The following is a 55,867-nucleotide window of genomic DNA, read 5'->3' as shown; positions in this document are numbered from 1 at the left end:
CTGAAGGCGCTGATCGCCTACGATCCGCACGATCCGTGGATGGTGCCGATGCCGTTCGAGGGGCCGGTCGAGACCGGCCCGCTGCGCGTGGCGGTCACACGCGACACGTTCGAGTTCGATCTGCATCCCGCCGTCGAACAGGCCATCACCAAGGCGGCCGACTGCCTGGCCGATGCCGGCTACGAGATCGTGGAGATCGACCCGCCGCTGGTGCGCGAATGCGGCGAAATCGGCTACCGCGCGCTGATGGGCGAGGTGCGCGCGTTGTTGGGGCCGGATATCGACAAATATGGCAGCGACACGATCAAACGCATCTTCGAGGACTATTTTTCGTTGTTTGCGCCGTTCGAAGGCACGGAACTGCTGGCGGCGATGGCCAAGCGGGCCCATTTCACGCGCGAATGGCTGGTGTTCATGCAAGATTATCCGCTGGTGCTGACCCCGTTCCTGACCGGGCCGGTGTTCGGCTGGAACCGCGACGCCGAAGGCGTCGACGGCGCGATGGAGGTGCTCGGCAAGGCGCATTATTCCTTCGCGATGAATTTCATGGGCCTGCCGGCCGGTAATATCGCCGCCGGCTTCCATGACGGCCTGCCCATCGGCGTGCAGATCGTCGGGCGGCGCTTCCGCGAGGATATGGTGCTGGACGCCTGCGAGGCGGTCGAGGCGGGCGTCGGCGTGATGGCGCACAAATTGTTCGCGCGCGGGTCGTGAGGTCGCGTCACGCCTTGCCGGCATCCTCATCGCGGGCGAGTTGGACGAGCGCGCCGACCGATCCCAGCTCCGCGAGTTCGGGACGGCAGCTCAGATAGACCTCGGCTCCGAGATCGGCGTCGACCTTCAGGCGCAGGGTCGACAGCCGGGTGTCCCGGCCGACCTCTCCATCGAAGACCACGCCGAGGCCAAGGCCGGCCGCGGCCGCCTCCTTGACCATTTCGCGGCTGCCGAGGCTGGCGGCAATGCGCGGCTTGATACCGGCCTTGCGCATGGCGTTCATGAAGACGGCGCGGGTGACGGACCGTTCCTCGCGGACCAAAACCGGCCATCGCTCGAGCATTCGCGGCTCGATTTCGCCCTCTCCGGCCAGAGGGTGATCGGAGCGGGCGACGAGGACGAGGTCCTGGCGTCCGAGCGGCAGATTGAAAAGCTGTTTGCGGCAGGCGAGCTGCGAGGTGACGATGACGTCGACCCGGTTGCCGTCGAGATCGTCCATCAATTCACTGGTGTTGCCGTCCTGCAGCGTCAGGTCGATGCCCGGATAGCGGCTTGAATAGAGCGCAAGCAGGCCGAGGATCGTCGCCGGCGTCGAAACGCCGACCCGCAACTGGCCGCGCATCAAGGTGCGGGTGGCGGCGACGCTGTGCTGCATCTCTTCGAGCAGATGCAGGACGCGCGGCACCAGGCCGAGCAGGTGCTGGCCTTCCGCCGTCAATTCCACGCGCGTGCCGCCGCGCAGGAACAACAGCGCCCCCAGCGCCTCCTCAAGCCCCTTGATCTGCACCGTGACGGCCGGCTGGCTGACGCCCAGGTGCTGGGCGGCCTGGGAAAAGCTGCCGGTCTGGGCGACGGCATGGAAGGCGCGCAACTGGGTGAAATTCATCGGGGCCGTTACCTGTTTGTCATAAACGAATTTCATAAAACGGTCATCGCAATTTACTAACCATTATCACGCCTTCCCCGCAAGGTGCCTTTTTCGACAGGAGCGCGCGACCCGCGCCTTTGTCCTCTCAACTGGAGCAAGCCAATCATGAAAAACGGATTTATCGGCCTTTTCGCCGCCGGTGCGATGGTCGCGCTGTCGTCCACCACGGCGCTCGCCACCACCCAGGTGCATTTCTGGCACGCGTTCTCGCCCGACATCAAACTCGGCAAGGTGCTTGCGCGCTATGCCGAGGAATTCAACGCCAGCCAGGACGATTACGAGATCGTGCTGACCTACAAGGGCACCTATGACGATACCATCAACGCCACCATCGCGGCCGTGCGTGCGGGCAAGCAGCCCGCCATCGCCCAGGTCCATGGCCCGGCCGTGCCGACGCTTATCTTCTCCGACGCGGTGGTGCCGGTCGACACCGTGATGGCCGATGCCGGCTACACGATCGATTGGGAACGCTTCATCGAACCGGTGATGGCGATGTACCAGTTCGAGGGCAACCAGATGGCGATGCCCTTCAACACGTCCACGCCGCTGATGTGGTACAATGCCGACGCGTTCGAGAAGGCCGGCATCGCCGAGGTGCCGGCGAGCTGGGACGATCTGGATGCTGCCGCGCGCAAGCTCAAGGATGCCGGCTACGAGTGCCCGGTGACCTCGTCGTGGCAGGAATGGATCGTCCTGAAAAACTATACGTTCATCGAAGACCAGCCGTTCGCCAGCAAGGCCAACGGCATGCAGGGCCCAGACGCCGAACTCACCTTCAACAAGACCCGTTTCGTCGATCACCTGGACCGTATCCAGGGCTGGATCAAGGACGGGCTCTACGAATATCAGGGCCGTCAGTGGACCGGCGCGCACCAGGCTTTCTACAATCAGCGCTGCGCGGTGCTTCTGGAAAGCTCGGCCGGGTATGGCGGCATCTCGCAGAACGCCAAGTTCGATTTTTCCGCCACGCTGCTGCCGGTCGAAGCCGACAACGACACGCCGCGCAACTCCTTCATCGGCGGTGCCGGCCTGTTCTTGATGAAAGGGCTCGACAAGCCCGTCTACGACGGCGCGGCCGCCTTCTTCAACTTCCTCGCCAGCCCCGAGATGCAATTCGACTGGCACCGGAATTCCGGTTATGTGCCGATCACCGTCGACGCCTACGAACTGGCCAAGGAGAAGGGCTATTATGACGAGTTTCCGCATCAGGAACTCGCCATCAAGCAGCTGATGCGCGAGCCGAGCGACAATACGCGCGGCATTCGTCTCGGCTACATGGTCCAGGTCGACGAGATCATCAACGAAGAACTCGAAAACGTCTGGTCGATGAAGAAGAGCGCCCAGGAGGCCGCCGACGACATGGTGCGCCGCGGCAATCCGCTGCTCAACCGGTTCGCCAAGACCATCGAATAACCACAGCGGCCTCGCCGTCCTCACGCCGCCGCCGCGCCGCTTCCGGCCGGCGGCGGTTCCTCCTTTGTATTTGGAAACATCCATGTCGGGTCGTGACAAAAAGGTCGTCTTCAAGGGACGCGTGCTGCCCTGGCTGCTGCTGGCGCCGCAGCTTGTGGTGCTTGCGGTGTTTTTCTTCTGGCCGGCGGGCGAGGGGATCGTGCAGGCGTTTTTCCTGTCCGATCCGTTCTTCAACACGATGATTTTCGTCGGGTTCGACAATTTCCGCGATCTTCTGACATCGCCGGAATACTGGGATTCCATCCGCGTCACGCTGGTCTTTTCGCTCGCCACAACCGCAACCGCGATGATCATGGCGTTCGCGCTGGCGGTCGCGGCCGACCGTGTTTTGCACGGCTCGATGGTGCTGCGCTCGCTGGTCATCTGGCCGTATGCGGTGGCGCCGGCGATCGCCGGCATGCTGTGGCTGTTTCTGTTTCACCCGGCGTTCGGCGTGCTCGCCCTGGCGCTCAGGGGGCTCGGCATCGACTGGGATCCGTTGCTCGACGGCACCGACGCGATGGTCCTGATCGTCGCCGCGGCAGCCTGGAAACAGGTTTCCTACAATTTCGTCTTCTTCTTCGCGGGCCTGCAGATGATCCCGCGCAGCCTGATCGAGGCGGCGGCGATCGACGGCGCCGGGCCGATGCGGCGGCTGCGCGATATCGTGCTGCCGCTGTTGAGCGCGACCACCTTCTTCCTGCTGGTCATGAACGTGATCTACGCCTTTTTCGACACGTTCGGCATCGTCGACGCGGTCACCGAGGGCGGTCCCGGCGGCGCCACCCGCATCCTGGTCTACAAGGTCTACAAGGACGGTTTTCAGGCCCAGGACTACGGCTCGTCGGCCGCGCAGTCGATCGTGCTGATGGCGATCGTAATCGTGCTGACATTCCTGCAATTCCGCTACGTCGAACGTCGCGTCAACTACGCCTGATGGGATCATGATCGAACATACACCCCGTTTCGACGCCGTCTGCTGGCTGATCCTCGCGATCGGGTTGGTGGCGATCTTCTTGCCGGTCTACTACGCCTTCGTCATCGCGTCGCAGCCCGACAGCGCGCAAAGCCTCGACCTCATGACCCCGCCGGGCGGCTATTTGTGGGAGAATCTGCGCGCGGCCTGGACCAAGGACGATCTGCAGCGCCAATTGCTGAACTCGACGGTGATGGCGCTCGGCATCACCGCCGGCAAGCTGGCGATCTCGCTGCTTTCGGCCTTCGCCATCACCTATTTCCGCTTTCGCTTCCGCATGGTCGCGTTCTGGGCGATCTTCATCACGCTGATGCTGCCGGTGGAGGTGCGGATCGTGCCGACCTTCGAGGTGGTGGCCAATGTCGCCCGGCCGTTGACGTCGATCATCTCGCTGGCGGGCATCGATATCGGGCTCAACTTTTCCATGCTCGACACCTATTCCGGCCTGATCCTGCCGCTGATCGCCTCGGCGACGGCCACTTTCCTGTTTCGCCAGTTCTTTCTGGTCGTGCCCGACGGGCTGTGCGAGGCGGCGAAGGTCGACGGGGCGAGCCCGATGCGGTTCTTCTTCGACATCCTGCTGCCGATGTCGATCACCTCGATCGCGGCGCTGTTCGTGATCCTGTTCATCTATGGCTGGAACCAGTATTTGTGGCCGCTGCTGGTGACGACGCAGGCCGACATGACCACGGTGGTGATCGGGGTCGCGCGTACCCTGCCGACCGACAATGCCGACACGCGCTGGAATTTGACCATGGCGACGACGCTGCTGGCTATGGCGCCTCCCGTTTTGGTGGTGGTGCTTTTGCAGCGCTGGTTCGTGCGCGGTCTGGTCGACCAGGAAAAATAGCGCTCCGGTCTTACCAGACCGGCAGTGCGCCGGGCCGTTGGCGGCGCGTGCGACCGGGCGCCGGCGCGGCGAAATCGAAGCCCGCGTCGTCCCCGGCGGCCGGCAGCGAGATGTTGTCGAGGCTTTCGGAGACGTGGCGAGCCAGCGCCTCAACGATCGCCGGTTGCGCGGTCTGGCCGCGAATCAGGCCGATGCGGCAGTCGGGCAGGGCGCCGAACCCGTCATTTTCGCTCAGAATCCGCATACCCGGCCGCAGCGCGCATTCGGGCAGCACCGACACCGCCAGTCCGCTCAGCACGGAGGCGATGATGACGGTCGCGGACCAGCTCGTGAACAGGATGCGGTAGTCGCGCTCCATGCGGTCGAGCACGTCGATGGCGGCGCGGCGCCACAGGCAGGACGGCCGTCCGACCGCCAGCGGCAAAATATCCTGTTCGTGCACGCAATGGTTCGATGAAGCGACCCACAAAAGCGGCTCGCGCCGCACGACCTGGCCGACGCCCTTTTCATCGTCGTGGGTTACCAGGGCGATGTCGAGCGTGCCGCGCCTGACCTGTTCGATCAGATTGACCGTCGGTTCGCAGACGACCGACAGCTCCACGCGCGGATTGGAGCGGGCGAAGCGGGCCATGATCTCGGGCAGGAAGCGATCGGCGTAGTCGTCCGGCGTGCCGATGCGCACCTGGCCTTCAAGGCTGCGCTCGTCGAAGGCGGCGATCGTCTCGCGGCTGAGGCGCAGCATGCGCCGGGCATAGGCCAGCAGCCTTTCGCCGTCTTCCGAAAGTCGGTTGACGCGACCGTTCTTTTCGAACAGCGGCCTGCCGATCCGCTCCTCGAGGCGCCGCATCTGCATCGACACCGCCGACTGGGTGCGGTGGACCTCCTCGGCGGCGCGGGTGAAGCTGCCGGTGTCGGCAATGGCGATGAAGGTCTGAAGCTGGTCGAGGTCGAGCGGGGCGGCCATGATGTTACCCATCAGATGTTTTGATCCTAAAGATTAAAAACATTCGTTCGACTAATCAATTGCCGCGTGCGAGACATGCCGCGTCCCGTTGAACGGTGCGACGCTTTTGCAAGTGGCGGTGAACGATCACCGCGCGAGCGGATGCGCACGTTCGGCGCGCAGGAGAACCGCCATGACCACGACCGACCACGAGACGATGTCCTTTGCCTCAGCCACCACCCGACCGCGGGTCGTGGCGGCAGCGCTCAATCGTTTTGCCGGTTGGGTAGGACGGCAGTTCCGCGCCTGGAAGAACCGTCGCGAAATCTACCGCCTCGGCGAGATGACGGATGCCCAGCTTGCCGATATCGGCCTGGTGCGCGGCGATCTTCACGTCGCCTATCAGGTGTCGGGCGGCGTCGATCCGACCTCGGTTCTCGGCACCATGGCGCAGGCACGCCGCCGCGAGATCGAACGCGGTGCGCGGCTGGTTTCCTGACCGACCCGAACCGTTTCCCGCAGGCTAGACACTCCCGCCGGCTTTCCCCCCGGCCCTTGCCTGCCCACTGCCCGGCCTCTCACCCCGCGGAGGCCGGGCTTTTTCTTGCCCTCCCGCAGGCCGGTTGCGGGCAGGCGGGGCGGCGCGCCGGCCTCAGCGATGCCGGTCCATGCCGCGCAGGAACTGGTCGAATACCGATTCCATGCCTTTTTGATAGTCGTCGCGCGTCTGGCGGCCGGTTTCGAACATGTCGCCGAAAAGATCGTCATAGGGCGTGCGCGGCCGGCCGCTCGGATTGGCGCGCGGGCGGCGCCTGGCCGGCTCCGGCGCCTCGGTCCTGCGCGGCTGCGCACCGCGCATCATCTCCTCGAAGATGCGCCCGAGCGGATTGTCGGCCTGTGCCTCCCGCCCGTCTTCGCGCGTCTGCGGTCGAGACGGGGGCTGTTGCTGCATGGCGCCGCCGAACATGTCTTGCAGCACCTTGCCGAACGGGTTGTCGAAGGGAGAGGGCGCGGCCTGCGGGTGCGGCGGCTGGCGGGGGGCGGTGCCGCTGTTGCCGGCGCCCTGGCGCATCATTTCGGCGATGATCTCGCCGAGCGGATTGCCGGAACCGCCGAACCCGGCGGCGCCGAAATTGGGCTGCACCGACTGGGCGCGGACGTCGCCGTCCAACTGGCCGGTCGACTGCTTGAACAGGCCCCCCATCACCATGGCGGCGATGACGGGCAACATCTGCCTGAGAACGTCCTGGCCGAGGCCGGTCGCCTGGGCGGCCTGGGCGGCGACGGCGCGCGACAGCTCCTTGGAGCCGAACAGATGGCCGAGAATGCCGTTTCCTTCCGCGACGCCCTGCGCGGAGAAGGCGTTGGCGGCGTCGTCGAAATAAGGCGCGTGGCGACCGGAGGAGAGCGCGGACAAAAACGCGCCGACGCCGTAGGGATCGGCGGCGTTGCGCTTCAGGCCCTGGCTGAAGGCCGGCAGCAGCGCCTCGAGCGCAAGTTGGGTCTGCTGCTGGCTCAAGTTGAACTGACGGGCCAGCAGATCCATGGCCCGCCCGTTCTGGGCGTTGGCGATCATGTCGTAGAGCGGCAGCATGGCGGTCTCCGGAGCGTTCTTGGCCCTCGGAGCCTATCCCAATATGGGTGTCGCGCAAACGGCCTCGGCGGCGGGCCGATCAAGGGCCGGCGCGGGCGACCGGCGCTCAGTAAGCGTATTCGAGGAAGACCGGCTCGATCGAGCCGCCCCAGCGGGTGTGGAAGGCGTCGATCATTTCGTCGGCGGACGTGGTGCCGCGCGCCACCACCTCGTCGAGCGGCGACAGGAAGCTGGTCTCGTCATAGCCGTCATGGTTGCGCAGATCGCGGTTTTTCAGCCCCATATGCGCGATCGCCAGCACTTCGCGCGCCATCTCGCGCAGGCTGTGGCCGCGGAAACTGGCGTCGATCCCCTCGCGCGGGACGGCGTCCCGCATCGCGCCGACCTCCTCGAACGACCAGTTCGCGGTGAGCGCTTCGGCGGCGTCCAGCGCCGCCTCGTCGTAGAGCAGGCCCACCCAGAAGGCGGGCAGTGCGCAGATGCGTCGCCACGGTCCGCCATCGGCGCCGCGCATTTCCAGAAAACGCTTCAGGCGCACATCGGGAAAAAGCGTCGACAAATGGTTGGCCCAGTCGCCCATGGTGGGCACGCCGTCGGGAACGGAATTCCTGAGCGCGCCGTCCATGAACTGGCGGAAGGTGACGTGGGTGCAGTCGTGGTAGCGGCCGTCGCGGATGATGAAATACATCGGCACGTCGAGCGCCCATTCGACATAGTCGGCAAAACCGAACTCGGGCGAAAAACAGAACGGCAGCAGGCCGGAGCGCTGATTGTCGGTGTCGCGCCAGATCTCGCCGCGCCAGGATTTAAGCCCGTTGGGCTTGCCTTCGGTGAAGGGCGAGTTGGCAAACAGCGCCGTCGACAGCGGCTGCAGCTTCAGCGACACCTGCATCTTGCGGCGCATGTCGGCTTCGCTGGAAAAATCGAGATTCACCTGGATGGTGCAGGTCCGGTACATCATGTCGAGGCCGTGGCGGCCGACCTTGGGCATGTAGGCCGTCATGATGTCGTAGCGCGATTTCGGCATTTTCGGCGTTTCGGCCAGCGTCCATTTCGGGCTGCCGCCGAGACCGAGGAAGCGGATGCCGAGCGGCTCGGCGATCTGGCGCAGCTGGGCCAGGTGGGCGTTTCCTTCCCGGCAGGTCTGGTGCAGCGTCTCCAGCGGTGCGCCGGAGAGTTCGAACTGGCCTCCGGGCTCGAGCGAGATCGCGCCGCTGCCGGTCGGCTCCACCAGGCCGATAATATTGCCGGCGTCGACGATCGGCTCCCAGCCGAGCACCCGCTGCATGCCTTCCAGAAGCGCCTTGATGCCGTTCTCGCCGCCATAGGGCACCGGGCTGTTGCCGTCGGCGTAGAAGGGAAATTTCTCGTGTTCGGTGCCGATGCGCCAGTCGGCGCGCGGCTTGTTGCCCGCGGCAAGGTAGTCGACGAGCTCGTCGACGGTTTCGATCGAGCGAATATCGGTCGTGTCACGCGCCATGAAAGCTTCCCAGGCAAGGATGTGGCCGAATTCGCGCCGGCGGGCGAGTGATGGCCGAGCCGGCAGGCGCAATCAAGCAAAAAAACCTGACCGGTGGTTCAAAGGCGCTTGATCGTCGGGACGCTTAGCGCGTCCATTGCCCGATATCGTCGCTTTCGCCGATCAGCGCCAGACCGTGGGCGATCGAGAGCAACTCGCCCCCGCTTTCGACGCGCACGGCGTCGAAGCGGCGCGAAAAAATGGCGCGCACGGCCGGGACGAAGGAGCTGCCGCCGGTGAGGAAGACCTTGTCGACCGCGTCGGCCGGGGTGCTGGTGGCAGTCAGCACGTCGTCGAGCGCACCTTCCATGCGCGCCAGGTCGTCGGCGATCCAGGTCTCGAAGTCGGCGCGACGGACGGTCTTGCGGCCGGCCGGGCCGAGCGGGGGGAAATGGAATTCGGCCTCCGTCGCCTCCGACAGCGCCATCTTGGTTGCCGCGATCGCCTGGTAGAGCGGATAGCCTTCGTCATAATCGATCAGGTCGACGAAAAGCTGGAGTTTTTCCGGTTCGGTCGCGTGGCGCAGCAACGATTTCAACTCGGCGAATTCGCGCGTGGTCTTGAAGATCGAGAGCTGATTCCAGCGCCCGAAATTGGCGAAATAGCTGGCCGGCAGGTCGAGCAATTTGCCGAAACTGCGAAACTGGCTGCCTTTGCCGATTTCCGGGGCGACCAGCCTGTCGATCAGGCGGTAGTCGAAATGATCGCCCGCAACGCCGACCCCGGCATGACCGAGCGGCACGGCGCGCACGGCGCCGGCATGATGTTCGAAGCGGATCAGCGAATAGTCGGTCGTGCCGCCGCCGAAATCGGCGACCAGCACGGTGGCATCGCGCGTTAGCTGCTGGGCGAACCAGTAGGCGGCGGCGACCGGCTCGTAGATAAAGTGGATCTCGGGAAAGCCGAACCGGGCGAGGGCGGCCTGATAGCGCTCGAGAGCCAGGCGCTCGTCAGGATTCGAACCGGCAAAACGCACCGGCCGGCCGACCACCAGCCGGGCAATCTCGGCGGGCCAGGCGTCGCCCGCATAGGCTTGCAGCCGGCGCAGGAAAACCTCCATCAGGTCCTCGAAGGAATGGCGCTTGGCGAAGATGGTGGTGGCCTGAAAGACCGTACTGGCCGCGAATGTCTTGATCGATTGCAGGAAGCGGCAATCGCCCGGATGTTCGATGAACAGCCCGATCGCGGCCTCGCCCGCCTCGATGCGCAGCGACTGCGTGCTGCGCCCCTCCTTCATGAAGGCAAGCGCGGTGCGCATGGCGTCGGTCGTGCCGGCGCTGGAGCGAAACGGCAGCGAGTGCGTGGCGGTGCCGGACGGGTCTGCGACCGCAAGGACGGAGTTGGTCGTGCCGAAATCGAGCCCGAGCGCGCGTGCCATGGCCGGCGTCAGTCCTGTCTGGGGTGAGGTTGAAGCGACGCGGCGGACACGATGCGCGCCCGCCGCCAGGAGAAGGTTCTGGTCGCACGGCCGGCGGGCGGTTGGCAAGCGTGCCGGAGGAAAATTCCGGCTTGCTGAACCTGCCGTCCGGCTGTCGCGTCCGCTCAGATTGCGTCGGGGCGCGTCAGCTTTGCGGCGGTGGGCATGTGCCGATCGCCAAGCCGAGCGCCCCTTCGGCAGGCCATGGCTTAGCGCCAGTCGCCGATCGTTGCCTGAATGACGGCCAGCGCCGCCACGGCGGCGGTGTCGGCGCGCAGGATGCGCGGACCGAGCGGGATGGCGGTAACGAAAGGCAGGGCGTGCAGGGTGCGGCGTTCGGCGTCGGAAAAACCGCCCTCGGGACCCACGATCAGCCCAATCCGCTCGGTCTCAAGCGCCTGCAGGGCGGTCAGCGGGTTGTTGGTTTCAGCGCTCTCGTCGCAGAAGATCAGCCGCCGTCCGGGGTCCCAGTCGGCAATAAGCCGGTCGAACTTGACGGGGGCGTGAACGGGGGGCACGGCAAGGATGCCGCATTGCTCGGCCGCTTCGAGCGCGTTGGCCCTGAGCCGCTCGATACCCGGCTTGTGCATCTGGCAGTGCTGGGTGATGACCGGGGCGAGCGCGCCGGCGCCCATTTCCACCGCCTTTTGCACCAGGTAGTCGAGCCGGCCCTTTTTCAGCGGCGCGAAACAATAAAGGAGATCTGTAGGCGCGGGCTGCGGCCGCGTCTGCTCGATCAGGGACAGGCTGGCGGATTTCTTGCCGCTTGCGGCAAGCCGGCCCCGCCATTCGCCGTCGCGTCCGTTGAAGACCAGCAGTTCGGCGCCCTCGCGCATGCGCAGAACATTGAGCAGATAATGGGCCTGGTTCGGGCTCACCGCGACGGTCGCCTCAGGCGTCAGATCGGCGTCGAGGAACAGCCGCTGCATCGTATAATTGGCACGCATGGGCGAGCAATGCGCGTGCCGGCCGCGGCGGTCAAGAGCGGTTCTGCCCGGTAAAGACGCGCGCGCTGCGGCTGCGACCGGCTACGCGGCGAGGCGCTCGACGCGGTTGCGGCCGGTCTGCTTGGCGCGATAGAGCGCGACGTCGGCCCGGCGCAGCATCGTCTCCAGGCCGAGCCCGGCATCGTAGTGCCAGAACCAGCCGACGCTCACGGTGATGGTGAGCGTGTGCTCGCCGGTGGTGACGGGTTCCGCCTGGACGGCGATGCGAACGCGCTCGGCCGCCTGCTCGGCCTCGTGCGCGGTGGCGCCGTGCAGATGAACCGCGAATTCCTCGCCGCCGATGCGCGCCACCAGCGCGTCCCGACCCGCCACCTCCTCCACCACGCGGGCGCAGGCGCGCAGGACGGCGTCGCCGGCGGCATGGCCGTAGCGGTCGTTGACGCGCTTGAAGCGGTCGATGTCGAGCAGGAGCACGGCCTGGCCGGCATTGCCGTCGCGGCGCATCCGCGCGGCGACTTCGCGCTCGAAGGCGCCGCGATTGAGCAGTTCGGTCAGCGAATCATGCGCGGCGGCGTGACGCAGTTTCGCCGTGGTCCGTTCATAGGCGATCGACAGGGCGAAGGCGCCGCTTGCCGGCGTGTGCAGCAGCGCGATCATCAGGTGCAGCGTGAGCATGGCGTCGTAGGGAAGATAGGCGTCGAAACCGTCGCCCACGAACAGGCCCTGCACCACCCGTGCGGCGAAGGACAAGGACAAGAGCGCGTAGGCGGCGACCAGCCCGTAGCGCGACGGCAGCTGGTCGGCGCGGTCGCGCCAGAACTCCCAGGCGGCCGCGCCGGCGAGCGTGGCCAGAAGGATGTTCACGATGCTGTAGATGGTGGCATAGGAACCGGCGACCGGCGGAATGGCGCACAGGACCAGGAACAGGACGGTCGGCGCCCAGGTGCTGCGCGCGGGGCTGGCGCGCCCGCTGAACTCGCGCGCGGCGCGCCAGCGCAGGCCGAAGCCGGCAAGCAGCAGCCCGTTGGGTACGATCATCGACAGTGTCTCGGGCAGGCGCGCGGGGATCATGAAGAACACCAGCGCCGCGGCCAGCAGCAGATTGCCGGCACACCAGGAGTGCCAATAGGCCTGGTCGGGATTGCTGCGCCTGGCGAAATGGAAGGCGACAGCCATCAAGGCGAGCACGACGGCATTGGCGGCGAAAAGCGTAAAACTGTCCAGCCCCACCATGCCCTCCGTAAAATGCGTATCTGTTCGTCCGGATGCAGCAGATTTACGCGGTCCGCCCTACCGTCACGTTACGCGGCATGGTTTCGCGGCCGTTAAGCGGTGGGTGCTGCCGAAGACCCCGTGCGGGCGGTTTCGTGCAGGACCGGTTTGTAGCCGGCCTTGAGCGCGGCGAGCGTGGCCGGCGGCGTTACCAGGCGCAGCCGTGTATCCGGACGGCTCGAAAAAGCCGGCGCGGGGCCATATCCGGTGAAGCTCCAGCGCCGCAACGCGCCGCCGACAACCAGCAGGGCCTGCTTGTCGTGCGCCACCATGGCGCCGTCGGGCAGGGTGCGGACGGCGTCGCCCCAGACGGATAGACGTTCGTGCGGCGGGGTCAGGCGCTCGCGGTGGAGACGGGCGTCGATTGCCGGCGCACGCGCCGCGTCGAGGCCGTTTCCGGCGGCGAAGCAGGAAGCGAACGTTGTGGCCTCCTCGCGGCGGCAAAAGAAGCACGGTCGGTGGCCGGCGGCCAGCGCGGTCGCCTCGTCGAGAAAAAACAGTTCGGTCCAGCCGGCATTGCCGGACGGCGCGTTGCGCCCCATCACCACGCGCCGGCGGCCGCCAAACGCGCATGAACACACGATCCAGGCCTTGGTGGTCCAGCGTTTGGCCGTCAGCGTCCTGGTCTCGGGGTCGTGCAGGATGCCGCGATTGCCGGTGAAAAGCCCGCGCGCGGCCGTGGCCCGGATTTGGCCGAAAGGATCGACGCGGTTCTGCAGCGGCATGTCTTCGTTTCCCCGATCGCAATCCGGCGTTTGCGTCTGAGCCGGGGCATGGTATCGCTGGGCGACGTCGCTGCCACCCGAATTCGGTTCTATCCCGTCCGATGCGCGTTCTCGTCGTCCAGAATTTCGATGAAACCAGCCTGGGACTGGTCGCGCGCGCCCTCGCGGAAGCCGGGGCGGAAATCGAGGTTTGCCGAACCTTCGCCGGCGACCGCCTGCCCGGAACGGAACGCGGGCATGACGGGCTCGTCGTTCTCGGCGGTGCCCAGAACGCGCTCGACGATGAAAACCATCCCTATCTGCCGCAGCTTGCCCGTCTGATGCACGATTTCGTGGTTGCCGACCGGGCCGTGCTCGGCATCTGCCTCGGGGCGCAGGTGCTTGCCCGGGCGATGGGCGGGCGCAACCTGATCGGTGCGGCGACGGAATTTGGCTGGCGGGTTGTGGAACGGACGCGGGATGGCGACAGCGACCCCGTGTTGCGTGTCGCGCCGGCCCGGTTCCCGGTCTTCGAATGGCACGACGACACGTTCACCCTGCCGCCGGGTGCGCTCAGGCTGGCCAGGAACAGCGCGGCCGAAAACCAGGCCTTCCGCGTCGGTCGCGCCGGCTACGGCATCCAGTTTCATTTCGAGGCCGACAGGGCGCTGGTGCGGCGCTGGAACGCGGTGTTTCGCGAGGATCTCGCCGAAAGGCAACCGGACTGGCCGGCCCGGTTCGAGCGCGAAGCCGAACGCCATGGGCCGGCGGCCGACGCGGCGGGGCTTGCCCTGGCACGGGCCTGGGCGAGCGTGATCTGACACGTCATCGAAGCTGCCGCTGGGCGGACGCGTTGCGTGGCATTTTTGATACGCCTTCTTCACCCGCATGTGGAACGCTTCACAGAAGACTAGCCCCGGACGGGTTAGCGCATTAAGGGCATGGCTCTCCTGCCGGGACCCCGCCGGAGGGCGGCGTCGCGAGGGTGGAGACAAAGGCCTGTTACATATTTCTGATTTTCTGCAACCGAATCGTAACCACGATCATTTTTAATACGAAGAAAGACAACAGAGACGATGACGCCCGTGAAAGCTGCGCTCCTTTCCTTCCTCATGCTCTCCGGAATCGCGATCTGGGGGATTGGCATCTATTCGGCCGACGCCCATTCGGGCCATCTCGTCACCGACGGCTACGGCGTCGGCGCTGGCCGGAACTGATCTTTTAATCCGTGCGGGCTTCCAGAAGGCGCTTTTCGTGCCCGTCCACGACAAAGGCCGTCAGGCGCCCGCTGGCATAGGCGAGCGTGTCGACATTGACGCGGTTGGGCATGATTTCGGCCTCGTCCTGCGGCGTGTGGCCGTGCACCACCACTTTTTCGTGCAGGCCCGCATGGCTCAGGAACGGCTCGCGGATCCAGATCAGGTCATGCGGGTCCTGGTCGGCAAGCGACACCCCGGGCCTGATGCCGGCATGGCAGAAAAAGAAGTCGCCGAACGCGACCGAGCGCGGCAGGCCGTCGACAAAGTTCCTGTGGGCTGACGGGACCGCGACTGCGAGCGCAGCGCGGCTTTTCTCGGCCGCGGCCGGGTTCGAGAAATCGGCTGCGATCCCGTAGGAGCGCGCCGTGTCGATGCCGCCATAGCGGCTAAACAGACCGCTCGTGTCGCCATCGTCGAGAAACGCGCGGAAATTCGTGTCGTGATTGCCGGCGAGGGCGACGATATGCGGGTCCTCCGCGATGCGCTCGGCGAGAAAGGCGAGAACGCCCTTGGAGTCGGGGCCCCTGTCGACATAGTCGCCGAGATGGACGATGCGCCAGTCGGCCGGCTTGTCGCGCATCAGTTCGGCGCGGATCTGGCCGTGCATGGCGCGCAGCAGGTCGAGCCGGCCGTGCACGTCGCCGATCGCGTAGAGCCGGATGCCGTCCGGCGCGGCGGCGTCGAGGAAATGCACGCCGGTCACGACGGCGGCCTCAGCCGACGACGATCAGGTGCAGCGCGCGCGGGCCGTGCGCGCCGAGAATGATCTTCTGCTCGATGTCGCCGGAGCGTGACGGGCCGGTGACGAAATTGAGGGTGCGCGGCATGCCGCCCTTGCCGAATTTGCGCCGCAGGCCGGAAAGTACGGTTTCCAGGTCGCCGGCAATGTCCTTGGCGTCCACCACCACGATATGATGCTCGGGCAGGAAATTCACCGTGGACGGATTGTCCTTGCCCGACAGCAGCGCCACCGTTCCGGTTTCCGCGATGCCGGCGAAGGCATGGCTGACGCCGACCTCGTCGAAACCGTCCGACGGTCCATATTTCAGTTCCAATGATTTCAGCTTGTCCCAAGGCATCGCCTTCAGCCGGCGGTCGGCGCCCATGCGCACGGAGGCGGGCAGGTTTTTGGCGCGCAGATAGTCCGAGACCGTTTTCGGCACGCGCTCGGGCGAACGTACGCGCGTCACGCTGGCCGCCACCGCCTCGGCCATCTGGCAGAACAGCTTGACCTTCTGGGCGTCGCTGCCCTGGCCGCGCTCGGGCACGATGCCTTTCGGCGGTTTCGCCAGCCGCTTCGCGACCGTCTCGCGCCGGGTGGCATCGTCGGCCCCGGCGCCGAGCGTCTTGCGCAGCTTGCCCATGATCGCATCGCGCGCACTCATGCCGCCGCCCTCTGCTTGCCGCTTTCGCGTTCGCGCCATTGCTGCATGAAGGTTCGCGACTCCGGAGCCGGCAGGTCGCGGTGCCTGGTCCAGCCGCCGGCCAGAGGCAGAAACGAGAACCGCTTCTTGCGCCCGCCGAACAAGGCAAGCAGCGGGATCGCCATCGAGGTGGCAAAATTATAGAGCCGCGGACGCTTGGCGAAGGCGGCCCAGATTTTCAGGCCGTAGCGCTGGGTGGCCGGGTTGAGGCCGCGCTCGAATTCGCGCTCGCGCCAATGCCGCATCATCTTGGGCAGGGGGATGCGCATCGGGCACACGCTTTCGCAGCGGCCGCAGAAGGTCGAGGCGTTGGGCAGATGTCCGCCCTTGTCGACGCCGATCAGCGAGGGGGTGAGAACCGCGCCCATCGGACCGGGATAGACCCAGCCATAGGCGTGGCCGCCGACGGCGTGGTAGACCGGGCAATGGTTCATGCAGGCGCCGCAGCGTATGCAGCGCAGCATGTCCTGGAACTCGGTGCCGAGCATCGAGGTGCGGCCGTTGTCGAGCAGGATCACGTGATATTGCTCCGGTCCGTCCGGATCGCCCTTGCGGCGCGGTCCGGTCGACAAGGTGGTGTAGACGCTCATGTCCTGGCCGGTCGCCGAACGCGCCAGCACGCGCAGGATCTGGCTGACATCGTTGAGCGTCGGCACGATTTTCTCGATCGAGGCGATCACGATGTGCACGCGCGGCAGCAATTGGGTCAGGTCGCCATTGCCCTCATTGGTGACGATCACCGAGCTGCCGGTTTCGGCGACGAGGAAATTGGCGCCGGTAATGCCGACCTCGGCCTCGAAATATTGGGCGCGCAGTACGCGGCGCGCCTCGTCGAGCAGGGTTTCGGGTTCGGTCAGGTCGCGATCGTCGGGCAGGTAGTCGTGGACGCGGCGGAAATCGGCTTCCACCTGATCCTTGTTCACATGCACGGCCGGGGCGATGATGTGGCTGGGATGCTCGTTGCGCAACTGAATGATGTATTCGCCGAGATCGGTTTCCACCGCCTTGATGCCGGCGAGCTGCAGGAAATCGTTGAGCGCGATCTCCTCGGTGATCATCGATTTGCCCTTGGTGACCGTGCGGGCGTTTTGCATGCGGCAGATGTCGAGAACGATGCGGCGCGCGTCCTCCGCCGTTTCGGCCCAGTGCACATGGCCGCCCGAGTCCGTCACCTTCTGTTCGTAGGCCTCCAGATAGAGGTCGAGATGGGCGAGCGTGTGGTCCTTGATGTCGCGTGCGGCGTCGCGCAGCGCGTCGAACTCGGGCAGCGCATCGGCGGCTTTGCGGCGTTTGTCGATGAAGCCGGCGCGCACATTGCCGAGCGCCTTTTGAAGCTGGGCGTCGTGGAGCGCGTGGACCGCGTTCTGCTTGAATGTCGGTGAAGTGACTTCCATGGCGTTCGGCCCCGTGGATGGATTAACCTTTGCCGCCGATCGGTGCGGTGTCCGTCATGCCGGCGAGGACCTCGGCGACATGGCGCGCCTCGATCGCCGAGCCTTGCCGTTTCAGCTTGCCGGCCATGTTCATCAGGCAGCCGAGATCGCCGGCCAGAAGCAGCTCGGCCCCGCTCGCCTCGATGGTCTGGGTTTTTTTCTCCACGATCGCGTTGGAGATGTCGGAATATTTGACGCAGAACGTGCCACCGAAACCGCAGCACACGTCGGGATCGCGCATTTCCTTCAGCGTCAGCCCCTCGACCGAGGCGAGCAGCGCGCGCGGCTGGGCGGCGATGCCGAGTTCGCGCAGGCCCGAGCAGGAATCGTGATAGGTGGCGGTGGCCGGGTGGGTGGCCGCGACCGCGTCCAGGCCCATGATGTCGGTCAGGAAGCTCACCAGCTCGTGCACCCGGACAGAAAACGCCTCGGCGCGCGCGCGCCAGTCCGGGTCGTCGGAGAAAAGCTGCGGATAGTGCTTTTTCAGCATGCCGGCGCAGGAGCCGGACGGCGCCACGACATAGTCGAACCCCTCGAAGGCGCGGATGGTGGCTTGCGCGATGTCGCGCGCGTCCGCGCTGTCGCCGGAATTATAGGCCGGCTGTCCGCAGCAGGTCTGGGCCATCGGCACGTCGACGTCGCAGCCCGCCTCCTCGATCAGTTTGACGGCGGCGAAGCCGACCTGGGGTCGGAACAGGTCGACCAGACAGGTGACGAACAGGCCGACCTTCGGCCGTGCTTGACCAGAATCGCTCAACGCTCGCCTCCTTGCGCGGGCTTCTGCCCGGCCGCGCGCTGCAACGAGCGCAGACGCGAGATTTTCTGCCAGTTTTGGGTGCGTTCGGCTTCGCTCATCGCCTTCTCCACGAAATCGATATGGTCGCGCGCGGCCCGGCCGGCCCTGTCCGGGTCGCCCGCCAGGACCGCCTCTCCGATGGCGACATGTTGTTGAAGCAGCGTATCGCGCGCGTCGGGCAGCGCATAGATCAGCCCGCGGTTAAAAAAGACCCCGTCGGCCAGGAGCCGGTAGCACGAGCGCAGCGTGTGCAGAAGGATGATGTTGTGGGCGCATTCGCCGACGGTGTTGTGGAACTCGACGTCGAGTGCCGCCTCCCGCTCGAAATCGGCGTGACCGTGCGCTTGGCGCATGCGCGCAAGAATGTCGGACAAGAGGGCGCGGTCGTCTTCGGTGGCGCGGGCGGCGGCGAAGCCGGCGGCGATGCCCTCGATCTCGCGTCGATATTCCAGATAGTCGGCGATCGCCTTGCCGTGGGTGGCGACGAGATCCATCACCGGCGCCGTGAACACTTCGCCGATGAGGTCCGCGACCCGGGTGCCGTCGCCGTGGCGCGAGACGACCAGCCCGCGCGTCTCGAGTTGTTTGAGCGCATCACGCAGGATCGGCCGCGAGACATCGAGCCGGCTCGACAGATCGCGTTCGCCCGGCAGACGGTCGCCCGGCCGCAGGACGCCCTCGAGGATCAGATCCTCGATGCGGCGCACGACCTCGTCGGCGGTGCGGGCATGCTGGATTCGGGTGTAGACCTCGTGCAAGAGTACCGTCCGGCAAGTGACAATCGCCCCAGTCTTAGAAACACTCGCCGCACTGGTCAATTTTTTTATCCACTTTGCGGGACAAGCAGGCGCGGCGGAGGCGCCATGCCGCATGGACGGGTGGTGTCAATCGATTAAGCTGGTCTTGCCATTGGGAGGCGGAAACACCGATGCGTGACGATGAGACCGGAACCCAGCAAGAGAGCTCGCTTTCCGGCAGCGTGATGGGATTGCCGGCCTATGGCGGCCGGGCCGGGGCGCTCGGCGAGGTGCATGCGCGCCCGCATCCGCCGATCGAAACGCCGCGCCGGCTTGTCCAGCTCGCCTTCATGACAGAGGGCGGCAGCACGCTCGACCAAGCCGTCCTTGCCGAGCTGTCGCGGCGGCTCGGCGTCGCGCCGCCGGATCGCCAGGCCCGCCACCATGCGATGAAATGGGGCCGTGGCACGCTGCGCTGGGAGCGCCATACCGAGTTCTCCACCTATTTCTGGGAGGGGCCGCCGAACGGCGGCGATGACCAGGGGGACGCCGGACCGTTCGGACACGGATTTTCGGCGCCGGGAACGGTGATTTCGGGCGTGCGGATCGATATTCGCCCCTGGGACGCGCGCGCCGAGCGGTTGATCGAAAACTTCGATCCGGCGAGCCTGTGCTATTCGCTCGTCGAGGGCGGCAAGGCGGCGGTCGCCACCGATTTCCGTCAGGACGGCGACGGCCTGACGCGTATCCTGCTGCTCGACGGCGGGCTGACCTCGGCGCGGGTGGGGGCGCTGGCGCAACGGCTTCTCGACATCGAGACCTATCGCACGCTGGCCATGCTCGGCCTGCCGCTGGCACAGTCGCTGTCGCCGCGCATACGCCGTATCGAGGACAGGCTGGCGCAACTCACAGGCGAAATGCGCTCGGGCGAACGCCGCGACAGCGAGGGACAGTTGAACGAACTGACCGAGCTTGCCGCCGAGCTGGAGGCGGACGCGGCGGCCAGTCTCTACCGGTTCGGCGCCAGCCGCGCCTATCACGGCATTGTGGAGGAGCGGCTGGCCGCGCTCGCCGAGGAGGCCGTGCCCGGCTACGACACCTGGTCGGGGTTTCTGCAAAGACGGGTTGCGCCGGCGATGCGCACGTGTCGTTCGATCGAGGAACGGCAGGCCAATCTGTCGCGCAAGCTGGCGCGCGCGGCGAATTTGCTCAGAACCTGGGTCGACGTCGAGGTGGAACGCCAGAACCGGGATCTTCTCGGCTCGATGAACCGACGCGCCAAGCTCCAGCTCAGATTGCAGCAGACCGTGGAGGGACTGTCGGTGGCGGCCGTGTCCTATTACGTGGTCGGGCTTGCCGGCTACCTGGCCAAGGGCGCGGTCGATCTCGGCCTGCCGCTCAAGCCCGAGCAGACGACCGCGCTCGCCGTCGTGCCGGTGGTGCTTGCGGTGTGGTGGCTGGTGCGGCGTATCCGCCGCCGTCACGTCGCCTAGAGCCGTTTTGCTTTTCGCGGACTCGCAGACCGGCTCCACCTTATTGTTTTGACGCGTTTTTGAACTGCGAGACCGACGCTCGGTTTCGACAAGACATCTTCAGGCCGGTCGGCCTGGAACCGGTGTTCATGAGGGTTCCGCGATCAGGGCCGCGCGCCGTTGGGGCGTCCTGCGCTGCCGTTCGGCCTCGGCGTGTGAGCGAGGGCTTCGCCGTCGACCGGCGTCGACCCGGCGCCGTCCGGGGCCGTTTCCCAATAGGGCACGGGGCCGTAGAGGCCGGCCAGATAGTCGATGAAAAGCCGCACCTTGGCCGGCAGGAAGCGGCGCGAGGGATAGACGGCGTGGATGGCCACGCTCTTGGAGGCGGCGAATTCCGGCATGACCCGCACCAGCCGGCCCGAGGCGATCTCGGCGCCGATATCCCAGGTCGAGCGCAGGGCGAGGCCCATTCCCGCGATCACCGCTTCGCGCAGGACTTCGCTGGAATTGGTCTGCAGCGGTCCTTCGGCCCGGTAGACGACCGGACCGTGCGGACCTTCGAGCCGCCAGGCCTCGTTGTTGTGCTGGGGCAGGCAGACATGCCGTTCCAGATCCTCTATCGATTGCGGCAACCCATGCTCCGACAGGTAGGACGGGGCGGCGACCAGCACCCGCTCGACCGGCGCGAGCCGGCGCGCCACGAGGCTGGAATCCGACAGTTCGGCGATGCGGATGGCAAGGTCGAAGCCGTCGCCGACAATGTCGACGAAATCGTCCGACAAGACGAGATTGATCGACAGGTCGGGATTTTCGCGCATGAAGGCGCCGAGATGCGGTGCGATGTGCATGCGTGCGAACGAGGTCGGTGCGGAAATCTTCAAGGTGCCGCGCGGCTGCGTGGAACGTCGCGTCACGAACGCCTCTGCCTCCTCGATGCCGGCAATGATGGCGACGACGCGCTCGTAAAACCCCTGGCCGGCCTCCGTCAGCGCGACCTGGCGCGTGGTGCGCTGCAAGAGCCGTGTGCCAAGCCGGTCTTCCAGCTTGCGCAGTCTTTTGGACACGACCGCCGGCGACAGCCCCAGTTCGCGTCCCGCTCCCGACAGGCTGCCGGCTGAAACCACACGTGAAAAAATCTCAAGATCGGCAATATTTGTCATGGAACATCATGGTTTGTCTGTCTGATGCTAATACGGTGAAATCGATCAGTGGTTCACGATCCCGTGTTTTGAGTGTTTTGTCCTGCCACACCGTATTTCGCTTGCCGGACCCATGGTGGCGACCGGCGTTGAACCGTTATCAAGAGCGGTTGTGACATGAACCGTCTGTGAACAAACTCATTTCCAGGCGAGATTTAGACAGATGGTTTGCGTCGCTCCGCAAAACTGGTAAACACTTTTGACCAGTTGGAGGTGAGATCATGTCCGGCCTTGTGATGCCCGAAGCGGACGCCGCGACGCTGGCGCGGCGCGCCGAAATAGTTGCCGACATGCGAATCATCGTTCCCGGCGAGGGGGTCGTTGACACGGTCAACGCGATGCGCGCCTTCGAGACCGACGGGTTGACGGCCTACCGCCAGCTTCCGCTGGTGGTTGTGCTGCCGGAGACCACGGCGCAGGTGGCGCGAATCCTCAAATATTGCGATGAACGCAACATCCGCGTGGTGCCGCGCGGCTCCGGCACGTCGCTGTCGGGCGGGGCGCTGCCTTTGGAAGACGCGGTGCTTTTGGTGATGAGCCGTTTCAACCGTGTTCTCGACATCGATTACGCCAACCGTGCGGTCACCGCGCAGCCGGGAGTGACCAATCTCGCCATCACCCACGCCGTCGAACAGGACGGGTTTTATTACGCGCCGGACCCATCTTCACAGATCGCCTGTTCGATCGGCGGCAATGTCGCGGAGAACGCCGGCGGCGTCCACTGCCTGAAATACGGCCTGACGGCCAACAATGTGCTCGGTGTCGAAATGGTGCTGATGTCGGGCGAGGTGGTGCGGCTCGGCGGCAGCCATCTCGACGCGGAGGGCTACGACCTGCTCGGCCTGATGACCGGATCCGAAGGGCTGCTCGGCGTCGTCACCGAGATCACCGTGCGCATCCTGAAAAAGCCGGAGGCCGCGCGCGCCATGCTGGTCGGCTTTTCCTCCAGCGAGGCGGCCGGGCAGTGCGTGGCCGACATTATCGGCGCGGGTATCGTGCCGGGCGGCATGGAAATGATGGACGGGCCGGCGATCCGCGCGGCGGAGGATTTCGTCCAGGCCGGCTATCCGCTCGACGTGGAGGCGTTGCTGATCGTCGAGCTCGACGGGCCGGGCCCCGAGATCGACCATCTGATCGACCAGGTGGAGGCGATCGCGGCCAAGAACGGCGCGGTGACCAGCCGCATCTCGACCTCGGAGGAGGAGCGGCTGTCGTTCTGGGCCGGACGCAAGGCGGCGTTTCCGGCCGTCGGGCGCATCTCGCCCGACTATTACTGCATGGACGGCACCATTCCGCGCAAGGCGCTGCCGACGGTGCTGGCCGGCATGCGCGCGCTGTCGCAAAAATACGGGCTCGGCGTCGCCAACGTGTTTCATGCCGGCGACGGCAATCTGCATCCGCTGATTCTCTACGACGCCAACAATCCGGGCGAGCTGGAAAAGGCGGAGGAGTTCGGTGCCGACATTTTGCGGCTGTGCGTGAAGGTCGGCGGCGTCCTGACCGGCGAGCACGGCGTCGGCGTGGAAAAACGCGACCTGATGGGCGAAATGTTCTCCAAAATCGATCTCGACCAGCAGATGCGCGTCAAATGCGCCTTCGACCCGCAGCACCTGCTCAATCCGGGAAAGGTGTTTCCGCAATTGCGGCGCTGCGCCGAACTCGGTCGCATGCACATCCATCGCGGCCAAATCCCGTTTCCCGACATTCCGCGGTTTTGACAGCGATGCTGCTCAAGCAAAATATCCGGCAAGGGGCCGGGCACTGGCTCTTGCTTGGAAGTAAGGCAATTTCGCCTTACTTTAGCCGAGAGGTGATGCGATGACGATGCTTACGGTGACCGCCAAGGGCCAAGTGACTTTGAAAAAGGAACTGTTGAAACATCTCGGTGTCGCACCGGGGCAGAAAATCGAGGTTTATCAATTGCCCGATGGCGCGCTGTCGATCAGGGCTGCGCGGCCGAAAGGCCCGTGGGCTGATATCTATGGAATGCTGGCCGAGGAGACCGGGAACGTCGCAACGATCGAAGAGATGAATGAGGCAATCGCGAAGGGCTGGGCGGGACTGTCGAAGTGAGGATCACGGTCGACACCAATATTCTGGTGCGGATTGTCGTTCGGGACGACGTCTCTCAGGCAGACAGGGCGCTAGAATTGCTCGAGGCGGCGGAAACAGTTGTGATCCCGTTGCCCTGTCTGTGCGAATTTGCGTGGGTTCTCCTGGCGACATATGCCATCCCGCCGAACAAGGTCGCGTGGTCGATCCGGATGGTTTGCGACCGGGCCAATGTTTCGGTCGATGATGCGGCTGTGGCCGCCGGGCTGGTGTTGCTCGAGGCCGGTGGCGATTTCGCCGATGGCGCGATCGCGCTGGCTGGCGCATCGATGGGTGGGGAGACGTTCGTGTCGTTCGACCGGAAGGCCGTAAGCTTGTTGGCAAGATCTGGAATCGATGCACGATTGGTGGACGCGATCCGATGACCGTATTTTCCCCCTCCCGCGCCGAGGACGTCCTTGCCGCCGTGCAATGGGCGGTCGGCGAGGACGCGCCATTGGAAATCCTCGGCCACGGCACAAAGCGCGGCATCGGCCGGCCGGCGCAGACCGAGCACGCGCTCGACCTGTCAGCCCTGTCGGGCGTCACCCTCTACGAGCCCGAGGAACTGGTCCTGTCGGCCAGGGCCGGAACGCCGGTTGTCGAGATCGAGGCCTTGCTGGCCGAAAAGCGCCAGCAACTTGCCTTCGAACCGCTCGATTACGGGCCGCTTTTCGGTGCCCCGGCCGGGCGCGGCACGATCGGCGGCGTGCTGGCCGGCAATCTTGCCGGCCCGCGCCGCATCAAGGCCGGGGCGGCGCGCGACCATGTGCTCGGCATTCATGCCGTGTCGGGACGCGGCGAGGCTTTTAAATCGGGCGGGCGCGTGGTCAAGAACGTCACCGGCTACGATTTGTCCAAGGCGATGGCCGGGTCCTGGGGCACGCTCGCCGTCGTTACCGACGTCACCTTCAAGGTGTTGCCGGCGGCCGAGACCGAGACCACGCTTGTCCTGCGCGGGTTGAGCGATGCGGACGCGGCGATGGCGATGGCGGCGGCCATGGGCTCGGCCGGCGAGGTGTCCGGCGCCGCGCATCTGCCCGAGAGCGTGACCGGATCCGTGATCGCCGGCGCGCTTGCCGGCGCGGCATCGACGCTGCTGCGCCTGGAAGGGTTCGGCCCGTCGGTCGCCTATCGCCGCGACGTGCTGGCGAGCCTGTTCGAGGGCGGCGAGATCGAGACGCTCGAGGATCAGGTCTCGCGGACGCTCTGGCGCGAAATCCGCGATGCGGCGCCGTTTTGCGACGGCACCGAACGTCCGGTCTGGCGCGTTTCCGTGCCGCCGACGCGCGGGCACGCGCTGGTGATGGCGCTCCGGATGCAGGCGGCGGCCGATGCGTTCTACGACTGGCAGGGTGGGCTGGTATGGCTGCGCATGGACAGCGAGCCCGAGGCCGACATCGTGCGCGCGCTGGTTGCCGCGCATGGCGGCGGCCACGCCACCCTGGTGCGGGCGGGGCCGGTCTGGCGGTCGTCCGTGCCCGTGTTTCAGCCGCAGCCGGCGCCGTTGGCCGCGCTTTCGTCGCGGTTGAAGAACCAATTCGATCCGCACAACGTTCTCAATCCGGGGCGGATGTATCCCGCCGGCAGTTCTGCTAGCCTCGAAGCGCAAGATTGAGGAGACAAACGATGAGCGACATGAATTCCGGTCCGAACGAGCCGCGGCAGACCGATCGCTGGCTCGAGGCCGGCAAGACCAACATCCAGATCATCTACGTGCTTTATCTGGTCAGCCTGGCCATCGGCGTGACGGCGCTGATCGGCATCGTGCTCGCCCACATGAACCGCGGCAAGGCCGGCGGCTGGGTGGAAACGCACTATACCTGGGCGATCCGCACCTTCTGGATCGGCGTGCTTTACGGCGTGATCTGCGTGGTGCTGGCGGTGATCGGCATCGGCTTCCTCTTGATGATCGCGGTCGCGGTGTGGGCGATCGTGCGCATCGTCATCGGCCTGCAGAAATCCGCCCGCGAGGAGCCGATCGACAATCCGGAAAGCTGGTTGATTTGATGGCCGTCGGGGGAAGGGGCGCGGACCTGCCCGCATCGGCGGCATCGCCGCCGCCGGGCGAGACGGATGTCGCCGTGCCCGCCGCCGCTATTTTTCTTCCCCGATCCAGGACCTGACGTGCAGACCGCCTTCACCCCCGAACAGCTCGCCGACCCCCATATCGCCGAATCCGAGGCCATTTTGCGCAAATGCGTGCATTGCGGCTTCTGCACCGCGACATGCCCGACCTATGTGACGCTCGGCAACGAACTCGACAGTCCGCGCGGGCGCATCTACCTGATCAAGGACATGCTGGAAAACGGCCGTCCGGCGGACAAGGAGATCGTCACCCATGTCGATCGCTGCCTGTCGTGCCTGGCCTGCATGACGACCTGTCCGTCCGGCGTCAATTACATGCACCTTGTCGATCACGCCCGCGCCCATATCGAAAAGACCTATCGCCGGCCGTTGACCGACCGCCTGACGCGGCGCCTGCTCGCCATGGTGCTGCCCTATCCGGCGCGGTTTCGCGCCGCGCTGTCGCTGGCCGGCCTCGGCCGCCCGTTCGCCGGGTTTTTCCGGCGGATCGGGCCGTTGAAGCCGCTCGGCGCCATGCTGGCGCTCGCCCCGGCACGCGTGCCGAAAAAGTCCGCCTCGGCGAAGCCGGGCGTGCGCGGCGCGCGGGGAGAGCGCAAGGGGCGGGTGGCGCTGCTTTCGGGCTGCGCGCAGCCGGTGCTCGATCCCGGCATCAACGATGCGGCGATCCGGCTTCTGACGCGGCTCGGGGTCGAGGTGGTGGTCACCGCAGGCGAGGGATGTTGCGGCGCGCTGGTGCACCATATGGGCCGCGAGGCGGACGCGCTGGACGCGGCCCGGCGCAATGTCGACGCCTGGACGGCCGAACTCGACAAAGGCGGCCTCGACGCGATCGTCATCACCGCGTCGGGCTGCGGCACGACGATCAAGGATTACGGGTTCATGCTGCGGCTCGACCCGGCCTATGCGGATAAGGCGGCGCGCGTGTCGGCTCTGGCCAAGGACGTCACCGAATATCTGGCGAGCCTCGACCTGCCCGAACCCGACGCGCCGTGCGGCCTGACGGTCGCCTATCATGCGGCCTGCTCGATGCAGCACGGCCAGAAGATCGTTAGGGAGCCGAAGGCGCTCCTAAGCCGGGCCGGCTTCGCCGTGAAGGAGCCGCGCGAGGGCCATTTGTGCTGCGGCTCGGCCGGCACCTACAACATCCTCCAGCCCGAGATCGCGGCCCGGCTGGGCGAGCGCAAGGTGAAAAACATCGAGGCGACGGGCGCGGCGCTGGTGGCGACCGGCAATATTGGCTGCATGACCCAGATCGGGGCCGGGTCCGACCTGCCGGTGGTGCACACGGTCGAACTGCTCGACTGGGCCTATGGCGGGCCGAAACCCGCCGGCCTGCCGGCCGCCTGACCGGCTTCAGGCCGGCGCGAGCCGCCGCCGCCACAGCACGAACGGGATCGACACCAGATACATGGTGATGCCGTAGACGCCGGACGGCAGCGAAAAGGGCGGCAGGCCGGTCGCCTGCTCGCTGATCAGCGAGCCGACGGTGATGCCGAGCGTGGCATTCTGGATGCCGGTCTCGATGGCGATCGCCGAGGACTGGCCGCGATTGAGCCCGCCGCCGCGCGCCATCGCCGTGCCGATGGCCAGCATGACCACGTTGAGGGCGACGACGGCGGGGCCGAGCACCGGCAGATTGTCGACGAACACCGTCCAGTTGGAGGCCAGCGCGCCCACGACGACGATGCAAAATAACCCCGTCGCAAGGTGGGAGACCGGCGTTTCGACGGCATCGGCGAAGCCGGCGGCGAAGCGCCGGACCAGCATGCCGATCGCCACCGGCACGGCGGTGATGGCGAACATGGCGACGCCGAGCGCGGTGACATCGACCGGCGGGGCGTCGACACCCAGGAAATGGCCGGCCGTCAGGCCGACGAGCACCGGCACGGTGACCACCGAGACCAGGCTGATGACACCGGTCAGCGAGATCGACAGGGCGAGGTCGCCTTTGGCGAAGCGGGTCAGGATGTTGGACGTCACGCCGCCCGGGCAGAAGGAGAGGATCATCAGGCCGACCGCCAGCTCGCCCGAAATCCCGAAGCCGATCACGGTCAGGTAGGCGATCAGCGGCAGCAGCAAAAGCTGCGCGACGGCGCCGAGCGCGAACGCTTTCGGCTCGCGCGCCACGCGCGCGAAATCCGCGAGCGTGAGGCCGAGCCCGAGCGAAAACATGATGATGGCGAGCGCCAACGGCAAGAAGACGGACAGGATGATGTCCATGGGTTCCCTCCCTGCGGCACGCGCCCGCCCGGCGGTCGGGCATCGCATGCCTGTTCAACACCCCCGCGCCTGGGCCTAGCCATGCGCGGGCCGGCGAATCGTCGCCGCTTCTCTCCCACGACCTGCCTACATCAGATTTCTGAATGAGGGAAAGCTAATATTTGAAGAGAGGCGCTAGGCCAAAAAACAGGGGCGGCGCGCCCCCTCGGCACACCGCCCCTTCGCCGCGTCGTCGCCGGTCGCGCTGCGACCGGCTGCCCCCGCCGCGAAAATCGGGTCTCGTTATGTCGGTGTCAGATCACCTTGACCTGGGTGCCGACGCCGACGCGCTCGTAAAGCTCGATCACATCCTGGTTGCGCATGCGGATGCAGCCCGAGGACACCGCCTGGCCGATCGTCCAGGGCTGGTTGGTGCCGTGGATGCGGTAGAGCGTGGAGCCGAGATAAAGCGCGCGCGCGCCAAGCGGATTGGCCGGCCCGCCCTTCATGTGCGCGGGCAGGACGCGGCCCTTCTTGCGCTCGCGGGCGATCATCTCGGCCGGCGGGCGCCAGTCCGGCCATTCGCGCTTGCGGGTAACCTTGTGCGTGCCCGCCCATTCGAAGCCGGGCTTGCCGGTGCCGACGCCGTAGCGGCGTGCCTTGCCGCTCGGCTGGACGAGATAGAGAAAGTTCTGGGTGGTATCGATGACGATGGTGCCGGGTTTTTCCGGCCCGCCATAATCGACCGTCTGCGGCAGATAGATCGGGTTCATCTGCGGCTGCGCCGGCTTTTGCGCCGGCCGGGCGACGGCAGCCGTCTCCAGCGGCCGATTGCGATGGGCGCGCGTCGCGCGCGGCTCGGCGAAACGGACCTGCGCGCCGCGGTCGTAAACGACCCCGCCGCGCCGCACATAGGCCGGGCGCTGCTGGTCCATCGTCCGGCGGGCGCGCGCAATCGCCTCGGCATTGCCGATGCGGCGTGCCGTGTTCGACCGGTCGAGGGTCGGTTTTCTCTGCAACTGCATCACCCAGGGCGCGCTCAGATCGGGACTGACCGTCAGCGGCGGGCGTTTTCCGTAGCGCTCGCCGGCCGCCGCACCCGAAACCAAAAGGGCGACGGCGGCGGCGCCGGCAAACAAGGACAGGATTCGCATCGGACGTACTCTCCACATTTCGTCTGATGACCGGGCGCGTAACGAGGGGACGCCCGGAAGCAACGGCGATTGTGGCGGCGCGGAGAGTCGGAATGGTGAATCCGGTTCGTTAAAATGCCGATCTGTCAGGAAAGAGTCCGGTGTGGTTACCGGCCGGTTCAGGAATCTGGTAAAGGCGCGCTTAAAGCCGGCCCCAGGCGCGTTAACGGACGGATTTCGAGTGCATGGACGAGCAGAAAAGCGGATTGATCGCGGGTGAGGACGGGGCGCTGCGCTGTTTCTGGCACGGCAACGACCCGTTCTACCAGCACTATCACGACCATGAATGGGGGCGCCCGGTCGCCGACGACCGGCGCCTGTTCGAAAAAATCTGCCTGGAAGGCTTCCAGGCCGGGCTTTCCTGGATCACCATCTTGAGAAAACGGGAGAATTTTCGCGAGGCTTTCGAGAATTTCCACATCGACCGGCTGGCGCTCTATACCGAGCGCGACGTGGAGCGGCTGTTGACCAATGCCGGCATCGTGCGCCACCGCGGCAAGATCGAATCCACCATCAACAATGCCCGCCGGGCGCGCGAACTGGCCGACGAGGCCGGCTCGCTCGCGGCCTGGTTCTGGTCGTTCGAGCCGGGAGCGGAGGAGCGGCCGGCCGTCGTCGACTATGCCACGCTTCTCGCCAATCCGAAGACGGCGACCTCGACGCGCATCTCCAAGGAGCTGAAGCGGCGCGGCTGGTCGTTTGTCGGCCCGACCACGGTCTACGCCTTCATGCAGGCGATGGGGCTGGTCAACGACCATATCGAAGGCTGCGTGTGCCGGAAGGTGGTGGAGCTCGAACGCGAGCAGTTCGCCCGGCCGGGCTGACCGGCCCGACCCTTGCCGCTCCCTGCCGCATCGGTTACACGCCGGCTGTCGTTTCTTTGTTGAAGAAACATTTCACGCCACACGGTTCACTCCATCGCCTGGACGCAGCACGACATGAGCGGCAAACCCCAGAAAATGAAAGCGCGGCTGCCGCGCGGCCTCGTCGACCGCGCACCGGCCGATATCCGCGCGGTGGAGGAAATGTGCGGCAGGATCCGCGAAGTCTACGAGCTTTACGGCTTCGAGCCGGTGGAAACGCCGCTGATCGAATATACCGACGCGCTCGGCAAGTTCCTGCCCGACCAGGACCGGCCGAACGAGGGCGTGTTTTCGTTTCAGGACGACGACGAGCAGTGGCTGTCGCTGCGCTACGACCTGACCGCGCCGCTGGCGCGCCACGTGGCGGAGAATTTCAACGACATCCAGCTTCCATACCGCACCTATCGCGCCGGCTGGGTGTTTCGCAACGAAAAGCCAGGCCCGGGCCGCTTCCGCCAGTTCATGCAGTTCGACGCCGACACGGTCGGCGCGCCCTCGGTGGCGGCGGACGCCGAAATGGCGATGATGATGGCCGACGTGATGGAGGCGCTCGGCATCGCCCGCGGCGACTACGTCATCCGCGTCAACAACCGCAAGGTGCTCGACGGGGTGATGGAGGCGATCGGGCTCGGCGGCGCGGAGAATGCCGGCCGCCGGCTGACCGTGCTGCGGGCGATCGACAAGCTCGACAAATTCGGGCCGGAAGGCGTCAAGCTTCTGCTCGGTCCCGGCCGCTGGGACGGCGGGCGCGAGGGCGAGGGCGATTTCACCAAGGGCGCGGGGCTGGATGAGACGCAGGCCGCGATCATCATCGATTTCGTCGGGAAGGAGGGCTTTCTCCAGGAAGTCAGAGAAGGCCGCTATCGCAGTCCGTTGAGAAGCGAAAACCCCGATCGCACGCCGGTCAATTTCGAAGCGCTGCAAGCGATGACGCGCGAGGGTGCTTCCGAACTGGAGCAGATAGCATCTCTTGTGGAAGCCGCCGGCTACGGCCCGGATCGGATTCGCATCGACCCCTCGGTCGTGCGCGGGCTCGAATATTATACTGGTCCGGTCTACGAGGCCGAGCTCACCGCCGAGATCCCCAACGAAAAGGGCGAGATCGTGCGCTTCGGCTCGGTCGGCGGCGGCGGGCGTTATGACGGGCTGGTATCGCGGTTTCGCGGCCAGCCGGTGCCGGCGACCGGGTTTTCGATCGGCGTGTCGCGGCTCGCCACCGCGCTGAAGAATCTCGGCAAGCTCGGCCAGGATCCGGTGCGGCCGCCGGTTCTGGTCACCGTCATGGACGGCGACACGGCGGCGATGGCGAAATACCAGCAATTCACCCAGACGCTGCGCGCCGCCGGCATCCGCGCGGAGATGTATCAGGGCAACTGGAAGAAATTCGGCAACCAGCTCAAATATGCCGACCGGCGCGGTTGCCCGGTCGCCGTCATCCAGGGCGCGGACGAGCGCGACCGGGGCGAGGTTCAGGTCAAGGACTTGCTCGAGGGCGCCCGGCTTTCGGCCGAAATCGACAGCAACGAGGAATGGCGCGAGGCGCGCGTGGCGCAGGTCTCGGTGCCCGAAGCCGAGCTTGTCGCCACGGTCGAGCGCATATTGAAGGCACAGGCCAGGGAGCGGGACGGCCGGTGATGCGGGCTTGTGTCTTTTCGCGCGCGGCCGGAGCCGGGCGGTCATGACGGCGCGTCCGCCCTTTGCCGAGGATATTGCGGCCGTGTTCGCCGAGCGCGGCGCGGCGATGGTCGAGGTGGCGATGCTGCAGCCGGCCGAGCCGTTTCTGGACATGGCCGGCGAGGATCTGCGCCGGCGCATCTACCTGACGGAGAGCGAAACCGGCGAGACGCTGTGCCTCAGGCCCGAATTCACCATTCCCGTCTGTCTCGACCATATCGAAAGCCGCGCCGGCACGCCGCGCCGCTATGCCTATCTCGGCGAGGTTTTCCGCCAGCGCCGCGAGGGCGGCAGCGAGTTCTTCCAGGCCGGCATCGAGGATCTGGGCGAGGCCGACATCGCCACCGCCGACGCGCGTTCGCTGGCCGACGCGCATGCGCTGCTTGAGCGAACGCTGCCCGGACATGCGCTTTCGGTCACGCTCGGCGACCAGACGATCTTCGAGGCCGTGCTCGCCGCGCTCGGCCTGCCGCGCGGCTGGCGCATGCGGCTTGCCCGCGCCTTCGGCGCGCCGGACCAGCTCGAGGCGGCACTCGCCGACCTCGCCGATCCGCCGAAAAACGTCGCCCTGCCGGCGCCGGTCGCCGCCTTCGTCGCCGATGGCGACCATGACGGGCTGGCGGCGCATATCGCAGCCGGGATGGAGGAGGCCGACCTGTCGGCGGCGCTCGGGCGCACGCCGGGCGAGATCGCGCGCCGGCTGATCGAAAAGGCCGAACTGAGAAGCGTCAGGCTGTCGGCCGAGGCGTTCGCGGCGCTGAAGCGTTTTCTGGCGATCCACGTGCCACTTGGCGACGCGGCCGCCGCGCTCGAGGCCTTCGGTGGCGATGCCGGCATCTCGCTGGGAGCCGCGCTCGACAATTTCTCCGCCCGCGCCGAGGCGATCGCGGGTTACGGCCTGACCGGTGCGAGTGTCCATTACGACGCCGCCTTCGGCCGGCCGCTCGACTATTATACCGGGCTCGTCTTCGAGATCTCGGCCGCAGGCGGCGAGCGGCCGCTTGTCGGCGGCGGCCGTTACGACCGGCTGCTGACGCTTCTGGGCGCGCAAGACCCGATACCCGGCGTCGGCTTTTCGGTCTGGCTCGACCGGATCGAGAGCCTGCGGGAGGCCGCGCCATGACCGTCACGCTCGCCCTGCCGTCCAAGGGGCGCCTGCGCGAGGAGGCGATGGCGGTGTTCGCGCGCGCCGGCCTGCCGGTCGTCGAACCGGAAGATACGCGTCGCTACCGCGCCCGTATCGACGGCCGCGACGACATCGAGGTCGCCTTCCTGTCGGCCTCGGAGATTGCCAGCGAGCTCGGGCGCGGCGCCGTCGATCTGGGCGTGACCGGCGAGGATCTGGTGCGCGAGAGCCTGGCCGACTGGCAGGCCCGGGTCGCGATCGCCGCGCGGCTGGGCTTCGGCCGTGCCGACGTCGTGGTCGCGGTGCCCGATATCTGGCTCGACGTGGCCACCATGGCCGATCTCGACGACGTGGCGGCGGATTTCCGCCAGCGTCACGGTCGCCGGCTCAGGATCGCGACCAAGTACTGGCGGCTGACGCAGCAGTTCTTTTCCCAGATGCACGGCATCCAGGTCTACCGGATCGTGGAAAGCCTCGGCGCAACGGAAGGCGCGCCGGCGGCCGGCCAGGCCGACGTGATCGTCGACATCACCTCCACTGGCTCGACCTTGAAGGCCAATCATCTGCGCGTGCTCGACGACGGCGTCATCCTGAAATCGCAGGCGTGCCTGGTGACGGCGCTGAAGGCGCGCCCGGCAGCCGACGCGGCGCTGGTGGCCGAGATCGACGACAAGGTTGCACGGGCGCTTTAGGCACCGGGTCGAACTCGGCTTCAACCTCCCATTGTCCGCTGGTTTTCCATCGCTTTGCCGGAGCCGCCGGTCCCCAGCTCTTTGACCCGTCGCCTCGAAGCGACGCCGGCGCATTGCGGCCGCAATGCCGGGTGCTAAACTCCTCCCAAAGCCGCGCATGGCAGGTCGGCGGCGTCAGGGAGGACAGACATGACCATTCACCCGGCCGGGGAACCGGTATTGACGCCGGTCGACGGGCTTTCGCATGTTGTGGGGGATCGCACGCGACCTCTGCTGGAGCAGACCATACCCGCCCGCCTCGCTGAGACGGTGGCGCGCTTCGGTGCGCGCGAGGCCGCCGTGTTCTGCGCCGAGGGGACCCGGCTGACCTGGCGGGAATTTGCCGACGAGATCGACCGGCTCGCCGCGGGGCTGCTGGCGCTTGGCATCGGGCGCGGCGACCGGGTCGGCATCTGGTCGCCCAACCGGCGCGAATGGCTGCTGACGCAGTTCGCGACCGCCCGCATCGGTGTCGTGCTGGTCAACATCAATCCGTCCTACCGGCTCTACGAGCTGGAATACGCGCTCAACAAGGTGGGCTGCCGGGCGCTGATCACCGCGGCCGTGTTCAAATCGTCCGATTATCTCGGCATGATCCGCGAGCTTGCCCCGGAACTGGACGAGGCCATGCCGGGTGGCCTGAAGGCGGCGCGCCTGCCTGCGCTCACCACCGTCATCCGCATGGGAGACGGGCGCTCGCCCGGCATGTTCGGCTTCCAGGAGGTGATGGAACTCGGCGGGGCCGAGGAGCGCGCGCGGCTCGATGCGGTGAGCGCCGGCCTCGATCCGGACGACGCGATCAATATCCAGTTCACCAGCGGCACCACCGGCGCGCCGAAAGGCGCGACGCTCAGCCATCGCAACATCCTCAACAATGCCCATTTCGTCACCCAGACGATGAATTTCACCGAGGCCGACCGGCTGGCGATCCCGGTGCCGCTCTACCATTGCTTCGGCATGGTCATGGGCACGCTGGGCTGCGTCACCAAGGGCGCGGCGATGATCTTTCCCGGCGAGGGTTTCGACCCGGAGGCGACGCTGGCGGCGGTGGCCGGCGAACGCTGCACGGGTCTTTACGGCGTACCGACCATGTTCGTGGCCATGCTCGATCATCCCGGTTTCGCCGGTTTCGACCTGTCCAGCCTGCGAACCGGCATCATGGCCGGCGCGCCCTGTCCGGTCGAGGTGATGAAGCGGGTGCAGCGTGACATGAACATGAGCGAGGTGACGATCGCCTACGGCATGACGGAGACCAGCCCGGTCTCCTTCCAAAGCCATGTCGACGATCCGCTGGAAAAACGCGTCTCGACGGTGGGGCGGGTACATCCGCATGTCGAGGTCAAGGTTGTCGACGCGGATGGCGCGACGGTGCCGGTGGGGGTCTCGGGCGAGTTGTGCACGCGCGGCTATTCGGTGATGAAGGGCTATTGGGACGAGCCGGAAAGAACCGCCGAGGCCATCGACGCCGACGGCTGGATGCATACGGGCGATCTCGCCACGATCGACGCGCAAGGCTATTGCAACATTGTCGGGCGGGTGAAGGACATGATCATCCGCGGCGGCGAGAACGTCTATCCGCGCGAGATCGAGGAGTTTTTATACCGTCATCCCAAGGTGCGCGAGGTCCAGGTGTTCGGCGTGCCGGATCCGCGCTACGGCGAGGAGATCTGCGCCTGGGTGGTGGCGGCGGGCGAGGCGCCGAGCGAGGACGAGATCCGCGCCTTCTGCCAGGGACAGATCGCCCATTTCAAGATCCCGCGCTATGTGCGGGTCAAGGAAGACCTGCCGATGACGGTTACCGGCAAGCCGCAGAAATTCATCATGCGCGAGGCGATGGTCGCGGAACTCGGCCTGGCGGTCGACGAGACGGCATAGGCGCATCTCGACGTGGCGACGGCCCGGGCGCTGCCCGGGCCGCCTGCAGGGCGACCGTTGCGTATCGGTCAGGCGTTGACCGTCTTGCCCGTGCGGGCATCGATCGACAGCGCGCCGGGGCCGGCCACGAACAGGGCGAGCATGCCGCCGGCGATTGTGACGTTCTTCATGAACAGGATCATCTGCATCTGGTCGGCCGGCGCGTAGTGGAAGACGAAGCCGGTGAAGACGCAGAAGGCGGCGAGCGCGAGCGCCGTCAGCCCGGTCTGGAAGCCGACCAGAAGGGCGATGCCGGCCAGCGTTTCGAAAATGGCGGCGAGCCAGGCCAGAAGCGTGCCGGCCGGCAGGCCGACCGAGGTGATGTAGCCGGCGGTGCCGTCGATCGTGCCGAATTTCTGCAGGCCGGCCATGATGAACATCACCGAGAGCAGAATGCGCGCGATGAGCAGGATGACGCTGGTGGACATAAGGGTGTTCTCCGCAGGGTTTTTCAATGGCGCACAGTTAAGGCCATGTCTTCGCGACAAAAAGACATCTGTCGCGGGACTGTTCGTTCACAATCGTTGAACGGCAGACGGTAACGCCTCCATCCTATCCCGGCTTCGTCATTTCCCGGGGCCGCACGAGACGGTCGTAGTCCTTTTCATCGACCAGCCCCGTCGCCAGTGCCTCCTCGCGCAAGGTGGTGCCGTTCTTGTGGGCGCTCTTGGCGATCTTGGCGGCGTTGTCGTAGCCGATCGTCGGCGCGAGCGCGGTGACCAGCATCAGCGAGCGTTCGAGCGCGGCCTTGATATTGTCCTCGCGCGCCTCGATGCCGACCACGCAGCGGTCGGTGAAGGAGCGCGCCGCGTCGGCCATCAGCTGCACCGATTGCAGGAAATTATAGGCCATCACCGGGTTGTAGACATTGAGCTCGAAATGGCCCTGGCTGCCGGCGAAGGTCAGTGCTCCGTTGTTGCCGAAAACCTGGACGCAGACCTGGGTCAGCGCCTCGCACTGGGTCGGGTTGACCTTGCCGGGCATGATCGAGGACCCGGGTTCGTTTTCCGGCAGGGCAAGTTCGCCGAGGCCGGAACGCGGGCCCGAGCCGAGAAAGCGTATGTCGTTGGCGATCTTGTAGAGCGCGGCGGCGGCGGCGTTGATCGCGCCGTGCGCGAACACCATCGCGTCGTGCGCGGCGAGCGCTTCGAACTTGTTCGGCGCGGTGGTAAAGGGCAGGCCGGTGATGGCCGCGATCCGTTCGGCGATCTTTTCTGCGAAACCGACCGGCGCGTTGAGCCCGGTGCCGACCGCGGTGCCGCCCTGGGCGAGTTCCATCAGGCCGGGCAGGGTGGTTTCGATGCGGGCGATCGCCGAGGCGACCTGCGCGGCGTAGCCCGAAAATTCCTGGCCGAGCGTCAGGGGCGTGGCGTCCTGGGTGTGGGTGCGGCCGATCTTGACGATGTCTGCGAACGTTTTTGCCTTGGCGTCGAGCGCCGTGTGCAGACGGGCGAGCGCCGGCAAAAGGTCGTGCACGATGCGCTCCGCGCAGGCGATGTGCATGGCGGTGGGATAGGTGTCGTTGGACGACTGGCTCATATTGACGTGGTCGTTGGGATGGACCGGGTCCTTCGATCCGACGGTGCCGCCGAGTATCTCGATCGCCCGATTGGCGATCACCTCGTTGGCGTTCATGTTGGACTGAGTGCCGGACCCGGTCTGCCACACGGAAAGCGGAAAATGGTCGTCGAGGCGGCCGTCGATCACTTCCTGCGCGGCGGCCGCGATTGCGTCGGCGCGTTCGGCGTCGAGGCGCCCAAGCGCCTGATTGGTCTCGGCGGCGGCGCGCTTGACGATGCCGAGCGCGCGCACGATCGACAAAGGCTGCCTTTCCCAACCGATGGCGAAATTCTCCAGCGAGCGCTGCGCCTGCGCGCCCCAGTAGCGGTCTGCGGGAACCTCGATCGGGCCGAACGTGTCGGTTTCGGTGCGTGTGTCGGTCATGGCGTCTCGTCCTGGCTGCTGTATGCCGGCGAAGATAGGCGCGCGCGGCCGCCCTCGCCACCATGCAGGACTTTTCCGCAGGAAATAACGCTCCCCGTGTCGATCTTGCGCGGGGTCGTACGTCGTGTTGACGAAACCGTCCCACAGCGGGCCGGTAAGGCTGGGAAACGAAGGAGAACGCGATGCGCGTGATGGTTCTGGTCAAGGCGTCGGCGGAGTCGGAAGCCGGCGTGATGCCGAGCACGGAGCTTTTGACCGAGATGGGCCGGTTCAACGAGGAATTGGTGAAGGCGGGCGTGCTGCTCGCCGGCGAGGGGCTGCATCCGTCCAAAAAGGCGGTGCGGATCGACTTTTCCGGCGAAGAGCGCATGGTCGTCGACGGGCCGTTTGCCGAGACGAAGGAACTGGTCGCCGGTTTCTGGATCCTGCAGGTCAAATCGCTGGAGGAGGCGGTCGAATGGCTGAAGCGGTCCCCGTTCCGGGACGGCCAGGTCGAGATCAGGCCGATCTTCGAGCTGGAGGATTTCGGCGACGCCGCCACGCCGGAGGTTCGCGAGCGCGAGCAGCGCCTGCGCGAGCGGATCGAGGGTCGGAATTGATTTTAGGGCGAAAGCGACTTGTACGTCTTCACCGCCTGAGGAGAACCAGATGAGATTTATGATGCTGATGATCCCGGCCGGCTACGAGAGTGCCGCGCCGGGAACCATGCCCGACAACAAGGACCAGCTCGACGCGATGATGAACTATAATCGCGCGATGCAGCAGGCCGGCGTGCTGGTCGCATGCGACGGTCTTCATCCGCCCTCGATGGGCGCGCGGGTGCGCTTCGACACCGGACGTCCGGTGGTTACCGATGGACCTTTCACCGAGGCCAAGGAGGTGCTGGGCGGTTACTGGGTGATCGACGTCGCCTCGCGCGATGCGGCGATCGAATGGGCCAGACGCTGCCCAGGTGCGCCCGACGAGATGATCGAGGTCAGGCAGGTGATGGAAACGGACGATTTTCCCGAAGACATGCAGGGTTCGCTCACCGACTTCGCCGACATGCAGAACCGCTGAGCCCGCGTTCGTTACGGCTGCGATTACCGCTAAGGTATTGGATCGTGGTTCGTTCAACGGTCGGCGGCAAACCAGTCGGCGTGGGTGCAAAGCGTGACTTGCGTCGTCGGGACCCTCGATCTATTCGGGAAGCGTGACGGCCACGGACACACATCGCGCCATCGAGGCGGTCTGGCGGATCGAACAGGCCAAGCTGATCGCCGGCCTTACAAGGCAGGTGCGCGATGTCGGCCTGGCGGAGGAGTTCGCGCAGGAAGCGCTGGTCGCCGCCCTGAAGAGCTGGCCGCAGATGGGTGTGCCCGACCGGCCCGGGGCCTGGCTGATGGCCACCGCCAAGCGCCGTGCCATCGATCATTTTCGTCGCAACAAGCTGATCGCGCGCAAACATGCCGAAATCGGCCGTGACCTGGAGGTTGGGCTTGACCCGTCGGCCGACATCGAGGCGACGATGGACGATCCGGTCGGCGACGATCTCCTGAGCCTGATCTTCGTCGCGTGCCATCCGGTTCTGTCGGCCGAGGCGCGCGCGGCGCTCACCTTGCGGCTGGTGGGCGGGCTGACCACCGCCGAGATCGCACGCGCCTTTCTGGTTCCCGAACCGACGGTCGCGCAGCGCATCGTGCGCGCCAAGAAGGCGCTGGCCGAAGCCGATGTCGCCTTCGAGGTGCCGCGCGGCGCGCAGATGGCGGAACGGCTGGGTTCGGTGCTGGCGGTGATCTATCTGATCTTCAACGAAGGGTACTCGGCGACCGCCGGCAATGACTGGACCCGGCCGCAGCTGTGCGAGGAGGCGATGCGGCTTGGACGCATCCTGGCCGAACTGGCGCCGGACGAGCCGGAAGTCCACGGGCTGGTGGCGCTGATGGAAATCCAGGCCTCGCGCATCGGCGCGCGCACCGACGACAAGGGCGAGCCGGTGTTGCTGCTCGACCAGGATCGCGGCCGCTGGAACCGGCTGTTGATCCGGCGCGGCCTTGCCGGGCTCGACCGCGCCGAGGCGCTCGGCGGGCGCGGTGCCTATGTGCTGCAGGCGGCGATCGCGGCCTGCCACGCGCGCGCGGCGATCGCGGACGAGACCGATTGGGACCGCATCGCCGGGCTTTACGCCGACCTCGCCCGGTTGGCGCCCTCGCCGGTGGTCGAACTCAACCGGGCCGTGGCGGTGTCGATGGCGCAGGGGCTGGCGGCGGGCCTGGAGATCGTCGACCGCCTGGTCGCGGAAAACGCGCTCAAGACCTATCATCTTCTGCCGAGCGTGCGCGGGGATTTTCTGGCCAAGCTCGACCGTTTCGCCGAGGCGCGGGCCGAATTCGAGCAGGCTGCCGCGCTGACGCGCAATCAACGGGAAAAGGCGCTTCTCACCGAACGCGCGCAAGCCTGCGCCCGCGGCGAGCGCCCGGCGCGCTGAGGCATCGACCCGTGGCGGCCGAGCGGGCGGTTTCGCCGACCTTGCAGGCGCGAGCGCGGCACCCGATATGGGGTCAAGATTTCCGAGTCGTGGAGACAGGCGTGAGCGGCAGCGACCAGACGCATTGGGACGACGTCTATACCAGTAAGGCCGAGGCCGAGGTGAGCTGGTTCCAGGAGGAACCGGAGGTCTCGTTGTCTCTGCTCGAACTTGTCGGCGCTCGTCCCGACGATGCGATCGTTGATATTGGCGGCGGCGCGTCGCGACTGGTCGATTGTCTGCTGGACAAGGGGTTCACCCGTGTCAGCGTGCTCGACCTGTCGGCTGCGGCCCTGGCGGCCGCCCAGGCACGCCTGGGCGAACGGGCCAAGGCGGCAAACTGGATCGCGGCCGACGCGCGAAGCTGGGAGCCGCCCGAGAGCTACGATATCTGGCACGACCGGGCCGCTTTCCATTTCCTGACCGACGCGGGCGATCAGCAGGCCTATGTCGAGCGGCTCAATCGCGGCCTTGCGGTCGGAGGCCATGCGATCGTCGGCACGTTTGCGCCCGACGGTCCGGAAAAATGCAGCGGACTGCCGGTCGTCCGGCACGACGCCGACAGCCTGTCGCGCCTTTTCGGTCCCGGCTATGTCGTGGTCGACAGCCGTCGCCACGCGCACAAGACGCCCTGGGGCGCGGTGCAGAAATTCCAGTTCAGCACGTTCCGGCGCGTGGCGTAGTCCCGCCGGCGGCGGGGTTCGGGTGCGCGCTGCCCCCGTCGCGCGGCTTTGAAAGCCAGGTGCGACAGGGGCGAGCGCCGCCTCCGTCAGGCCTGCTGGTGGAAGACGCCCCAGCGCCGACCCGTCGTGGCCTGGTGATGCGCGAGCACCATGACGGCCAGGCTCAATGCCAACAGTTCCGATAGCGGCGCGCCGAGCCATATGCCCGGTTCGCCGAGCAGCGGCGGCAGGGCGAGGGTCAGCGGGATCGCGAACAGATAGGTGCGCGACAGGTTGAGCACCGCCGTCCTGGTCGCATCGCCGATCGCCTGGAAATAGCCCGCCAGCATCATCAGCGGGCCGGCGACGGCATAGGCCGCGGTGACGACCGGCAGGATACGGGCCAGTTCGGCCACCGTTGCCGGATCGTCGACGAAGACCGTGCCGATCGTGCTGCGTGCCAAGAGCAGGCTCACCTGCACGCTCGCGCAATAGGCGAAGGCCACGACCACCGCCAGCCGCAGGCTCGTGTCGGAGCGCTGCCACAGCCCGGCGCCGAAATTGTTGCCGGCGATCGTCTGCAGGGCCATGCTCAACCCGAGCAGCGGCAGATAGGTGAAGGTGAGCACGCGGGTGGCGATGCCGTAGGCGGCGACTGTCTCGGCATACCCGTTGCCGCCCCAGGCCTGGATCATGGCGATCGTCGCGCCGGAGCCCAGCGAAATGCCGAGAAATGTCAGGCTCTGCGGCGTGCCCAGCGCCAGGAACGCACGCCAGCCATGGCGCCAGGCCCCGAGCGGGAGAAGCGACAGCTTCAGCGGCGTTGCCGCGCGCAGCCGGAAGACGAGCACGGCGGCGAAGGCCAGCACCATGGCCGCGACCGTGCCGGCGGCCGAGCCGGCGACGCCGAACTCGAAAACGACGATCAGCAGGTAGTTGAAGACGATATTGGCGCTCGAGGTCACCAGGCTGACCGCCGCCATCAGACCCATGCGCCCCTCGCAGCGCAGCGCGTCGGAATTGATCGACAGCACGAACAGCACCGGCGAGAACCAGATCAGGATGGAGATGTAGCGATAGCCGTCGCGCGCCAGGTCGGCCGAACCGTTGGCGAGCCAGCCGGCCAGGGCGGCGCCGCCGGCTGCGAAGCCGGCAACGAGCCCCGCACAGACCAACAGCGCGAGCGCGTGCGCACCGACGAAGGCGGCGCGCGCGCCGTCGAAATCGGCCGCGCCGAGGCGGCGCGCGAGAACGCTCGCCATGCCGCCGGCGACAAGCGTGGCCAGCGCGACGAGCAGCATATAGACGGGAAACATCAGCGTGACGGCCGATAGCGCGGCGGCGCCGACGAATTCGCCCAAGAAATAGGCGTCGATCACCGTCTGCAGGCCGTTCATCGCCATGATCAGCACGATCGGCGCCGTGGTGCGAACGAACAGCGCCGGCAGCGGTCCGTCCAGGAACATATTGCTTTGGGACGTCGGGGGCGTGGTCATAAGTCGGTCTCCTGGCGCCGGAGGACGACGAATGGTGCTCGCATTGCCATGTCGGCGGCGCGTCGGAAATCGATCACATGCCCGAGGAGGCTTCACCGTGGCCAGTGGCCAGCGAGCGGCAGGTGCCTCGACCGACGGCGCAGGTAGCGGCTTGCCGGGCCGCTGTCAACGCCGCCGGCGCGTGCTGGGCGGCATTTACATTGACCGTGCGTCGATGCCGGGCTAGTCGAGACCGCATGCTCGAGCTCGTCATCGCCGCCGTCCTGATCGTCCTCAACGGTGTCTTCGCCCTGTCGGAACTGGCCGTGGTGTCGGCGCGCCGGCCGCGTCTGCAGCTCCTGGAGGCACGGGGGCGGCGCGGCGCCAAGGCGGCGCTCAGGCTTTCGCAGGATCCGGGCAAGTTCTTGTCGACCGTCCAGATCGGCATCACCCTGGTCGGCATTCTTGCGGGCGCGTTTTCCGGCGCCGCACTCGGCGAGCGGCTGAGCGTCATCCTGGTGGAGGCGGGGGTTCCGGCCAGCAGCGCGGGGCTTGCCGGCTACGCGATCGTGATCGCCGCCATCACCTTCTTTTCGCTGTTGATCGGCGAACTCGTTCCCAAGCATCTCGCGCTCAAGAATGCCGAGGCTTTCGCCTGCACGATGGCGCCGGCGATGACGCTTCTGTCCAAGATCGCGGCGCCGCTGGTATGGCTGCTCGACAAATGCACCAAGGGGGTGCTGTTCGTGCTCGGCATGTCGGCGGAGACCCAGAGCGCCATCACCGACGAGGAAATCCAGACCCTGGTCGCGGAGGCCGAGAGCGCCGGCGTGATCGACAGCGCCGAGCAGGCGATGATCGCCGGCGTGATGCGGCTCGGCGACCGCAATGTGCGCGCCCTGATGACGCCGCGCACCGAGGTCGAGATGCTGAATGTTGCGATGGGCGAAGCGGCGCTGCGCAAGGCTGTGGCCTCGGCGGCGACCCACTCGATCATGCCGGTTCACGAAGGCGATACCGACCAGCCTGTCGGCGTGGTTCGGCTGCGCGACCTGGTCGGACCGATCAGTTCAAAGCGCAAGTTCGACCTGAAAAAACACATGCTCGCCGCGCCGGTGATCCCCGACACGCTCGGCGCGCTCGGCGTCCTGCGCGTCCTACGCGACGCCGATGTGCCGATGGCGTTGGTGCATGACGAGTTCGGTCATTTCGAGGGCGTCGTCACGCCGGCCGACATTCTCGACGCCATTGCGGGTGCCTTCCGCTCCGACCTCGATAGCGGCGAGCCGGAGGCAAAGCAAAGAGCGGATGGCTCCTGGCTGCTGAGCGGGGCAATGCCGGCCGACGAAATGGCCGCACTGCTTTATCTCGAACTGCCGGAACGGCCGGGTTACGACACCGTGGCGGGATTCATACTCCACGGGCTGAAGCGCATTCCCGAGGTCGGCGAGATCATGGAGCTTCAGGGCTGGCGCTTCGAGGTCGTGGACCTCGACGGCCGCCGCATCGACAAGGTGTTGGCCAGCCGCGAGGCCTAGCGGGACGTAGGGGGCTACGGCTTGCGCCATGTCGCGCAACCCTGCCGCTGTCTAACTGCAGCGTATCGTTGGGCATGCGGTATGCTTTCTTGCCTCGACGAATTCTTGCCCGGTGGCCCGAAGGGCAAATCTCTCCCAGCAGTTGTATTGGTTTGGGTCTGGCCTATCATGCGCAGGCGAAGGACATGACGTCGTCTCGACTTATGGGGGGGAGGGCATTTGGAGGATTCGGCAAGCTTTCTGTCTGAATTTTTCGGCTTCTGGCCAGGCGTATGGGCAAGTTTCTGGCAGCTTTCAGATGTCGAGAAATTGACCAACGCATTGGCTCTTCTCGCGCCGGTGTCCGTCCTCTGGGGCTTTACCGTGCGGCGGTTCCTACGAAGCGCGAAGCAGGATCTGGAAGAACAGATAGAAGGATTGAAGATACAAAATCTTGCGCTTGAATCTGCCAACAAGCGGGACAAGGCCGAAATAGCCGAACGAGACGCCAGGCTGCGTGAGCTGTCCTTTGCGGTCCTGTCGGAAGCGCGCAAGCTTGCCGAAGCAGAGCGCAGAGACGGCAACGAGGAGCGCGCGATAGCCAAGCTGCGCGACAGCTTCGAGACCGTTCGACCGGACCTCACACGCGTGTGCGCGGATCTCTCCCTTCACCACGCGTCGATTGCGGCAGATTTCGGCAATCATCATCTTGCCGAGGCCGTCCGCCTGGCCGACATCGCACTGCTGCTTACGCCCGGTGATGCGGAAGCGGCCGACATTCGCGACCAACTTGTCGAAATCGATGCTGAAACCGCACAAAATGCCGGCGCGTATGACCCGCTCGATCCCAAATGGGACGATGCGCGATTTTTTATGTATTCAGGGTCCACGGACGAAGCGGCCCCGGTTTTCGAGGCATTGCTGGCTAAGGGGATTGCCGCCAACGAGGCGGGCCACCATCGGCGCGGCGAGCGCATCTTGAGACGGGCCTGCCGGATCGGGGCGAGGCTCTACGGTGAACTTGACGAACGAACACTTCGCGCTGCCTGGCCGTGGCTGCAGGCCCTCGATGTCTTGAATCTCGCCAATCAGACCTTGGACCTCAGCACGAGCCTCTCCCGTCGGTTGCAGGCGGGGACGGTCTTGAGGGCCGCCGCGGACTTTTACCGAGCGCGGGCGCTGCATTCGCTCGGGCGCTTTTCCGAAGCGCTCGAGATCGTCAACCTGAATATCGAGGCATGGACGCGATTGCGGGGGAGCGATGATCGCGAAACCCTGGCCAATCGCTATCTGCGTACGCTTTTGCTGAGCGAGATTGGCGAGACGGAGAATGCGCTGTCGGAGATCGCGGTGCTGTTGCCCGCTACGGAACGTGTCGAGGGAAAAGATCGCCCCGACACGCTGGGAACCCGCCTGCTGCGCGCCATTCTGCTGCAAGCGGCCGGCCAGACAAATAGCGCGCTCGCGGATGTGGATGCGCTTTTGCCCATCGCAGAGCGGGTCAACGGACCGAAACATCCCAGCACGCTGGCGACGCGCCAACTGCACGCGTGGCTGCTGAAAGATAGCGGCGAGCCCAAGAAAGCGCTCGCGGAAGTCGCGGCAATTCTGCCGATCCTGGAGCGTCTCAACGGTCCCGAACATCCCAGCACGCTTGCGTCGCGACAATTGCGCGCGTCGTTGCGTCATGATTTGGGCGACACCGCCGCGGCCCTCCAAGAAGCCGAGCTGCTGTTGGCCATCCTGGAGCGCGTCAACGGATCAAAGCATCCGGATACTCTTCGTGCGCGGTGGCTAAGGGCCAAGATATGTGCGCCCGCCGACAAGGAAGGCGCAGTCTCTGAATTGGAAGATATTGCGCCGCTCATCCTCGCCAAGCGCGGCGAGAACCATCGTCATTATAAGGATGCGGTGGATCTGCTGGGCAAGCTGCGGTCTGGCAACGAAGGCTGAAGTAACAAAAAGGGCGGCATCGCTGCCGCCCTTTCAGACTGTTTCGGCGTTGGGCCGGACTTAGAAGTCCATGCCACCCATGCCGCCCATGCCACCCATGCCGCCGCCGGGCATGGCCGGAGCAGCCGCTTCCTTCTGCGGCTTCTCGGCGATCATGGCTTCGGTGGTGACCAGCAGGCCGGCGACGGAGGCCGCGTCCTGCAGGGCCGTGCGCACCACCTTGACCGGATCGACGATGCCCATGGCGATCAGGTCGCCATATTCGCCGGTCTGGGCGTTGTAGCCGAAGGTCACCGACTTGTTCTCGAGGATCTTGCCGGCGACGATGGAGGCTTCGTCGCCTGCGTTCTCGGCGATCTGGCGGGCCGGAGACTGGAGCGCACGGCGCACGATGTTGATGCCGGCGTCCTGATCGGCGTTTTCGCCCTTGGCCTTGATGGAGGCCGAAGCGCGCAGCAGCGCCACGCCGCCGCCCGGAACGATGCCTTCCTCGACGGCCGCGCGGGTCGCGTTGAGGGCGTCGTCAACGCGGTCCTTCTTTTCCTTGACCTCGACCTCGGTCGCACCGCCGACGCGGATGACGGCAACGCCGCCGGCGAGCTTGGCCAGACGCTCCTGCAGCTTTTCGCGGTCGTAGTCCGAAGAGGTCTCCTCGATCTGCTGCTTGATCTGGGCGACGCGGCCCTGGATCTCGCCCTTCTTGCCGGCGCCGTCGACGATGGTGGTGTTTTCCTTGTCGATGCGCACGCGTTTGGCGCGGCCGAGCATGTTCAAGTTGACGTTCTCAAGCTTGATGCCGAGATCTTCCGAGATCACCTGGCCGCCGGTGAGGATCGCGATGTCCTCCAGCATGGCCTTGCGGCGATCGCCGAAGCCCGGCGCCTTGACGGCCGCGACCTTCAGGCCGCCGCGCAGCTTGTTGACGACCAGGGTCGCCAGCGCCTCGCCTTCCACGTCCTCGGCGATGATCAGCAGCGGCTTGGACGACTGCACAACCGATTCCAGAACCGGAAGCATGGCCTGCAGGTTGGACAGCTTCTTCTCGTGCAGGAGGATGTAGGCATCCTCGAGCTCGGCCACCATCTTGTCCGGATTGGTGACGAAGTAGGGCGAGAGATAACCGCGGTCGAACTGCATGCCTTCGACGACTTCGAGCTCGGTCTCGGCGGTCTTGGCTTCCTCGACCGTGATCACGCCCTCATTGCCGACCTTCTGCATGGCTTCGGCGATCATCGCGCCGATTTCCTTCTCGCCATTGGCGGAGATGGTGCCGACCTGGGCGACTTCCTCGGAGGTCTTGATCTTCTTGGCCTTCTTGACGAGGTCCGCGGCGATTTCGGCCACGGCCAGATCGATGCCGCGCTTCAGATCCATCGGGTTCATGCCGGCGGCAACCGCCTTGGCGCCCTCGCGCACGATCGACTGGGCCAGAACGGTCGCGGTGGTGGTGCCGTCGCCGGCGATGTCGTTGGTCTTGGAGGCGACTTCACGCACCATCTGTGCGCCCATGTTCTCGAACTTGTCCTCAAGCTCGATTTCCTTGGCGACGGTGACGCCGTCCTTGGTGATGCGCGGCGCGCCGAACGACTTGTCGATGACGACGTTGCGGCCCTTGGGACCGAGCGTCACCTTGACGGCGTTGGCGAGAATGTCGACGCCGCGCAGCATGCGTTCGCGCGCGTCTCGGGAGAACTTCACTTCTTTAGCGGCCATATCCTAACTCCTGGGCTTGCGCCCGAATGTCCGGTTGAATGGTGTTGAAACGGGGATGGGTCAGGCGATCACGCCCATGATGTCAGACTCCTTCATGATCAGGAGATCTTCACCATCGAGCTTCACCTCGGTGCCCGACCATTTGCCGAACAGAACCCGGTCGCCAACCTTGACGTCGAGCGGAACAAGCTTGCCGCTCTCGTCGCGCGCGCCGGAGCCGACGGCGATGATCTCGCCTTCCTGCGGCTTTTCCTTGGCGGTGTCGGGAATGATGATTCCGCCTTTCGTCTTTTCCTCGGATTCGACCCGGCGAACGACCACGCGGTCATGAAGCGGGCGAAACTTCGACTTAGCCATGTGCATATCCTCAATGCGGACGGTGTGACTGGAAATATGTTCCGGCGGACCCGGAAGGCGTTAGCACTCGTCAAAGGAGAGTGCTAACGAGCGCTGAGATAGTTGGTCGGCCGGATCGTGTCAAGGATGGGAAGGGGGCGATTTTGACGGGCTGAAGAGCCGGATCGCCGGGCGCTGGGTGACATCGGTGCGGGGGCCGCGTCAACCACGACCCGCATTTGGGGTTAACGGCAGCGCTCTGCAAGGGGCGGGCGCGCGGCTTTGCCGGGGCAGCCGATGATGCGCGGTGCGGTATGGTGTGGAGCGCTGGCTGCCGGTTTCGGCGGTCGGGACTGGCGTGTCGGCCGGTCGTTTGCGGCGGTATGTGCCCGGCGGCGCTGGAAGCGGGCGGCAAGGTTTGCGGTTTGCCGCCCGGCGCGCGGGCCGCACCGGTCCCGGCGCGTCGCCTATCCCACGATGCGCAGATTGGACAATTCGTCGGCGATTTCCTCGAATTTTTCCGCGAGATTGCCGCCGGTGGCGTTCCAGTACAGCTTCGCCGCCTTGGACGGATTGTCCGGATCCTTGCGGAAGCGGGATTCCGATGCGCATTCCTTCAGCGCCTGGATGGCGTCCCTTTCGCCCGACTTGCTTTCGCTCAGGTCGAGCGACACGGTCATCAGGATCAGCCCCTCGGACTTGGCGTTGTCGCAGAGCTGCTGCATGTGGTTGTTCATGGCCGCCGTGTAGTTGTCGTTATAATAGCCGGACTTGTTGATGCCGGTGCCGGTTCCCATCAACAGCCGGGTGAAGGAGGCGCCGGGTTGGGACTTTGCGGTGTAGCCGTAGGCGGAATAGATCGATTTGTTGTCGGCATCGTCGGAATGACCGAGCGAGCCGGGGGTGTAGTAGGTGTTTTCCCCGTCGGTCAGCACGATCACCACCTTGTCGTTGCCGTTTTCGGAATCGGGCCGGCCTTCGCTGAAGGGGGCGGCGCCGGAAACGACGCGCCAGCCCCAGGCCAGGCCTTCGGGCACATTGGTGCCTCCGTTGGGGCTCATGTCGTCGATCGCATCGTTGATCTCGTTGAGGCCCGCGGTCGTGGTTACGTCGACCAGCGGCGTGATCGGCTTGGTCGTGCACGAATAGTTGGGGCCTTCGCCGTTGCCGGCCGCGCTGGAGGACGAAGAGGGCGTGAAATATTTCCACATGAAGCCCTGCCGGTAGGCCGAGCTGCCCGACGTCGCGTCCGACCAGTAGCTGTTCGACGCCCGCCCGCCATAGGTCAGGTCGGTCTCGTCAGGCGCGAACATGGGCACGAACAGCGTCGCCGGGGTGCTTTTGTTCGGCGCCGCATCGTTGGTGTTGTACGGATAGGGGCGGGCTTCCACACAGCCTTGCCAGTTGGCGTAGGAACCATAGGTGTATGTGTATTCGCCGTTGTCGACCCAGCCGTATGTCTTACACCTGCCCCTCCTATAGCGGGTACAAACATATTCCCAGTTGCTTTCCCAGGTGCTGCCCGTGATGCGCTGCATCTCGTCGAGGAGGGTGAACCGGGTGACGATGGCACCGTCTTCGTCCTGCCAGCCGTCGCCGCTCTTGACGTAGACCCCGCCCGCCGGCACGACCTTCTTGTCGTTCGGCATCGTCGACCAGTCGAAATTCTCGTGGTGGATCGGCGAGCGGCCCTCGGTATCCATCCAGTCCGCGCCGGCATTGCCCGGCCCGACATTGACGGAGGCGGCGAACGGCACCAGTCCGAACTGAACCGGCTTGGCCACCTGTTTCATCTGTTCGGCTTCGTCGGCGAGCTTCTTGACGAGCTGTTTGGCGGCGTCCTTGAGCAGCGAGATGCGCTTCTTGCCGGATCCCGAACCCTTATAGTCCATCGAGCCCGAATTATCGAGCACCAGAGCCACCTCGAGCGTGTTCTTCAGCCTGACCTGGGTCTTGGCGGCAAAATTGATCTCGCCGATTTCGGCGCCCAGCAGATTGCCGAAGGCCGACAGGAAATAGGGCTCGTAGGGGTGTTCGGCCTCGATGGTCAAAAGACCGCCGCCCTGCTTGCTCGCGGGCAGGATGACGTTGAACTTGGTCTTTGAGGTGTCGGCGTCGGGCATATTGGCCTTGAAGAAGGCGAGCGCGTATCGTTTGGCCTCGTCCTCGTCGGCGCCTTCCACGATGCGGCGGGCCGTGGCGATCCCGGCCGCGTCGAGCGCGTTCAAGGTGGTGGCGCGCTGACGGGTGATCTCGGCATAGTCGATCGCCAGCGCCAGCCCGCCCATGATCGGCACGATGGCGATGGCTGTGGCGATCATGTAGTCGCCGCGTCTGTCGCGAAGGAACTTCCGAAGCATCGTCTTTGCACCCCTGCAATCCTATGTCTGAGGGAGAATGACAGAAGCCCGCTAAAATGCGGTTTGTGCAAAGGCTCGAATTGTCGAATAGAGGTTCAGCCGCCGTTAACCCTGCGCCGTCAGGCGACCCGCCCTATGCCGGACCGCACGCGCCGCGGCGGCGAGAAGCGGTCGCCGACCATGAGATCGATGCCCAGATCGAGCAGGTTGACCGCGTCCTCGTCATTCGACACGCCGGTCGCGATCACCTGGATCCCGCTCTCGGCGGCGGCGTTGATAATGTCGAGCCCGGTCGGGTCGCGGCGGCGCTTTTTGGTGCGGTCGAGCAGCCGGTCCGCCTCCAGCTTCAGATGACCGACCTGCAGCCCGCGCAGGGCGGGCAGCGCCTTCGTCGACCCGTCCCAGCCCTCGGCGGCGAGTGCCACGCCGGTTTCCAGCAACGTCTCCAGTGCCTCGCGCAAAGGCGCAGCCGCATCGGTCAGTACGGCGGACGGCACCGACAACACCACAAGCCGGCTCAGCGGCGGATGCAAGGTCAGGAACTCGATCGCCCGACGCAGCTCGTCGCCGTCCTGCAAGAGGCTTTCGGAGATCGGACAGTGCAGCGGCGTGGCCTCGCCGTCTGTTCCCAAAAGGCGGCGCGCGGCTTCCGCGGCGCGGCTTATCAGGAGACGTTCCAGCCTGGCGCGCGGCAGATCGGCGGTGTCGGCGATCCGGCCGACATTGACCGTTTCGCCGTTTTCCAGCGCGATCAGCACGAAGACGTCGAAACCGGCGGCCGCGTTGGCGCTGACGGAAACGATCGGTTGCAGGCTGAGCTCCAGGCGCTCCTGGGTCAGCGCGCGCGACAGGGCAAGCTCGACGGCGCGGTCGTCCTGGTTGGTTTGACCGGCGGGCTCGGTTTGCGCCGGTTTCGGCCGGACGGCGGTGATGGACACAACGTTGGGCGTGTCCGCCTCGCGCTCGTCGCGTTCGGCGACCCGTTGCGACAGCGTTTCGATTTCGCCGCGAATGGTTTCCTGCATCTGCGCGATCGTGCCGGCGCTGGAACTGCTCGTCGAGGCCACCTGCCTCAGGGCGTGGTCGACGGAGCGCAGCAGGATTTCGAACTGGTCGGCGATGCGTTTGGCGCGCAAATGGGCGACAAGCGCCAACACCAGGGCAAGAAGCGAGGCCGCGAGCGCGGCGCCGGCGAGCAGGACGGCGGTCGAGACCGCGCCCTCGGCGGCGTGAGCGGGCGTCGGTCCGGCCGTCAAGGCTGCCGCGAGCAGGCCGGCAGCCACCCGGACGCGGCTTTTGCCCCGATCATTTTTCCCGCACAGGCGCGTCACGGCCAAACCCGTCTCCACTCCGTCCACAGGCTGCAGTTTCCCATGAGCGGCGCGCCAGGTTAAGCGAAACCTGATGACACGGTGAACCGGTTCGGTTAATTCCCGGTGCCGAGCGCGCCCGTCCGGGCGGGTGTCCCCGATCCGCAGGCGGAGTTTCATGTCCAACTTACCGATCACGCTCGACAGGCTCGACGATATTTGCGGGCGCTACCGCGTGATCCTGTGCGATGTATGGGGCGTGGTTCACAACGGCGTCCATGTTTTCGCCGACGCGGTTGCCGCGTTGCAGCGCGCACGCCATGCCGGAAAGATCGTCGTGCTGGTGACCAACGCGCCGCGTCCGCGACGGGAGGTGGAGGTGCAGTTGCGCGCGCTCGGCGTTCCGGCCGACGCCTATGACCGGCTGGTCACCTCGGGCGATGCCACCCGCGACCTGATCCGCTCCGGTCCGCGGCGGGTGTTCCATCTCGGCGCGGAGCGCGACCTGCCGCTGTTTGACGGGATCGATGTCGAACTCGTCGAGGAGCCGGAGGCGTCCGCGGTGATATGCACCGGCTTCGTCGACGACGAAACCGAAGGCCCGGACGATTATGCCGAGATGCTGATGCGCTTTCGCGCCCGCGACCTGCCGATGGTGTGCGCCAATCCCGACATCGTGGTGGAACGCGGCGACCGGCTCGTGTGGTGCGCGGGCGCGCTGGCGCGCGACTACGGGCTGCGCGGCGGCCGGACCCTGATCGCCGGCAAGCCGCACCGCCCGATCTACGAACTGGCGCTGGCCGAGGCGAGCGAGATAGCCGGAGAACCGATCGGCGCCGACCGGGCGCTCGCGATCGGCGACGGCATCCTGACCGACATCAAGGGCGCCGCGCAGAACGATATCGACGCGCTTTACATTTCCGGCGGCATTCATGCGCGCGATTACGGCGAGCCCGGCCGGCCCGACCCGGAGCGGCTCGCAGCCTTTCTCGCCAAGCATGGCCACGACCCGGTCGCGGTCATGCCGCATTTGCGCTGAGGGGTGTCGGGCACGGATGCCGCACATGAACCAGACCGGTTTCGCCCGCCTTGCCGATGTCGCCGACTTGCCGTCCGGCTGGCGCGGCGGCGTGGTTGCGATCGGCAATTTCGACGGCGTCCATCGCGGTCACCAGGTCGTTCTGGGCAGGGCATTGGCCGAAGCGAAGCAGCGCGACGCTCCGGCTCTGGCGCTGACCTTCGAGCCGCATCCGCGCACGCTGTTCCGCCCCGAGGAGCCGGTCTTCCGGCTGACGCCGGCGCCGCTCAAGGCCGGGCTTCTGGCCGCCATCGGTTTCGACGCGGTCGTCGAGCAACGCTTTGACCGCGCCTTCGCCGACCAGGATGCCGAGCAATTCGTCCAGCATGTGCTGGTCGGCGGCCTGGGCATCGCCCATGCCGTGACCGGTTTCGACTTTCATTTCGGCCGCAACCGCCAGGGCGATCCGGCCTATCTGAAGGCGTCGGGCGCGCGCCACGGCTTCGCGGTCACGCTGGTCGACGCCTTCGGCGACGAGGGTGGCGAGATCATCTCGTCGAGCCGCATCCGCGGGCTTTTGGTCGAGGGCGAGGTGGCGGCCGCCGCCGGCCTGCTCGGCTATCGCCATACGGTCGAGGCCGAGGTGGTGCGCGGCAAGCAGCTCGGCCGCACGCTCGGCTTTCCCACCGCCAATATGGCGCTGCCGCCGCAGACCGCGCTGCGGCACGGCATCTACGCGGTGCGCCTGCGCCGCGCCGACGGCAGCCTGCACGACGGCGTGGCGAGCTTCGGCCGGCGTCCGACGGTCGATGACAATGGCGCGCCGCTGCTGGAGACCTTCGTCTTCGATTTCGACGGCGACCTATACGGGGAGACCTGCCGGGTGTCGCTGTTCGGTTTCCTGCGCGGCGAGGAGAAATTCGCCGATCTCGAGGCGTTGTGCGAGCAGATGCGCCGCGACGAGGCCGAGGCGAGGGCGTTGCTGTCGGGCGTGCGCCCGCTTTCCGAGCTTGACGGCGGGATCGCCTTTTGAGGTGCCTGGACCTGATCCAGGACGCGCCGACACGCGTATGTGAGTGGCGATTAAGAGATGTTTCAGCCTATTGGGATTGAGATAGTGCGGCCGAACGGCGAAATGGGGCAAATACCGTTATGACATACAGGATTTTTGGCACGATGCTGGCCGCGGGACTGGTGCTCGCAGCCTCCGAGGCGAAGGCGGAGGCCTGGTGGTCGGGCGACTGGCATTTGACCGTCGGCGTGGCGCTGTTCACCGCTCCGGATTTCGAAGGCGCCAAGGATTATCTGTTTTCGGCCTCGCCGCTGATCTCGCTCGGCCGGGCCGGCAGTGAAACCCGCTTTTCCTCGCGCAACGACAATATTTCGCTGGCGTTCATCGATACCGGCGATTTCCGCGCCGGCGCGACCGGCAAAATCCTGTTCGGCCGCGATTCCGCCGACTATGCGCCGCTTGTCGGGCTCAGCGACGTGCGCTGGGGCGGCGAGGCCGGCCTGTTCGCGGAAGCCTACCCGCTCGATTGGCTGCGCATTCGCGGCGAGGTGCGCCACGGCATCCGCTCCCATAGCGGCGTGGTCGCCGATCTTGCCGCCGACGCCTTCGTGGATATCACGCCGGCCGTGCGGCTGTCGGGCGGCCCGCGGCTTTCCTTTGCCACCGGCGGTTATTTCGACGCCTATTACGGCGTCAACGCGGTCGAATCCGCGGCAACCGGGCTGGCCGTCTACGATCCGGACGGCGGCCTCAAATCGGCTGGCTTTGGCGGCGCGGTCACCTGGAAGACGACCGAGAAGATAACCACCAGCGTGTTTGCCGAATATACGCGCCTGCTCGGCCCGGCCGCCGATTCCAGCATCGTGCGCCAGACCGGCTCGGCCGATCAGGTGTTGGTCGGCGCCTCGGCCACCTATCGTTTCGACTTTTCCATGTAGGCCTCGGCCGCCGTGCCGGGGCCCTCCGTCACGGCAGCGTGATTTCACCCGTCCGCGAAACCGACTAAGACACGCGGCCATGACACGACGCGCGCCGGCCACGCACCAAGCCCAAGCCGAACCGGGGCTGCGCCCGCCCGGCATGGCCGATCGCGTGCTGATCACCGGCGCCACGTCGGGCATCGGGCTTGCGCTCGCCAACCGGCTTTCGCAGCGCGCGCGGCTGCTTTTGACCGGGCGGAGCCCCGATGAGGCGGTGCGGTCGGTGTTGCCGGCCGATGCCGCCTATGCGCGGGCGGACCAGTCCGCTCCCGAGGCGGCGGTGGCCGAGATCGAGGCCGCGCTTGCCCGGCTCGGCTGGGACGGGCTCGACCTGGCGGTGCTCAATGCCGGCATCGGCTTCGTCGGCGATCCGGCAGACGAGCCGGCCGCGCGCCTGCGCGCCACGCTTGATGCCAATCTGGTCGCGGCCGTGCTGATCAGCCGTGCGCTCTACCCGCGTCTTGCCTCCGGCCGGGGACGGCTGGTGCTCGTCGGTTCGACGGCACGGCGCGGCGCAGCGGATTTCGCCGGCTATGCCGCCTCGAAGGCCGGCCTGCACGGATTGGCGCGCGCGCTCGCCGAGGAATGGCGCGGTCGGGTCGCGGTCAAAATCGTCCATCCCGGCCCGACGGCGACCGCGATGCACGCCAAGGCCGGCCACGATCCCGGCCGGTTTGCGCGCCTGTTCGCCTCCCCGGAGACGATGGCGATGCTGATCGAGCGTGCAGCCGGTTCGGCCCGGCCGGCAACGACGGTGTCGTTTGCTCGCTTTGCCTGGCGACGGGCGCCGAAGCCGCGATGAAATGCGCCCTGGTCACGGGAGCAACGCACGGGCTCGGTCGCGCCTTGGCCGCGCTGCTGGTCGAACGCGGCTATGCGGTGGTTGCGGTCGACCGCGTGGCGGGCGCGGGCCGGGCCGGCGTGACCGATCTTGTGTGCGACCTCGCCGATCGCGACGCCGTCGACCGGATGCTGCCGGGCCTGATAGAGGCCGGCCCGTTCGATCTCGCGTTCTTCAATGCGGGCGTCAGCGCCACCGGCCGGTTCGAGGAGATTCCGGCTGCGGCCTATCGCCGGCTTTTGACCGTGAACGCCGAGACGCCGATGGTGATGGCTGCCGCGTTGATGAAGGCCGGCGCGGTGCGCGGCGGGCTGTGCTTCGTGTCGTCGCTGTCGCATTTCACCGGCTATCCCGGCGCGGCCGCCTACGCCGCCTCCAAGGACGCGCTCGCCGTCTATGCCAGAAGCGTCCGAAAACCCTTCGCCCGCAGGGGCGTTTCGGTCACGCTCGCCTGCCCGGGGCCGCTCAAGACCGAGCATGCGGCCCGGCACGCGCCCGACGGCGCGGACGAAACCATGCGCCTGGAACCGGCCATGGCGGCGCGGGTCATCCTCGACGCGGCGATCAGCGGCCGGCGCCTGGTGGTTCCCGGTCGCAGGGCGCGGCTGGTCGCGCTCGCCGGGCGCGTGCGACCGCAGGCCGTCACACGCTGGATGCGGCGTCTGGTGTTCGAGCGGCTCGGGCGCGCGGTGTGGTGAATTGCGCCCTTTATTCTCGCCGCCGGC

53 protein-coding genes (1 of these 53 only partly in view) are annotated in these 55,867 nt (G+C 66.2%); 30 read left to right on the top strand and 23 right to left on the bottom strand.

Annotated elements, in window-relative coordinates:
- A protein-coding gene (locus tag C7T96_RS08235; RefSeq protein WP_106570726.1) for an amidase family protein crosses the window boundary here: on the top strand, positions 1 to 714 show its 3' portion. Its footprint begins 708 nt before the window's first position; only the last 714 of its 1,422 coding nucleotides appear in the window; its start codon lies beyond the left edge, outside the window; the stop codon is at positions 712 to 714.
- Positions 715 to 721: 7 nt separating this feature from the next.
- Here C7T96_RS08235 and C7T96_RS08230 read toward each other — a convergent pair whose 3' ends face one another.
- A complete protein-coding gene (locus C7T96_RS08230; RefSeq protein ID WP_106570725.1) occupies positions 722 to 1,636 on the bottom strand; it encodes a LysR substrate-binding domain-containing protein in 915 nt (304 codons plus the stop codon).
- Positions 1,637 to 1,747: 111 nt separating this feature from the next.
- Here C7T96_RS08230 and ugpB point away from each other — a divergent pair, with 111 nt between their 5' ends.
- The 3 genes from ugpB (at position 1,748) to C7T96_RS08215 (ending at position 4,920) form a co-directional block, all read left to right on the top strand.
- Positions 1,748 to 3,055 (top strand): sn-glycerol-3-phosphate ABC transporter substrate-binding protein UgpB, encoded by a 1,308-nt coding sequence (ugpB, locus tag C7T96_RS08225; RefSeq protein ID WP_106570724.1) that lies wholly within the window; start codon positions 1,748 to 1,750, stop codon positions 3,053 to 3,055.
- An 82-nt stretch (positions 3,056 to 3,137) separates the two neighbouring features.
- The gene (ugpA, locus tag C7T96_RS08220; protein ID WP_106570723.1) at positions 3,138 to 4,031 is read left to right on the top strand and encodes a sn-glycerol-3-phosphate ABC transporter permease UgpA; all 894 of its coding nucleotides are present in this window, start codon (positions 3,138 to 3,140) and stop codon (positions 4,029 to 4,031) included.
- 7 nt (positions 4,032 to 4,038) lie between these two features.
- Entirely contained in the window at positions 4,039 to 4,920 is an 882-nt protein-coding gene (locus tag C7T96_RS08215; protein WP_106570722.1) for an ABC transporter permease subunit, read from the top strand.
- 10 nt (positions 4,921 to 4,930) lie between these two features.
- Here the strand turns inward: C7T96_RS08215 and C7T96_RS08210 are convergent, their stop codons facing one another.
- Complete coding sequence (locus C7T96_RS08210; protein ID WP_106570948.1) at positions 4,931 to 5,884, bottom strand: LysR substrate-binding domain-containing protein; 954 nt, start codon at positions 5,882 to 5,884, stop codon at positions 4,931 to 4,933.
- A gap of 172 nt (positions 5,885 to 6,056) precedes the next feature.
- Between C7T96_RS08210 and C7T96_RS08205 the strand changes: the two genes are divergently transcribed.
- Positions 6,057 to 6,362, top strand: coding sequence for a DUF1127 domain-containing protein (locus C7T96_RS08205; protein ID WP_106570721.1), 306 nt, complete (start codon positions 6,057 to 6,059; stop codon positions 6,360 to 6,362).
- 153 nt (positions 6,363 to 6,515) lie between these two features.
- Here C7T96_RS08205 and C7T96_RS08200 read toward each other — a convergent pair whose 3' ends face one another.
- The 6 genes from C7T96_RS08200 to C7T96_RS08175 all read right to left on the bottom strand — a co-directional run bounded on the left by C7T96_RS08200 (position 6,516) and on the right by C7T96_RS08175 (position 13,337).
- Positions 6,516 to 7,457 carry a DUF937 domain-containing protein gene (locus tag C7T96_RS08200; RefSeq protein WP_106570720.1) on the bottom strand — a complete coding sequence of 314 codons (942 nt, stop codon included), beginning with the start codon at positions 7,455 to 7,457 and terminating at the stop codon, positions 6,516 to 6,518.
- A 106-nt stretch (positions 7,458 to 7,563) separates the two neighbouring features.
- The gene (locus C7T96_RS08195) at positions 7,564 to 8,937 is read right to left on the bottom strand and encodes a glutamate--cysteine ligase (protein WP_106570719.1); all 1,374 of its coding nucleotides are present in this window, start codon (positions 8,935 to 8,937) and stop codon (positions 7,564 to 7,566) included.
- 124 nt (positions 8,938 to 9,061) lie between these two features.
- The gene (locus C7T96_RS08190; RefSeq protein ID WP_106570718.1) at positions 9,062 to 10,354 is read right to left on the bottom strand and encodes an Hsp70 family protein; all 1,293 of its coding nucleotides are present in this window, start codon (positions 10,352 to 10,354) and stop codon (positions 9,062 to 9,064) included.
- A gap of 248 nt (positions 10,355 to 10,602) precedes the next feature.
- Positions 10,603 to 11,340: a 16S rRNA (uracil(1498)-N(3))-methyltransferase gene (locus tag C7T96_RS08185; protein ID WP_106570717.1), complete on the bottom strand. Its 738-nt coding sequence runs from the start codon at positions 11,338 to 11,340 to the stop codon at positions 10,603 to 10,605.
- An 81-nt stretch (positions 11,341 to 11,421) separates the two neighbouring features.
- The gene (locus C7T96_RS08180; protein WP_106570716.1) at positions 11,422 to 12,573 is read right to left on the bottom strand and encodes a GGDEF domain-containing protein; all 1,152 of its coding nucleotides are present in this window, start codon (positions 12,571 to 12,573) and stop codon (positions 11,422 to 11,424) included.
- A gap of 92 nt (positions 12,574 to 12,665) precedes the next feature.
- A complete protein-coding gene (locus tag C7T96_RS08175) occupies positions 12,666 to 13,337 on the bottom strand; it encodes a hypothetical protein (RefSeq protein WP_106570715.1) in 672 nt (223 codons plus the stop codon).
- Positions 13,338 to 13,438: 101 nt separating this feature from the next.
- On the opposite strand from C7T96_RS08175, the gene C7T96_RS08170 reads away from it, so the two are divergent.
- Complete coding sequence (locus tag C7T96_RS08170; protein ID WP_106570714.1) at positions 13,439 to 14,137, top strand: type 1 glutamine amidotransferase; 699 nt, start codon at positions 13,439 to 13,441, stop codon at positions 14,135 to 14,137.
- 264 nt (positions 14,138 to 14,401) lie between these two features.
- A complete protein-coding gene (locus C7T96_RS24475) occupies positions 14,402 to 14,533 on the top strand; it encodes a hypothetical protein (RefSeq protein WP_275069011.1) in 132 nt (43 codons plus the stop codon).
- 4 nt (positions 14,534 to 14,537) lie between these two features.
- Here C7T96_RS24475 and C7T96_RS08165 read toward each other — a convergent pair whose 3' ends face one another.
- The 5 genes from C7T96_RS08165 to C7T96_RS08145 are packed head-to-tail and all read right to left on the bottom strand — an operon-like array spanning position 14,538 to position 18,986.
- Positions 14,538 to 15,278, bottom strand: a complete 741-nt coding sequence (locus C7T96_RS08165) for a metallophosphoesterase (RefSeq protein ID WP_106570713.1) — start codon at positions 15,276 to 15,278, stop codon at positions 14,538 to 14,540.
- 10 nt (positions 15,279 to 15,288) lie between these two features.
- Positions 15,289 to 15,960, bottom strand: a complete 672-nt coding sequence (locus tag C7T96_RS08160; RefSeq protein ID WP_106570712.1) for a lactate utilization protein — start codon at positions 15,958 to 15,960, stop codon at positions 15,289 to 15,291.
- Complete coding sequence (locus tag C7T96_RS08155; RefSeq protein WP_106570711.1) at positions 15,957 to 17,393, bottom strand: LutB/LldF family L-lactate oxidation iron-sulfur protein; 1,437 nt, start codon at positions 17,391 to 17,393, stop codon at positions 15,957 to 15,959. The genes C7T96_RS08160 and C7T96_RS08155 overlap by 4 nt, the downstream gene beginning before the upstream one ends.
- A 22-nt stretch (positions 17,394 to 17,415) precedes the next feature.
- Positions 17,416 to 18,189 carry a (Fe-S)-binding protein gene (locus C7T96_RS08150; protein WP_106570710.1) on the bottom strand — a complete coding sequence of 258 codons (774 nt, stop codon included), beginning with the start codon at positions 18,187 to 18,189 and terminating at the stop codon, positions 17,416 to 17,418.
- Complete coding sequence (locus C7T96_RS08145) at positions 18,186 to 18,986, bottom strand: FadR/GntR family transcriptional regulator (RefSeq protein WP_106570709.1); 801 nt, start codon at positions 18,984 to 18,986, stop codon at positions 18,186 to 18,188. The genes C7T96_RS08150 and C7T96_RS08145 overlap by 4 nt, the downstream gene beginning before the upstream one ends.
- A 170-nt stretch (positions 18,987 to 19,156) precedes the next feature.
- On the opposite strand from C7T96_RS08145, the gene C7T96_RS08140 reads away from it, so the two are divergent.
- Positions 19,157 to 20,458, top strand: coding sequence for a DUF3422 family protein (locus tag C7T96_RS08140; protein WP_245414098.1), 1,302 nt, complete (start codon positions 19,157 to 19,159; stop codon positions 20,456 to 20,458).
- 143 nt (positions 20,459 to 20,601) lie between these two features.
- On the opposite strand, the gene C7T96_RS08135 is transcribed toward C7T96_RS08140, so the two are convergent.
- Positions 20,602 to 21,597, bottom strand: a complete 996-nt coding sequence (locus tag C7T96_RS08135) for a LysR family transcriptional regulator (protein ID WP_106570708.1) — start codon at positions 21,595 to 21,597, stop codon at positions 20,602 to 20,604.
- Positions 21,598 to 21,857: 260 nt separating this feature from the next.
- Here C7T96_RS08135 and C7T96_RS08130 point away from each other — a divergent pair, with 260 nt between their 5' ends.
- From C7T96_RS08130 to glcF, 6 genes are all read left to right on the top strand, one after another.
- Complete coding sequence (locus C7T96_RS08130) at positions 21,858 to 23,354, top strand: FAD-linked oxidase C-terminal domain-containing protein (RefSeq protein ID WP_106570707.1); 1,497 nt, start codon at positions 21,858 to 21,860, stop codon at positions 23,352 to 23,354.
- Between the two features lie 100 nt (positions 23,355 to 23,454).
- Positions 23,455 to 23,709: an AbrB/MazE/SpoVT family DNA-binding domain-containing protein gene (locus C7T96_RS08125; RefSeq protein ID WP_106570706.1), complete on the top strand. Its 255-nt coding sequence runs from the start codon at positions 23,455 to 23,457 to the stop codon at positions 23,707 to 23,709.
- The gene (locus C7T96_RS08120; RefSeq protein ID WP_106570705.1) at positions 23,706 to 24,113 is read left to right on the top strand and encodes a type II toxin-antitoxin system VapC family toxin; all 408 of its coding nucleotides are present in this window, start codon (positions 23,706 to 23,708) and stop codon (positions 24,111 to 24,113) included. Before C7T96_RS08125 ends, C7T96_RS08120 begins: the two co-directional genes overlap by 4 nt.
- Complete coding sequence (gene glcE, locus C7T96_RS08115) at positions 24,110 to 25,345, top strand: glycolate oxidase subunit GlcE (protein WP_106570704.1); 1,236 nt, start codon at positions 24,110 to 24,112, stop codon at positions 25,343 to 25,345. Before C7T96_RS08120 ends, glcE begins: the two co-directional genes overlap by 4 nt.
- Before the next feature lie 11 nt (positions 25,346 to 25,356).
- A complete protein-coding gene (locus tag C7T96_RS08110; RefSeq protein WP_106570703.1) occupies positions 25,357 to 25,737 on the top strand; it encodes a DUF4870 domain-containing protein in 381 nt (126 codons plus the stop codon).
- Between the two features lie 117 nt (positions 25,738 to 25,854).
- The gene (gene glcF, locus C7T96_RS08105) at positions 25,855 to 27,162 is read left to right on the top strand and encodes a glycolate oxidase subunit GlcF (protein WP_106570946.1); all 1,308 of its coding nucleotides are present in this window, start codon (positions 25,855 to 25,857) and stop codon (positions 27,160 to 27,162) included.
- A 6-nt stretch (positions 27,163 to 27,168) separates the two neighbouring features.
- On the opposite strand, the gene C7T96_RS08100 is transcribed toward glcF, so the two are convergent.
- Positions 27,169 to 28,035: a bile acid:sodium symporter gene (locus tag C7T96_RS08100; RefSeq protein ID WP_106570702.1), complete on the bottom strand. Its 867-nt coding sequence runs from the start codon at positions 28,033 to 28,035 to the stop codon at positions 27,169 to 27,171.
- A gap of 293 nt (positions 28,036 to 28,328) precedes the next feature.
- Positions 28,329 to 29,168, bottom strand: coding sequence for a L,D-transpeptidase (locus C7T96_RS08095; protein ID WP_106570701.1), 840 nt, complete (start codon positions 29,166 to 29,168; stop codon positions 28,329 to 28,331).
- 224 nt (positions 29,169 to 29,392) lie between these two features.
- Between C7T96_RS08095 and C7T96_RS08090 the strand changes: the two genes are divergently transcribed.
- The 5 genes from C7T96_RS08090 to C7T96_RS08070 all read left to right on the top strand — a co-directional run bounded on the left by C7T96_RS08090 (position 29,393) and on the right by C7T96_RS08070 (position 35,476).
- Positions 29,393 to 30,031, top strand: a complete 639-nt coding sequence (locus C7T96_RS08090; RefSeq protein ID WP_106570700.1) for a DNA-3-methyladenine glycosylase I — start codon at positions 29,393 to 29,395, stop codon at positions 30,029 to 30,031.
- Between the two features lie 114 nt (positions 30,032 to 30,145).
- Entirely contained in the window at positions 30,146 to 31,705 is a 1,560-nt protein-coding gene (gene hisS, locus C7T96_RS08085) for a histidine--tRNA ligase (protein ID WP_106570699.1), read from the top strand.
- Positions 31,706 to 31,748: 43 nt separating this feature from the next.
- On the top strand, positions 31,749 to 32,867 hold the full coding sequence (locus tag C7T96_RS08080; protein ID WP_106570698.1) for an ATP phosphoribosyltransferase regulatory subunit: 1,119 nt from the start codon (positions 31,749 to 31,751) through the stop codon (positions 32,865 to 32,867).
- On the top strand, positions 32,864 to 33,562 hold the full coding sequence (gene hisG, locus C7T96_RS08075; protein ID WP_106570697.1) for an ATP phosphoribosyltransferase: 699 nt from the start codon (positions 32,864 to 32,866) through the stop codon (positions 33,560 to 33,562). Before C7T96_RS08080 ends, hisG begins: the two co-directional genes overlap by 4 nt.
- 189 nt (positions 33,563 to 33,751) lie before the next feature.
- A complete protein-coding gene (locus tag C7T96_RS08070; protein ID WP_106570696.1) occupies positions 33,752 to 35,476 on the top strand; it encodes an AMP-binding protein in 1,725 nt (574 codons plus the stop codon).
- A 68-nt stretch (positions 35,477 to 35,544) separates the two neighbouring features.
- Here C7T96_RS08070 and C7T96_RS08065 read toward each other — a convergent pair whose 3' ends face one another.
- Positions 35,545 to 35,943 carry a DoxX family protein gene (locus tag C7T96_RS08065; RefSeq protein ID WP_106570695.1) on the bottom strand — a complete coding sequence of 133 codons (399 nt, stop codon included), beginning with the start codon at positions 35,941 to 35,943 and terminating at the stop codon, positions 35,545 to 35,547.
- A gap of 124 nt (positions 35,944 to 36,067) precedes the next feature.
- Positions 36,068 to 37,459 carry a class II fumarate hydratase gene (fumC, locus tag C7T96_RS08060; protein WP_106570694.1) on the bottom strand — a complete coding sequence of 464 codons (1,392 nt, stop codon included), beginning with the start codon at positions 37,457 to 37,459 and terminating at the stop codon, positions 36,068 to 36,070.
- Positions 37,460 to 37,641: 182 nt separating this feature from the next.
- Between fumC and C7T96_RS08055 the strand changes: the two genes are divergently transcribed.
- The 4 genes from C7T96_RS08055 (at position 37,642) to C7T96_RS08040 (ending at position 40,648) form a co-directional block, all read left to right on the top strand.
- A complete protein-coding gene (locus tag C7T96_RS08055) occupies positions 37,642 to 38,058 on the top strand; it encodes a YciI family protein (protein WP_106570693.1) in 417 nt (138 codons plus the stop codon).
- 49 nt (positions 38,059 to 38,107) lie between these two features.
- Complete coding sequence (locus C7T96_RS08050) at positions 38,108 to 38,518, top strand: YciI family protein (RefSeq protein WP_106570692.1); 411 nt, start codon at positions 38,108 to 38,110, stop codon at positions 38,516 to 38,518.
- A gap of 133 nt (positions 38,519 to 38,651) precedes the next feature.
- Complete coding sequence (locus C7T96_RS08045) at positions 38,652 to 39,926, top strand: RNA polymerase sigma factor (protein ID WP_106570691.1); 1,275 nt, start codon at positions 38,652 to 38,654, stop codon at positions 39,924 to 39,926.
- Positions 39,927 to 40,027: 101 nt separating this feature from the next.
- Positions 40,028 to 40,648, top strand: coding sequence for a methyltransferase domain-containing protein (locus C7T96_RS08040; protein ID WP_106570690.1), 621 nt, complete (start codon positions 40,028 to 40,030; stop codon positions 40,646 to 40,648).
- 86 nt (positions 40,649 to 40,734) lie between these two features.
- Here the strand turns inward: C7T96_RS08040 and C7T96_RS08035 are convergent, their stop codons facing one another.
- On the bottom strand, positions 40,735 to 42,123 hold the full coding sequence (locus tag C7T96_RS08035; protein WP_199190433.1) for an MATE family efflux transporter: 1,389 nt from the start codon (positions 42,121 to 42,123) through the stop codon (positions 40,735 to 40,737).
- A gap of 236 nt (positions 42,124 to 42,359) precedes the next feature.
- Between C7T96_RS08035 and C7T96_RS08030 the strand changes: the two genes are divergently transcribed.
- A complete protein-coding gene (locus C7T96_RS08030) occupies positions 42,360 to 43,640 on the top strand; it encodes a hemolysin family protein (RefSeq protein WP_106570689.1) in 1,281 nt (426 codons plus the stop codon).
- A gap of 219 nt (positions 43,641 to 43,859) precedes the next feature.
- Complete coding sequence (locus C7T96_RS08025) at positions 43,860 to 45,572, top strand: tetratricopeptide repeat protein (RefSeq protein ID WP_106570688.1); 1,713 nt, start codon at positions 43,860 to 43,862, stop codon at positions 45,570 to 45,572.
- Positions 45,573 to 45,632: 60 nt separating this feature from the next.
- On the opposite strand, the gene groL is transcribed toward C7T96_RS08025, so the two are convergent.
- The 4 genes from groL to C7T96_RS08005 form a co-directional block, all read right to left on the bottom strand.
- Positions 45,633 to 47,285, bottom strand: a complete 1,653-nt coding sequence (groL, locus tag C7T96_RS08020; protein WP_106570687.1) for a chaperonin GroEL — start codon at positions 47,283 to 47,285, stop codon at positions 45,633 to 45,635.
- A gap of 60 nt (positions 47,286 to 47,345) precedes the next feature.
- Positions 47,346 to 47,642 (bottom strand): co-chaperone GroES, encoded by a 297-nt coding sequence (groES, locus tag C7T96_RS08015; protein WP_106570944.1) that lies wholly within the window; start codon positions 47,640 to 47,642, stop codon positions 47,346 to 47,348.
- 446 nt (positions 47,643 to 48,088) lie between these two features.
- Positions 48,089 to 49,981 (bottom strand): TadE/TadG family type IV pilus assembly protein, encoded by a 1,893-nt coding sequence (locus C7T96_RS08010; RefSeq protein WP_106570686.1) that lies wholly within the window; start codon positions 49,979 to 49,981, stop codon positions 48,089 to 48,091.
- 119 nt (positions 49,982 to 50,100) lie between these two features.
- Complete coding sequence (locus C7T96_RS08005; protein ID WP_245414109.1) at positions 50,101 to 51,312, bottom strand: EAL domain-containing protein; 1,212 nt, start codon at positions 51,310 to 51,312, stop codon at positions 50,101 to 50,103.
- A gap of 157 nt (positions 51,313 to 51,469) precedes the next feature.
- Here C7T96_RS08005 and C7T96_RS08000 point away from each other — a divergent pair, with 157 nt between their 5' ends.
- From C7T96_RS08000 to C7T96_RS07980, 5 genes are all read left to right on the top strand, one after another.
- Entirely contained in the window at positions 51,470 to 52,330 is an 861-nt protein-coding gene (locus C7T96_RS08000) for a TIGR01459 family HAD-type hydrolase (RefSeq protein WP_106570684.1), read from the top strand.
- 25 nt (positions 52,331 to 52,355) lie between these two features.
- Positions 52,356 to 53,342 (top strand): bifunctional riboflavin kinase/FAD synthetase, encoded by a 987-nt coding sequence (locus C7T96_RS07995; protein WP_106570943.1) that lies wholly within the window; start codon positions 52,356 to 52,358, stop codon positions 53,340 to 53,342.
- Positions 53,343 to 53,461: 119 nt separating this feature from the next.
- Complete coding sequence (locus C7T96_RS07990) at positions 53,462 to 54,259, top strand: MipA/OmpV family protein (RefSeq protein ID WP_106570683.1); 798 nt, start codon at positions 53,462 to 53,464, stop codon at positions 54,257 to 54,259.
- Positions 54,260 to 54,338: 79 nt separating this feature from the next.
- Positions 54,339 to 55,103: an SDR family oxidoreductase gene (locus C7T96_RS07985; protein WP_199190432.1), complete on the top strand. Its 765-nt coding sequence runs from the start codon at positions 54,339 to 54,341 to the stop codon at positions 55,101 to 55,103.
- The gene (locus tag C7T96_RS07980; RefSeq protein ID WP_106570682.1) at positions 55,100 to 55,840 is read left to right on the top strand and encodes an SDR family NAD(P)-dependent oxidoreductase; all 741 of its coding nucleotides are present in this window, start codon (positions 55,100 to 55,102) and stop codon (positions 55,838 to 55,840) included. Before C7T96_RS07985 ends, C7T96_RS07980 begins: the two co-directional genes overlap by 4 nt.
- Positions 55,841 to 55,867: the final 27 nt, after the last annotated feature.

This window comes from Nitratireductor sp. StC3 (assembly GCF_003015025.1).
Classification (GTDB): Bacteria; Pseudomonadota; Alphaproteobacteria; order Rhizobiales; family Rhizobiaceae; genus Mangrovimarina; species Mangrovimarina alexandrii.
Note: the sequence above shows the minus strand (reverse complement) of the source record. Positions and strands in the feature narration are given on the sequence as shown.

Bases quoted from the DNA above. Each gene is read 5' to 3' on its own strand.
- C7T96_RS08070 (WP_106570696.1), top strand. From the start codon at position 33,752: ATGACCATTCACCCGGCCGGGGAACCGGTATTGACGCCGGTCGACGGG.
- C7T96_RS07995 (WP_106570943.1), top strand. From the start codon at position 52,356: ATGAACCAGACCGGTTTCGCCCGCCTTGCCGATGTCGCCGACTTGCCG.
- C7T96_RS08110 (WP_106570703.1), top strand. From the start codon at position 25,357: ATGAGCGACATGAATTCCGGTCCGAACGAGCCGCGGCAGACCGATCGC.
- ugpA (WP_106570723.1), top strand. From the start codon at position 3,138: ATGTCGGGTCGTGACAAAAAGGTCGTCTTCAAGGGACGCGTGCTGCCC.
- C7T96_RS08010 (WP_106570686.1), bottom strand. From the start codon at position 49,981: ATGCTTCGGAAGTTCCTTCGCGACAGACGCGGCGACTACATGATCGCC.
- C7T96_RS08170 (WP_106570714.1), top strand. From the start codon at position 13,439: ATGCGCGTTCTCGTCGTCCAGAATTTCGATGAAACCAGCCTGGGACTG.
- C7T96_RS08190 (WP_106570718.1), bottom strand. From the start codon at position 10,354: ATGGCACGCGCGCTCGGGCTCGATTTCGGCACGACCAACTCCGTCCTT.
- C7T96_RS08155 (WP_106570711.1), bottom strand. From the start codon at position 17,393: ATGGAAGTCACTTCACCGACATTCAAGCAGAACGCGGTCCACGCGCTC.
- C7T96_RS08135 (WP_106570708.1), bottom strand. From the start codon at position 21,597: ATGACAAATATTGCCGATCTTGAGATTTTTTCACGTGTGGTTTCAGCC.
- C7T96_RS08210 (WP_106570948.1), bottom strand. From the start codon at position 5,884: ATGGCCGCCCCGCTCGACCTCGACCAGCTTCAGACCTTCATCGCCATT.
- C7T96_RS08205 (WP_106570721.1), top strand. From the start codon at position 6,057: ATGACCACGACCGACCACGAGACGATGTCCTTTGCCTCAGCCACCACC.
- hisG (WP_106570697.1), top strand. From the start codon at position 32,864: ATGACCGTCACGCTCGCCCTGCCGTCCAAGGGGCGCCTGCGCGAGGAG.
- C7T96_RS08090 (WP_106570700.1), top strand. From the start codon at position 29,393: ATGGACGAGCAGAAAAGCGGATTGATCGCGGGTGAGGACGGGGCGCTG.
- C7T96_RS08195 (WP_106570719.1), bottom strand. From the start codon at position 8,937: ATGGCGCGTGACACGACCGATATTCGCTCGATCGAAACCGTCGACGAG.
- C7T96_RS08130 (WP_106570707.1), top strand. From the start codon at position 21,858: ATGTCCGGCCTTGTGATGCCCGAAGCGGACGCCGCGACGCTGGCGCGG.
- fumC (WP_106570694.1), bottom strand. From the start codon at position 37,459: ATGACCGACACACGCACCGAAACCGACACGTTCGGCCCGATCGAGGTT.
- C7T96_RS08050 (WP_106570692.1), top strand. From the start codon at position 38,108: ATGAGATTTATGATGCTGATGATCCCGGCCGGCTACGAGAGTGCCGCG.
- hisS (WP_106570699.1), top strand. From the start codon at position 30,146: ATGAGCGGCAAACCCCAGAAAATGAAAGCGCGGCTGCCGCGCGGCCTC.
- C7T96_RS08140 (WP_245414098.1), top strand. From the start codon at position 19,157: ATGCGTGACGATGAGACCGGAACCCAGCAAGAGAGCTCGCTTTCCGGC.
- C7T96_RS08175 (WP_106570715.1), bottom strand. From the start codon at position 13,337: ATGCCGCTGCAGAACCGCGTCGATCCTTTCGGCCAAATCCGGGCCACG.
- groL (WP_106570687.1), bottom strand. From the start codon at position 47,285: ATGGCCGCTAAAGAAGTGAAGTTCTCCCGAGACGCGCGCGAACGCATG.
- C7T96_RS08100 (WP_106570702.1), bottom strand. From the start codon at position 28,035: ATGGACATCATCCTGTCCGTCTTCTTGCCGTTGGCGCTCGCCATCATC.
- C7T96_RS08160 (WP_106570712.1), bottom strand. From the start codon at position 15,960: ATGAGTGCGCGCGATGCGATCATGGGCAAGCTGCGCAAGACGCTCGGC.
- groES (WP_106570944.1), bottom strand. From the start codon at position 47,642: ATGGCTAAGTCGAAGTTTCGCCCGCTTCATGACCGCGTGGTCGTTCGC.
- C7T96_RS08065 (WP_106570695.1), bottom strand. From the start codon at position 35,943: ATGTCCACCAGCGTCATCCTGCTCATCGCGCGCATTCTGCTCTCGGTG.
- C7T96_RS08125 (WP_106570706.1), top strand. From the start codon at position 23,455: ATGACGATGCTTACGGTGACCGCCAAGGGCCAAGTGACTTTGAAAAAG.
- C7T96_RS08055 (WP_106570693.1), top strand. From the start codon at position 37,642: ATGCGCGTGATGGTTCTGGTCAAGGCGTCGGCGGAGTCGGAAGCCGGC.
- C7T96_RS08200 (WP_106570720.1), bottom strand. From the start codon at position 7,457: ATGCTGCCGCTCTACGACATGATCGCCAACGCCCAGAACGGGCGGGCC.
- C7T96_RS08180 (WP_106570716.1), bottom strand. From the start codon at position 12,573: ATGGTGGGGCTGGACAGTTTTACGCTTTTCGCCGCCAATGCCGTCGTG.
- C7T96_RS07990 (WP_106570683.1), top strand. From the start codon at position 53,462: ATGACATACAGGATTTTTGGCACGATGCTGGCCGCGGGACTGGTGCTC.
- glcE (WP_106570704.1), top strand. From the start codon at position 24,110: ATGACCGTATTTTCCCCCTCCCGCGCCGAGGACGTCCTTGCCGCCGTG.
- C7T96_RS08230 (WP_106570725.1), bottom strand. From the start codon at position 1,636: ATGAAATTCGTTTATGACAAACAGGTAACGGCCCCGATGAATTTCACC.
- C7T96_RS07980 (WP_106570682.1), top strand. From the start codon at position 55,100: ATGAAATGCGCCCTGGTCACGGGAGCAACGCACGGGCTCGGTCGCGCC.
- C7T96_RS08095 (WP_106570701.1), bottom strand. From the start codon at position 29,168: ATGCGAATCCTGTCCTTGTTTGCCGGCGCCGCCGCCGTCGCCCTTTTG.
- ugpB (WP_106570724.1), top strand. From the start codon at position 1,748: ATGAAAAACGGATTTATCGGCCTTTTCGCCGCCGGTGCGATGGTCGCG.
- C7T96_RS08030 (WP_106570689.1), top strand. From the start codon at position 42,360: ATGCTCGAGCTCGTCATCGCCGCCGTCCTGATCGTCCTCAACGGTGTC.
- C7T96_RS08215 (WP_106570722.1), top strand. From the start codon at position 4,039: ATGATCGAACATACACCCCGTTTCGACGCCGTCTGCTGGCTGATCCTC.
- C7T96_RS08000 (WP_106570684.1), top strand. From the start codon at position 51,470: ATGTCCAACTTACCGATCACGCTCGACAGGCTCGACGATATTTGCGGG.
- C7T96_RS08035 (WP_199190433.1), bottom strand. From the start codon at position 42,123: ATGACCACGCCCCCGACGTCCCAAAGCAATATGTTCCTGGACGGACCG.
- C7T96_RS08080 (WP_106570698.1), top strand. From the start codon at position 31,749: ATGACGGCGCGTCCGCCCTTTGCCGAGGATATTGCGGCCGTGTTCGCC.
- C7T96_RS08185 (WP_106570717.1), bottom strand. From the start codon at position 11,340: ATGCGTGCCAATTATACGATGCAGCGGCTGTTCCTCGACGCCGATCTG.
- C7T96_RS07985 (WP_199190432.1), top strand. From the start codon at position 54,339: ATGACACGACGCGCGCCGGCCACGCACCAAGCCCAAGCCGAACCGGGG.